The sequence below is a fragment of the Psychrobacter sp. T6-4 genome (assembly GCF_052258425.1).
Taxonomy (GTDB): domain Bacteria; phylum Pseudomonadota; class Gammaproteobacteria; order Pseudomonadales; family Moraxellaceae; genus Psychrobacter.
This window is the reverse complement of record NZ_JBQQEZ010000005.1, coordinates 1-57,671: the sequence shown is the minus strand read 5'-3', so window position 1 is coordinate 57,671 and position 57,671 is coordinate 1. Positions and strand designations below refer to the sequence as shown.

51 protein-coding genes and 1 pseudogene (1 of these 52 running past the window's edge) are annotated in these 57,671 nt (G+C 44.5%); 26 read left to right on the top strand and 26 right to left on the bottom strand.

What is annotated here, in order from left to right:
* The 7 genes from aspS to ACTXGE_RS04915 all read left to right on the top strand — a co-directional run.
* On the top strand, positions 1-755 hold the 3' end of the coding sequence (gene aspS, locus ACTXGE_RS04945; RefSeq protein WP_443542348.1) for an aspartate--tRNA ligase. The gene continues 1,072 nt to the left of window position 1, outside the view; only the last 755 of its 1,827 coding nucleotides appear in the window; its start codon lies off the left edge, out of view; the stop codon is at positions 753-755.
* 48 nt (positions 756-803) lie between these two features.
* A complete protein-coding gene (locus ACTXGE_RS04940; RefSeq protein ID WP_443542219.1) occupies positions 804-1,748 on the top strand; it encodes a lysophospholipid acyltransferase family protein in 945 nt (314 codons plus the stop codon).
* A gap of 34 nt (positions 1,749-1,782) precedes the next feature.
* On the top strand, positions 1,783-2,580 hold the full coding sequence (locus ACTXGE_RS04935) for a glycosyltransferase (protein ID WP_443542217.1): 798 nt from the start codon (positions 1,783-1,785) through the stop codon (positions 2,578-2,580).
* Between the two features lie 11 nt (positions 2,581-2,591).
* The gene (locus ACTXGE_RS04930; RefSeq protein WP_443542215.1) at positions 2,592-3,638 is read left to right on the top strand and encodes a Stealth CR1 domain-containing protein; all 1,047 of its coding nucleotides are present in this window, start codon (positions 2,592-2,594) and stop codon (positions 3,636-3,638) included.
* A gap of 62 nt (positions 3,639-3,700) precedes the next feature.
* On the top strand, positions 3,701-4,867 hold the full coding sequence (locus ACTXGE_RS04925) for a nucleotide sugar dehydrogenase (protein ID WP_443542213.1): 1,167 nt from the start codon (positions 3,701-3,703) through the stop codon (positions 4,865-4,867).
* A complete protein-coding gene (locus tag ACTXGE_RS04920; protein WP_443542211.1) occupies positions 4,867-5,874 on the top strand; it encodes an NAD-dependent epimerase in 1,008 nt (335 codons plus the stop codon). Before ACTXGE_RS04925 ends, ACTXGE_RS04920 begins: the two co-directional genes overlap by 1 nt.
* A 95-nt stretch (positions 5,875-5,969) precedes the next feature.
* Complete coding sequence (locus tag ACTXGE_RS04915) at positions 5,970-6,740, top strand: hypothetical protein (protein WP_443560281.1); 771 nt, start codon at positions 5,970-5,972, stop codon at positions 6,738-6,740.
* Here the strand turns inward: ACTXGE_RS04915 and ACTXGE_RS04910 are convergent, their stop codons facing one another.
* The 7 genes from ACTXGE_RS04910 to glnE all read right to left on the bottom strand — a co-directional run bounded on the left by ACTXGE_RS04910 (position 6,741) and on the right by glnE (position 16,110).
* A complete protein-coding gene (locus ACTXGE_RS04910) occupies positions 6,741-7,856 on the bottom strand; it encodes a glycosyltransferase (RefSeq protein ID WP_443542207.1) in 1,116 nt (371 codons plus the stop codon).
* Positions 7,857-7,906: 50 nt separating this feature from the next.
* Positions 7,907-9,043 (bottom strand): glycosyltransferase, encoded by a 1,137-nt coding sequence (locus tag ACTXGE_RS04905; protein ID WP_443542206.1) that lies wholly within the window; start codon positions 9,041-9,043, stop codon positions 7,907-7,909.
* A 45-nt stretch (positions 9,044-9,088) separates the two neighbouring features.
* Positions 9,089-10,198 carry a glycosyltransferase gene (locus ACTXGE_RS04900; protein ID WP_317198895.1) on the bottom strand — a complete coding sequence of 370 codons (1,110 nt, stop codon included), beginning with the start codon at positions 10,196-10,198 and terminating at the stop codon, positions 9,089-9,091.
* A gap of 60 nt (positions 10,199-10,258) precedes the next feature.
* On the bottom strand, positions 10,259-11,125 hold the full coding sequence (locus tag ACTXGE_RS04895; protein ID WP_443542204.1) for a glycosyltransferase: 867 nt from the start codon (positions 11,123-11,125) through the stop codon (positions 10,259-10,261).
* Positions 11,126-11,191: 66 nt separating this feature from the next.
* A complete protein-coding gene (locus tag ACTXGE_RS04890; protein ID WP_443542203.1) occupies positions 11,192-12,031 on the bottom strand; it encodes a glycosyl transferase in 840 nt (279 codons plus the stop codon).
* Positions 12,032-12,187: 156 nt separating this feature from the next.
* The gene (locus tag ACTXGE_RS04885; protein ID WP_443542201.1) at positions 12,188-13,117 is read right to left on the bottom strand and encodes a branched-chain amino acid transaminase; all 930 of its coding nucleotides are present in this window, start codon (positions 13,115-13,117) and stop codon (positions 12,188-12,190) included.
* A 137-nt stretch (positions 13,118-13,254) separates the two neighbouring features.
* Entirely contained in the window at positions 13,255-16,110 is a 2,856-nt protein-coding gene (glnE, locus tag ACTXGE_RS04880; RefSeq protein WP_443542347.1) for a bifunctional [glutamate--ammonia ligase]-adenylyl-L-tyrosine phosphorylase/[glutamate--ammonia-ligase] adenylyltransferase, read from the bottom strand.
* Between the two features lie 290 nt (positions 16,111-16,400).
* Between glnE and tusD the strand changes: the two genes are divergently transcribed.
* From tusD to ACTXGE_RS04860, 4 genes are read left to right on the top strand one after another with little or no spacing between them, the layout of a single operon-like run.
* On the top strand, positions 16,401-16,811 hold the full coding sequence (gene tusD / locus ACTXGE_RS04875; RefSeq protein ID WP_443542199.1) for a sulfurtransferase complex subunit TusD: 411 nt from the start codon (positions 16,401-16,403) through the stop codon (positions 16,809-16,811).
* Between the two features lie 26 nt (positions 16,812-16,837).
* A complete protein-coding gene (locus ACTXGE_RS04870; protein WP_435948997.1) occupies positions 16,838-17,161 on the top strand; it encodes a hypothetical protein in 324 nt (107 codons plus the stop codon).
* Between the two features lie 53 nt (positions 17,162-17,214).
* Positions 17,215-17,544 (top strand): hypothetical protein, encoded by a 330-nt coding sequence (locus ACTXGE_RS04865; protein WP_435948998.1) that lies wholly within the window; start codon positions 17,215-17,217, stop codon positions 17,542-17,544.
* The gene (locus tag ACTXGE_RS04860) at positions 17,541-17,861 is read left to right on the top strand and encodes a TusE/DsrC/DsvC family sulfur relay protein (RefSeq protein ID WP_435948999.1); all 321 of its coding nucleotides are present in this window, start codon (positions 17,541-17,543) and stop codon (positions 17,859-17,861) included. The genes ACTXGE_RS04865 and ACTXGE_RS04860 overlap by 4 nt, the downstream gene beginning before the upstream one ends.
* 39 nt (positions 17,862-17,900) lie before the next feature.
* On the opposite strand, the gene ACTXGE_RS04855 is transcribed toward ACTXGE_RS04860, so the two are convergent.
* A complete protein-coding gene (locus tag ACTXGE_RS04855; protein WP_435949000.1) occupies positions 17,901-18,452 on the bottom strand; it encodes a tRNA (cytidine(34)-2'-O)-methyltransferase in 552 nt (183 codons plus the stop codon).
* 285 nt (positions 18,453-18,737) lie between these two features.
* On the opposite strand from ACTXGE_RS04855, the gene ACTXGE_RS04850 reads away from it, so the two are divergent.
* Positions 18,738-18,878, top strand: coding sequence for an entericidin A/B family lipoprotein (locus ACTXGE_RS04850; RefSeq protein ID WP_317198904.1), 141 nt, complete (start codon positions 18,738-18,740; stop codon positions 18,876-18,878).
* An 88-nt stretch (positions 18,879-18,966) separates the two neighbouring features.
* On the opposite strand, the gene hemW is transcribed toward ACTXGE_RS04850, so the two are convergent.
* The gene (gene hemW / locus ACTXGE_RS04845; RefSeq protein WP_443542345.1) at positions 18,967-20,208 is read right to left on the bottom strand and encodes a radical SAM family heme chaperone HemW; all 1,242 of its coding nucleotides are present in this window, start codon (positions 20,206-20,208) and stop codon (positions 18,967-18,969) included.
* Positions 20,209-20,555: 347 nt separating this feature from the next.
* Between hemW and ACTXGE_RS04840 the strand changes: the two genes are divergently transcribed.
* From ACTXGE_RS04840 to accC, 4 genes are all read left to right on the top strand, one after another.
* Positions 20,556-21,032: an EVE domain-containing protein gene (locus tag ACTXGE_RS04840; protein ID WP_443542197.1), complete on the top strand. Its 477-nt coding sequence runs from the start codon at positions 20,556-20,558 to the stop codon at positions 21,030-21,032.
* A 269-nt stretch (positions 21,033-21,301) separates the two neighbouring features.
* Positions 21,302-22,669, top strand: coding sequence for an MATE family efflux transporter (locus tag ACTXGE_RS04835; RefSeq protein WP_443542196.1), 1,368 nt, complete (start codon positions 21,302-21,304; stop codon positions 22,667-22,669).
* A gap of 224 nt (positions 22,670-22,893) precedes the next feature.
* Positions 22,894-23,319, top strand: a complete 426-nt coding sequence (gene accB, locus ACTXGE_RS04830; protein ID WP_317198907.1) for an acetyl-CoA carboxylase biotin carboxyl carrier protein — start codon at positions 22,894-22,896, stop codon at positions 23,317-23,319.
* A 100-nt stretch (positions 23,320-23,419) separates the two neighbouring features.
* On the top strand, positions 23,420-24,793 hold the full coding sequence (gene accC / locus ACTXGE_RS04825; protein WP_317198908.1) for an acetyl-CoA carboxylase biotin carboxylase subunit: 1,374 nt from the start codon (positions 23,420-23,422) through the stop codon (positions 24,791-24,793).
* 81 nt (positions 24,794-24,874) lie between these two features.
* Here accC and ACTXGE_RS04820 read toward each other — a convergent pair whose 3' ends face one another.
* Positions 24,875-25,489, bottom strand: coding sequence for a hypothetical protein (locus ACTXGE_RS04820; RefSeq protein WP_435949003.1), 615 nt, complete (start codon positions 25,487-25,489; stop codon positions 24,875-24,877).
* A gap of 325 nt (positions 25,490-25,814) precedes the next feature.
* Positions 25,815-27,581 carry a 2-isopropylmalate synthase gene (gene leuA / locus ACTXGE_RS04815; RefSeq protein ID WP_443542193.1) on the bottom strand — a complete coding sequence of 589 codons (1,767 nt, stop codon included), beginning with the start codon at positions 27,579-27,581 and terminating at the stop codon, positions 25,815-25,817.
* A 192-nt stretch (positions 27,582-27,773) separates the two neighbouring features.
* Between leuA and ACTXGE_RS04810 the strand changes: the two genes are divergently transcribed.
* Entirely contained in the window at positions 27,774-28,253 is a 480-nt protein-coding gene (locus tag ACTXGE_RS04810; RefSeq protein ID WP_317198912.1) for an Lrp/AsnC family transcriptional regulator, read from the top strand.
* Positions 28,254-28,272: 19 nt separating this feature from the next.
* On the opposite strand, the gene ACTXGE_RS04805 is transcribed toward ACTXGE_RS04810, so the two are convergent.
* The 4 genes from ACTXGE_RS04805 to ACTXGE_RS04790 form a co-directional block, all read right to left on the bottom strand.
* Positions 28,273-29,514 carry a YbfB/YjiJ family MFS transporter gene (locus ACTXGE_RS04805; RefSeq protein WP_443542192.1) on the bottom strand — a complete coding sequence of 414 codons (1,242 nt, stop codon included), beginning with the start codon at positions 29,512-29,514 and terminating at the stop codon, positions 28,273-28,275.
* Between the two features lie 52 nt (positions 29,515-29,566).
* A complete protein-coding gene (locus ACTXGE_RS04800; RefSeq protein WP_443542190.1) occupies positions 29,567-30,883 on the bottom strand; it encodes an ABC1 kinase family protein in 1,317 nt (438 codons plus the stop codon).
* Between the two features lie 250 nt (positions 30,884-31,133).
* On the bottom strand, positions 31,134-32,117 hold the full coding sequence (gene prmC / locus ACTXGE_RS04795) for a peptide chain release factor N(5)-glutamine methyltransferase (RefSeq protein WP_443542188.1): 984 nt from the start codon (positions 32,115-32,117) through the stop codon (positions 31,134-31,136).
* A gap of 37 nt (positions 32,118-32,154) precedes the next feature.
* Entirely contained in the window at positions 32,155-34,053 is a 1,899-nt protein-coding gene (locus ACTXGE_RS04790) for an AmpG family muropeptide MFS transporter (RefSeq protein ID WP_443542186.1), read from the bottom strand.
* 640 nt (positions 34,054-34,693) lie between these two features.
* Between ACTXGE_RS04790 and katG the strand changes: the two genes are divergently transcribed.
* The 4 genes from katG to ACTXGE_RS04770 all read left to right on the top strand — a co-directional run bounded on the left by katG (position 34,694) and on the right by ACTXGE_RS04770 (position 39,557).
* Complete coding sequence (gene katG, locus ACTXGE_RS04785) at positions 34,694-36,880, top strand: catalase/peroxidase HPI (protein WP_443542344.1); 2,187 nt, start codon at positions 34,694-34,696, stop codon at positions 36,878-36,880.
* 229 nt (positions 36,881-37,109) lie between these two features.
* A complete protein-coding gene (locus ACTXGE_RS04780; RefSeq protein ID WP_317198917.1) occupies positions 37,110-38,051 on the top strand; it encodes a LysR substrate-binding domain-containing protein in 942 nt (313 codons plus the stop codon).
* A gap of 291 nt (positions 38,052-38,342) precedes the next feature.
* On the top strand, positions 38,343-39,362 hold the full coding sequence (locus tag ACTXGE_RS04775) for an LLM class flavin-dependent oxidoreductase (RefSeq protein WP_317198918.1): 1,020 nt from the start codon (positions 38,343-38,345) through the stop codon (positions 39,360-39,362).
* A gap of 30 nt (positions 39,363-39,392) precedes the next feature.
* Positions 39,393-39,557: a hypothetical protein gene (locus ACTXGE_RS04770; RefSeq protein ID WP_317198919.1), complete on the top strand. Its 165-nt coding sequence runs from the start codon at positions 39,393-39,395 to the stop codon at positions 39,555-39,557.
* 77 nt (positions 39,558-39,634) lie between these two features.
* Here the strand turns inward: ACTXGE_RS04770 and ACTXGE_RS04765 are convergent, their stop codons facing one another.
* The 5 genes from ACTXGE_RS04765 to ispF form a co-directional block, all read right to left on the bottom strand.
* Positions 39,635-40,594 (bottom strand): AEC family transporter, encoded by a 960-nt coding sequence (locus tag ACTXGE_RS04765; RefSeq protein WP_443542183.1) that lies wholly within the window; start codon positions 40,592-40,594, stop codon positions 39,635-39,637.
* A 77-nt stretch (positions 40,595-40,671) separates the two neighbouring features.
* A complete protein-coding gene (gene mnmG / locus ACTXGE_RS04760) occupies positions 40,672-42,567 on the bottom strand; it encodes a tRNA uridine-5-carboxymethylaminomethyl(34) synthesis enzyme MnmG (RefSeq protein WP_443542182.1) in 1,896 nt (631 codons plus the stop codon).
* Positions 42,568-42,673: 106 nt separating this feature from the next.
* The gene (locus ACTXGE_RS04755; RefSeq protein ID WP_443542181.1) at positions 42,674-43,207 is read right to left on the bottom strand and encodes a hypothetical protein; all 534 of its coding nucleotides are present in this window, start codon (positions 43,205-43,207) and stop codon (positions 42,674-42,676) included.
* Between the two features lie 198 nt (positions 43,208-43,405).
* The gene (gene grxD / locus ACTXGE_RS04750; protein WP_317198923.1) at positions 43,406-43,753 is read right to left on the bottom strand and encodes a Grx4 family monothiol glutaredoxin; all 348 of its coding nucleotides are present in this window, start codon (positions 43,751-43,753) and stop codon (positions 43,406-43,408) included.
* 135 nt (positions 43,754-43,888) lie between these two features.
* Complete coding sequence (gene ispF / locus ACTXGE_RS04745) at positions 43,889-44,386, bottom strand: 2-C-methyl-D-erythritol 2,4-cyclodiphosphate synthase (protein WP_317198924.1); 498 nt, start codon at positions 44,384-44,386, stop codon at positions 43,889-43,891.
* A 143-nt stretch (positions 44,387-44,529) separates the two neighbouring features.
* Between ispF and mnmA the strand changes: the two genes are divergently transcribed.
* On the top strand, positions 44,530-45,777 hold the full coding sequence (gene mnmA, locus ACTXGE_RS04740; protein ID WP_443542178.1) for a tRNA 2-thiouridine(34) synthase MnmA: 1,248 nt from the start codon (positions 44,530-44,532) through the stop codon (positions 45,775-45,777).
* 166 nt (positions 45,778-45,943) lie between these two features.
* Here mnmA and ACTXGE_RS04735 read toward each other — a convergent pair whose 3' ends face one another.
* A complete protein-coding gene (locus tag ACTXGE_RS04735; RefSeq protein WP_443560279.1) occupies positions 45,944-46,708 on the bottom strand; it encodes a hypothetical protein in 765 nt (254 codons plus the stop codon).
* Positions 46,709-46,937: 229 nt separating this feature from the next.
* On the bottom strand, positions 46,938-47,339 hold the full coding sequence (locus ACTXGE_RS04730; protein ID WP_443542174.1) for a hypothetical protein: 402 nt from the start codon (positions 47,337-47,339) through the stop codon (positions 46,938-46,940).
* A 235-nt stretch (positions 47,340-47,574) separates the two neighbouring features.
* On the opposite strand from ACTXGE_RS04730, the gene purB reads away from it, so the two are divergent.
* Together purB and ACTXGE_RS04720 are read left to right on the top strand one after the other, a co-directional pair.
* Positions 47,575-48,966: an adenylosuccinate lyase gene (gene purB, locus ACTXGE_RS04725; RefSeq protein ID WP_443542172.1), complete on the top strand. Its 1,392-nt coding sequence runs from the start codon at positions 47,575-47,577 to the stop codon at positions 48,964-48,966.
* A gap of 33 nt (positions 48,967-48,999) precedes the next feature.
* Positions 49,000-49,644 (top strand): DUF2238 domain-containing protein, encoded by a 645-nt coding sequence (locus ACTXGE_RS04720; protein WP_443542171.1) that lies wholly within the window; start codon positions 49,000-49,002, stop codon positions 49,642-49,644.
* A 40-nt stretch (positions 49,645-49,684) separates the two neighbouring features.
* On the opposite strand, the gene ACTXGE_RS04715 is transcribed toward ACTXGE_RS04720, so the two are convergent.
* Positions 49,685-49,867, bottom strand: coding sequence for an NF038104 family lipoprotein (locus tag ACTXGE_RS04715; RefSeq protein ID WP_443542169.1), 183 nt, complete (start codon positions 49,865-49,867; stop codon positions 49,685-49,687).
* Positions 49,868-49,985: 118 nt separating this feature from the next.
* Between ACTXGE_RS04715 and ACTXGE_RS04710 the strand changes: the two genes are divergently transcribed.
* A complete protein-coding gene (locus tag ACTXGE_RS04710; protein ID WP_443542167.1) occupies positions 49,986-51,158 on the top strand; it encodes a JmjC domain-containing protein in 1,173 nt (390 codons plus the stop codon).
* A gap of 109 nt (positions 51,159-51,267) precedes the next feature.
* Here the strand turns inward: ACTXGE_RS04710 and ACTXGE_RS04705 are convergent, their stop codons facing one another.
* From ACTXGE_RS04705 to ACTXGE_RS04695, 3 genes are all read right to left on the bottom strand, one after another.
* On the bottom strand, positions 51,268-51,957 hold the full coding sequence (locus ACTXGE_RS04705) for a 1-pyrroline-5-carboxylate dehydrogenase (protein ID WP_435949018.1): 690 nt from the start codon (positions 51,955-51,957) through the stop codon (positions 51,268-51,270).
* An 11-nt stretch (positions 51,958-51,968) separates the two neighbouring features.
* The gene (gene putA / locus ACTXGE_RS04700) at positions 51,969-55,226 is read right to left on the bottom strand and encodes a bifunctional proline dehydrogenase/L-glutamate gamma-semialdehyde dehydrogenase PutA (protein ID WP_443542164.1); all 3,258 of its coding nucleotides are present in this window, start codon (positions 55,224-55,226) and stop codon (positions 51,969-51,971) included.
* Positions 55,227-55,814: 588 nt separating this feature from the next.
* Entirely contained in the window at positions 55,815-57,110 is a 1,296-nt protein-coding gene (locus tag ACTXGE_RS04695; protein WP_317198936.1) for an NCS2 family permease, read from the bottom strand.
* Positions 57,111-57,421: 311 nt separating this feature from the next.
* Between ACTXGE_RS04695 and ACTXGE_RS04690 the strand changes: the two are divergent.
* Positions 57,422-57,671 (top strand): annotated as a pseudogene (locus ACTXGE_RS04690) (IS3 family transposase); the annotation flags it as partial.

Sequence of the window (57,671 nt, the reverse complement as noted above, 5' to 3'; positions counted from 1 at the left end):
CTTATATCAAAGTCAATGACGCAAACAACATAAACAATGGCGTCGATAAAGAGTCAGGTTTGCAATCCCCTATTATCAAGAACATGACCGATGACGTTCTTGCTAGTCTAATTGAACGTACTGGCGCTGAGAGTGGCGATATTATCTTCTTTGGTGCGGACAAAGCCAGTACGGTCAATGATGCGATGGGCGCACTACGTCAAAAGATCGGTCTTGATCTTGAAATGCAAACTTGTGAGTGGGCGCCGCTCTGGGTCACAGACTTCCCTATGTTTGAGCAGACAGACGATGGTCGCTGGACGTCAATGCATCATCCGTTCACTAAACCTAAAGGCTCTGTTGAAGAATTGAAAACCAACCCAGAGTCAGCGCTCTCAATCGCCTACGATATGGTGCTAAACGGTACTGAAATCGGCGGTGGTAGCCTACGTATCAATACGCTTGAGATGCAACAAGCGGTATTTGAAGCGCTAGGAATTGATGAGCAAGAGGCTGAAGATAAATTTAGCTTCTTACTCGACGCGCTTAAGTTCGGTGCGCCGCCGCATGGTGGTCTCGCGTTTGGTCTAGATCGCCTGATTATGCTTATGGTAGGCGCAAGCTCTATCCGTGACGTCATTGCCTTCCCAAAAACTAAGACAGCTGACTGTCCATTGACCGAAGCACCAGCACCTGTAGATCCTAAGCAGTTACGTGAGCTTGGTATACGTCTGCGTGAAAAAGTTCAGGTAGATACGGATAGACCTGCTCAATAGGGATTTGAGTCAAAACCACTATAATGATATCAGGTTATGTGAACGCCTATGAATCCATATAATCTTTTTAAGTTCGTGCCGCTACCTGTACTACAAGTAGTGGCGCGCGCTGCTACATCAGTGGTTGTGCGATCACCTAAGACAAGTATCGTCCGTACTATCAAAATTAATATGGCATTGATAGCGCCTGTGCCAGATGATTTGGACAAAAAAGTATCTGTTAAAAAGATAGTTCGTAATCAGTTTTTAGGGAGTGTTGAATCTATCAAGTCTTGGGCGATGCCTCCAGAGTGGAGCATTGCTCAAATTGTAGAGGTTCATAATAAAGATATCTTTCTACAAGGACTCGCTAACCCTAATGGTATGCTCGCTATCGTACCGCATTTGGGTACGTGGGAGATGATGAACGCCTGGCTCAATCAGTTTGGCGCACCGACCATCATGTACAAGCCTGTCGAAAACAAGCGATTAAACGACTTTATATTACAAGGACGTGCGCGGCTTAATGCCAGCCTAGTGCCTACTGATGCTAGCGGCGTCAAAGCTGTCTTTAAGACGCTAAAACAGGGCGGCTTTAGTATTATACTGCCCGACCATGTCCCAGACCCTTCAGGCGGCGTTATTGTGCCGTTCTTTGGTATTGACACTCTAACGAGCACCCTTGCACCCAAGCTTACCAGCAAAACCAAATGCGCTTTGGTAGGACTAGCTTGTATCCGCCGTAATGACAGACGTGGCTTTGATATCTACTGCTACAAGCTTGATGATCCAGACTTATATAATCGCGATGTTAAGGTAGCCACTCAAGCACTTAACCAAGCGATGGAGCATATGATACTCGATAACTTTAGTCATTATATGTGGGGTTATCGGCGCTTTAAGCGTATACCAAATCTAGGCAATCCTTATCGTAAAACCAAGACAAAACTGGCCAATTTTATCAACGCCAACCGAGCAGTGCTTGACGATCCCACATTCGATACTCCCAAATAGTCAATAATTTTATACCTGATAATACGAGTACATTATGGCACCTGATACCTTTAATTCGCTGTCTACTAACTCGTCTAAGCATCATATGAATGCCGAGCCACGCTATATCATATGTATGAAATGGGGCGATAAATACGGTGCCGAGTACGTCAATCGCCTCTATAATATGGTGAGCCGTCATTTGACCTTAGACTTTCAAATGGTTTGTCTTACCGATGACAGTACTGGTATTGATCCAAATATCAAATGCTACCCAATTCCTGAGATGGACTTGCCACCAGGGCCTGAGCGTGGCTGGAAAAAACTGACCACTTTCAAACCTGAGCTGTATGACCTAAAAGGGGTTGCGCTGTTTTTGGATATTGATATTGTTATCGTTGATAATATCGATAGCTTTTTTACTTATGAATCCAAATATGATGATAGCGTCGTTATTATCCGCGATTGGAAAAAGCCATGGCGGATGATCGGTAATAGCTCTGTTTACCGCTTTAAAATTGGACAGAACACATACCCTAATCTGCTCAGTAACTTTGAGCATAATTTTAATACTATCCGTACCCAAGTTCGTCATGAGCAAGCCTATCTATCCAACTATCTGCGCGAGCATCATCATTTAGAGTATTGGCCTAAAGAGTGGTGCGTAAGTTTTAAATACCAATGCATTGCCCCTATTCCTTTGAACTTCGTACGTGCGCCTATACTCCCTGATAACGCCAAGATCGTTATATTTCATGGGGAAATAAATCCGCCCGATGCTATTGAAGGCGGTAGCGGCAAATGGTATCGTCATGTCAAGCCCAGTCCTTGGCTAAAAGTTCACTGGCAGTAAGACAACCCACAATGACAATAACCCGTACTATCGCTAAAAATCATATTGACTTGGAGCAGACCGCTTCGCATCCTTTGCCTGTGGATATTGTCATCGCTTGGGTGGACGGTAACGATCCACTCTTAAAGCAAAAAAGAGAGAAGTACAAGTCAAACAATACGCTAGCCTCAGAGGCCATCATTGCCACACGTTTCGCCAGTGACAATGAAATTTACTACAACATTGCCTCCATTTTAAAATACGTGCCGTTTTGTCGTCACATTTATATTGTCAGCGATCAGCAAAGACCAGCTTTACTCGATGAGTTTGCCGCGCAGAATATCTGCTCTAAAGATAAAATACGTATTATCGATCATAGCGTATTATTTGCAGGCTACGAGCAGTACTTACCCACCTTTAATACGCGCTCGATCGAAACGATGCTTTGGAATATTCCGGGTTTATCTGACTACTTTATTTATATGAATGATGATTTTTTCTTTAACCAAGCGGTGACTTTGGATGACTTTATAGCTGACGATAACTTTATCCTTTATGGTCATTGGCGCAACAATGCACCCTTACTTGCCAAACTTAAATTGCGTCAGTCTCGCCAAAAGCTCTTTGGAACCCCTTTACAACCTAAACATACGGTCGCGCAGATGCTAAGTGCAAAAATATTAGGACTATCTCAGTATTTTGAGATTCATCATTATCCTCATATCGTAGATAAAAATATCTTACAAACCTATTTGCTAGATCATCCGCAGTTTTTGCAGACTCAGATTAAATACAAGTTTAGAGATGTCGCGCAAGTGAATCCTATAACACTAATGAATCATCTCAAAATTCAAAAGCATGAAGCTATACTTAAGCCTGAGACCTCGATAAATTATATTAAAAAAGCCAAGACTGTCGATGACTTTATTGCAAACCTGAATGATGAGTCCATTAAATTTGGCTGTATCCAAAGCCTAGATTTGCTCGATTCTGACTCTTACAATAGGATCAGCAATGCTATGATACACAAATTCTCAAAGCATTTACCGTCGTCACTATTAATAGAAAACAATCAGTAGTTGCCACTATCCATCAGTTACTCAGCACTAAACCACGAACAAAACCTAATCTTGGACTTTTTATGAAAATAGCAGTAGTAGGTACAGGTTATGTCGGTTTATCCAATGCAATGCTCCTCGCTCAGCACAATACTGTCGTTGCTGTTGACGTTGTGCCCGAAAAAATCGACTTACTCAACGCCAAAAAATCGCCTATTGAAGATAAAGAGATTGAGGATTTTTTAGTTAATAAAAACATCGATTTTACCGCAACCCTTGATACTGTCGCAGCTTATAAAGACGCGGACTTTATTATTATTGCCACTCCTACTGACTATGACTCCAAGACCAATTACTTTAATACTCAAAGCGTTGACACTGTTATAAAAGCGGTGCTGGCTGTCAACCAAACCGCCTTAATCGTTATCAAATCAACGGTACCAGTAGGATATACGACTGAAGCAAGAGAACGTTATTCGACCAATAATATTATATTTTCTCCTGAGTTTTTGCGAGAAGGCCAAGCGCTCTATGACAATCTCTACCCCTCTAGAATCATCGTTGGTGGTCAGTCTGAACGCGCGCAGCAATTTGCAAATCTGCTATTACAAGGCGCTATAAAAAAGGACGTTCCGCAGCTATTTACTGAGTCTACTGAAGCGGAAGCGATCAAACTGTTCTCTAACACCTACCTTGCCATGCGCGTAGCCTACTTTAATGAGCTAGACACTTACGCCCAGTCGTTTGGACTGGACACCAAACAAATTATTGAGGGCGTAGGCTTAGACCCAAGAATTGGTAATCACTATAACAACCCCTCATTTGGCTATGGCGGCTACTGCTTACCTAAAGACACCAAGCAACTACTCGCCAATTACGATGAAGTACCAAGTAACTTAATCAAGGCTATTGTAGACTCTAATAGAACGCGCAAAGACTTCATTGCTGATGCTATTTTGGCTAAGAATCCAAAGATCGTTGGCGTGCATCGTCTTGTGATGAAAAGCGGCTCTGACAACTTTAGAGCCTCAGCGATTCAAGGTATTATGAAACGTATTAAAGCAAAGGGTATCGAAGTGGTCGTGTATGAACCTGTATTAGAAGCAGATGAGTTCTTTAACTCAAAAGTGATCAAAGAATTAGAAACCTTTAAAGCGATGAGTGATGTGATCGTTGCCAATCGCTTATCTGCTGATATTGAAGATGTCGCGCACAAAGTATTTACCCGTGATTTGTTTGGGAGCGATTAATGAAAATTTTGGTTACGGGCGCAGCGGGTTTTATTGGTTTTCATGTTATTAAAGCCTTGTTACAGACGTCTTCGTTAGATAAAAACTACTGTATCGTAGGTATCGATAATCTCAATGATTACTACGATGTACCGCTCAAAAATGATCGTTTGCAAATTCTGGATAATATTAAAGGCGATAATAGTTTTAACTTTATTAAATTAGATCTAGCAGATCGTGAGTTAATGGCAGATTTGTTCACTAAATACGGGTTTGATATCGTCATTAATCTTGGTGCGCAAGCAGGCGTTCGCTACTCTATTGAGAACCCGCATGCCTATATGGATTCAAACCTAGTCGGGTTTTTGAACGTGCTTGAAGGCTGTAGACATAGCCGCGTCAAGCACTTACTCTATGCCAGCTCCAGCTCAATATATGGTATGAATACCAAGCAACCGTTCAGCACAGAAGATCGCGTTGATTATCCCATTAGCTTGTATGCTGCCACCAAAAAATCTAACGAATTGATGGCGCACTCTTATAGTCATTTATATAATATACCAACGACAGGTCTACGGTTTTTTACCGTTTATGGACCTTATGGTCGACCCGATATGGCCTATTTTTCTTTTACCAAAAAGATATTAGCAGGTGAGCCAATTGACGTTTTCAATAACGGTGAGATGCAACGCGACTTTACTTATATTGATGATATCGTTGAAGGTATCATTCGCATAATGCATAAAGCACCTGCGCCGCAAGAATCATCTATAACTACCGCAATTGCACCTTATAAGATATATAATATCGGCAATAATCGGCCCATCACCTTACGCCGTTTTATTACCGCAATTGAAACAGCATGCGGTAAAAAAGCGATAGAGAATTTATTACCTATGCAGCCAGGGGATGTTCCTATCACTTATGCAGATATCGACAACTTGCAAAAAGACATAGGCTTTGTGCCTAAAACGAGCATTGAGGACGGTATTAATCAGTTTGTAGCGTGGTATAAAGAATATTATTAAATTTAGCAAAAAACAGCTACTAAGAGGATCAGTAACAAACAGCATTATTTGTCTTCTTGGTGTCGAAAAATATAACTAGTATCGGAATTTTTAAAATGAGCACATTAGCTAAGTGGCAACGAAAATTTATTTTAGTTTTTAAAAGTGAAAAGCGTCTAAATGCAGGCAGAGTTGTCAAAACCTTTAATCATAAAAGTTACGAGGAGATGAAAGCCACAACTATCACTGAGTCAATGTGCAATCTCGATATTTTAAGTGATAGACCTAAAATTAAAGACTTAGAGGGTCATCTTAACAATGTAAAATATAAAATGATTGGTCAATCAGAGCTATGTTTTTATCAGGTGACTTTGATTATATTGCTACGTCGTAGATACAAAATAAAAGAAACATTCGCCGAATTTGAGCGCTTATGGAATACTGAAAGTGAGTACTTACTTGAGCATTTATCTATTCGCTGGATTGTCTCCGCTTGTGATACCTTTATTGACCACTCAGAGGATATCAATAGAGCGACTATCTTGATGAATGTCATTACTTTGATCAATACTCTACGCGCTTATGAGACCAAAGCATTTTTACAGACGCCTCTAAACGCCGCTCCTACACCCCTGCTCGATGACAAGATTAATATGCTCTACGCTGGTGATTTACCTTTGTACGCAGGTTTGACCTACTTTCGCGTTGGTACCGATGATAGCTTAAGAAATATGCGCAAACGTTATAAAACGTTTTACAAAACGGACGAGCTTGCAACGACTATTTTATTGTCAATATTCAACAAACTACAGTTTAACGAAAGCGCATTTTCTATACTACGCACCCTACATAAAACAGATTGGTCAGAATGGTGGGTAGAAGAATAACTAATCACTAATGTTCATAAACTCTTTGTATTGACGAGCAATATTTGTAGGTGACAGCTGTTTATCAAAAGTAGTCCGAAAAACATTTATATCGTCCATAGCTTCATTCATTTTTTGAGCTAAAGCATCAGTATCTCCAACAGGTACAAGATTGTTCGGTGGTAACAACTCACTTGGACCTGACGGACAATCGGTACTGATAACAGGTGTATCTAGTGCTAAAGACTCAGCGATTACACGCCCAAACCCTTCAAACACTGAAGACAACACCATAAAATGTGCATGCTTTATATAAGGGTATGGATTTTTTTGAAACCCTAAAAAGTGTACCTTATCTTCCAAATTTAAAGAAACTACCAGCTCTTTCATCGAATCAAATAGTGCCCCTTCTCCAAGTAGTAAAAGGGGTAATTTTTTTTGAGTTTTAGCATAGCTTCTAATAAGCATCTCATGCGCTTTTTGTGTTTTAAAACTTCCCACGTGAATAATATAAGAAGAATAGCTTGGCCTAAAGTCTGAAGCCATTTTGTTTATTTGAATTTGATCAATAGGATTGTAAATCGTTGTTGTATTAGCTATAGACAGTGTAGATTGAAAATCTTTTTCGACACCTTTACTAATACAAATACAAGGATGCTTAGAATAGTAGTGACTAATTTTTGATTCCTCTACTATTTTGCCTTGGTCTCTAAACATTTCTATTTTTTTAGAAATCGTATTTCTAATGACATGGGCTACGTTTGGTAGTCTACTGTAGTGCATTACCATATCAGCTTTGTCTAGATTTGATAACGTTAGGACTGGAGTTCCGATTTTTCTTTTGACGTAATGATCAACTTGTTTCGCTAACCACCAATATCCAATTTTTTCGTTGTCCATAGGGGTACGCAGTTTAAGATTTAATTGATGGTAGAATAAATTATCACCAAGCTCATAGGATACTTTTGGCTTAAAACGTAAAATATGCACCTCATACCCCAGCTCATGAAACCCCTGACCTAGAGTTAGTACCGATCGCTCAGCACCGCCGCCTTGTAGACAGTTAATAACTAGAAGTACTATTTTTTTGGATTTACTATTATCGACTTCTTGCACTGTAATGACGTTATTGAGCATCAAAAATCCTATAAACGATTAAGAGTAAAATAATTTTCTTGACTGTAGCGCTAGTAAGATGACACTACCGAATTTGTACAATTCATAAAGTCTAAGTACTGCTGTGCGATATTAACAGGTAGCAGTTCTTCGTTAAATGGCGCTCTAAACTGCTGAGGATCTTTCATTGCCTGACCCATTTTATCTGCTATAGCCTCTACATCACCCATAGCCATCAAGTTGTTCTTAGGTAATAACTCACTTGGCCCTGATGGGCAGTCCGTACTGATGACAGGTGTTCCAAGTGCTAGCGCCTCAGCAATGACCAAAGCAAACCCTTCCCAATCTGAGGTCAAGACCTTAAATTGAGCATGTTTAATAAAGGGATAAGGATTATCATGAAAACCTAAAAATATGACTTTGTCTTCGAGTCCGAGCGCTTGAACGTGCTGCTGTATACTTTCTTTATGTTTGCCCTGACCTAAGAGCAGCAGTTGCATGGTTTGATCAGTACGCGCATAGGCGTCTATCAAGAGGTCATGACGTTTAGCATCTTTAAAACTACCCACATGAATGATGTAGTTATCATACTTAGGCACAAAAGTATTAGCTTGCTTTTTTATAGCATCTCTATCGATAGGGTTATAAATAGCAGTAGTCGGTGTAATAGCGCCAAAGCTTTTAATAAAGTCCTGTTTTGCGCCTGCGCTAACGCAAATACAAGGGTGCTTAGCATATATCTCAGCCATTCGAGCCTTTAGCTGCACAGCGCTACTAGTCTTGTGGAACTTATAAAGTAGCGACACTGTATTATGAATCACATAGAAAATATTAGGCAATTTACTATAGCTCAAAATGCTATCGGCACGGTCCAAATTAGATAAAATCATATCAGGCTGGCCAATATGACTCGTCACGTACTTATCGACCGCGCTTGCAAAGATCTTATCACGACGCTCTTTACCAGGAATGAGCTTATAAGGTTTAAATTTGAGTACATGATAATTTAGATTCGGGTTTGTCTTGTATTGCATGAGCGGTTTAAACCGTAGAATATGTACCTCACATCCTAGCTCATAAAACCCTTGGCCTAGAGTCAATACTACGCGCTCAGCACCGCCGCCTTGTAGACAGTTGATGACCAGAAGTACTTTTTTTTTGAGTTTAGTGCTATCGGCTTTTTGCGCTGCAATGATATTATTTACCATTAAAGACCCTATAAACTATTTAAGATAATATGCTTTACCTTGGCACTAGCAAGATGATGACCCTACAGCATTTGTAGAGTCTACAAAGTCTAAGTATTGCTGTGCGATACTGTCTGGTAGCAAAGATTCATCGAACGTAGCATGAAACTGATCGGGATGGCTCATCGCTTGCATAAGCGTTTTAGCAATGACATCAACATCATTGACTGGCATCAGATTCCCTTCAGGCAATAGCTCGCTTGGACCCGATGGACAATCTGTGCTAATTACAGCAGTATCTAAAGCTAGAGCTTCTGCTATCACTAAGGCAAACCCTTCCCACTCCGAAGTTAACACCATAAATTGAGCGTGCTTAATATATGGAAATGGGTTTTCTTGAAAGCCTAAAAAGACCACCTTGTCTTCAAGTCCAAGCTCTGTCACTAGCGCTTTAATCTCACTTTGTAGCTTGCCCTGACCCAATAACAGTAGCGGTATGGATTGATCGGTTTTTGCATAGGCTTTTAACAAGACGTCATGACGCTTAGCTTCTTTAAAACTACCCACATGGATAATGTAATTTTGGTGATCGGGGACAAAAGCGTTTGCTTGTTTCTGTATGTTGTCTCTATCAATAGGATTATATATAGCAGTCGTCGGTGTGATGTCGCCAAAATTGTGCAAAAAGTCTTTTTCGACACCTTGGCTGACACAAGCACAAGGGTGTTTTGAGTAGATCTCAACAAAACGTTCTTGGGTCTGTTTAGCAAGCGCTGTCTGTCCAAACTTATGCAACAGCGACAAGGTATTGTGAATGACGTAGATGATATTAGGCAGTTTGCTGTAGCTAAGAATACTATCAGCGCGATCAAGGTTAGATAAGATGATGTCAGGATGGCCTATCTTGTTGCTGATGTAATGATCTAGCACCTGTGCATATACTTTATCACGCCGCTCCTCTCCTGGTATAAGCCTGAAAGGTTTGAACCTGTTTCTAAGTAAATGATAATTTAGATTCGGATTGAGCTCATACTCTATGCGAGGTCTAATCCTAACAATATGCACCTCAAACCCAAGCTCATAAAACCCTTGGCCTAAGGTCAATACTACGCGCTCAGCACCGCCGCCTTGTAAACATTTGATTACTAGTACCGCAATTTTTGATTGTGGCTTCATAAATAATAACCTTTAACTGCACTAAAATAACTGCTCTTACAGCTCTACTACATTAGCTCATCAGCGTTTAAATATTCTTGAAAGCAAAGACTTCGATGCTTTTGGACGCGTTACATTATTACCACTATAGTTTTGCTGAGTCTTTTTTGGAAAGCGGCCAAACGGCTCTATGCGGTAGTCATCGAGCTGATAACCATTTTCGAGTGCCTCGTTGTAATAGCTATCAAATAATTCAGCTAAATCTTTTCTAGGATGCGGCGAGACCTTACCATCAAACCAGTGTTCAAAGCCTTCTGCTTCAACTCTCGGTATAGCGTACTTATGACTAAACTGCGTACCCATATCTGAGTAATGCAAAATTCTGATATCGTCAATTGCTAAATCCTCACCATCGACTGAGTTATAGCTGTCTTGATACGGCTCAATCAGACGCTTGTTCTTTTTGAGAAGCTTCATCATTTTTTTATGACTGTCAGGATCTTGTTTAAGCTCTTTTATAGACGGTATGATAGATTGAGCTTTGGCGCAGTCCCACACACAGGTACATAACCTCGTCATATCAGCTTTAGTTTTGGCCGCAACTATTGACTTGCCAGTAATCGGATGCTGCCATAACTTAGCTAAGTCGTCTAAAATGACCACATCGGCATCCATATAAATGGCTCGTCCCGAAAAATCGCAATACTCAGGTATCGCCCAGCGAAATCCAGAAAAAGGCGTTGACCATTTAACCGTGTTCCAGCCCTCGCCTGTCTCAGGGTTTGAGTACCAAGGACTATTGGGATCACGTGATAATTGCATCCATACAATGTCGACAGAATTTGTAGTGTACTTGCGAATACTATAATCGAGAACCATCATCTGTTCTAAATCACAGTTATTTGGATCACATCCAACGAAGACCTTGATAGTGTCATCCTGCTTCATAGTTTTACCTGCTAGCTGCTTAATAATATTAGTTTGCGATTAGTCATGCTTGAACATATGTCGTCATCATTCCTTCCAGTACTCTTCTATCCAATCTACTGGTAGAATAAAATGGCGCAGATGACGTAGTGGTTTTTTGAGATTTTTAGGCTCTTTGAGTCGCTTCAAGTGGTCAATTGCGTTATTAGCGGCATTCTTATTGTAGCGACCTTCAATAGCATGCGTTGGATACAAGTCACCAGGAAATATAATAAGACGCGCACCCTTTGGTATCTTTGGCGTTTTAAAGTAGTTAAGTGGAAACGGATGGCGGCTTTTGCGTCTAAAGTGCGCCACCCACTTTTTGGGAAATAACTTCACCCCGCCCGGTGCGTTACGGGTCACAAAACGCTGCTCAAAACGGTATTTGTCCGCGATACCTTGAGGATCGGCTTTGAACTTTTCTTGTAGTGATACTAGCTGTCCGACCTGAAACCTAAAGCACGAAGTTTGACCCAAGCGCTCGAGTGGATTACTTGGATTGTATGACAAGATGATATCGTCAGGCTTACCATAGTCAAAGAACGGATCTAAGCTGTCTACGATAATGACATCTAAATCTACGAATAGTACCGTACCCGTTAAATCACCGAGCTTTTCGCCCCATAAACGTGATTTTGGCCATTTACCTAAAGTATTGGTCGGCATGGTCACATCAAGTGGCGGCAATTCTTGGCATTCAATCTCTGGACGGACATCAGTCGTATCATCGGTAAAGCACACAAAGCGAAATGGCGGGGTGATGTTGCGTGATACCATGCCGTATAGTTTATTCGCATAATCAGCACCGTATTTGGTACCCCATTTAATGCAGATAATTTGCTTAACATCATTATCTTGAGTTTTATCTTTCGCTTTTTTGAACATAAAAAAGGCTCGCTTTAAATTTGGAGTAGATGACACGAACTTGCAGAAACATAGTGGTACATTATAAACCGCATCTTATCATAAAAAAAAGGCTGAACACTTATGTTCAGCTTTTATACTTTTCGGATAATGATACTATTAATCAATAAAGCTCAACTAATCAATAAAGCTTAACCAATCCATATACTGCTCATTGCGACCATGAACCACATCAAAGTACAAGGTTTGCAATTTTTCAGTGATCTCCCCGCGCCCGCCATTGCCGATAGTACGGTCGTCGTATTCACGAATCGGTGTGACCTCAGCGGCGGTACCTGTCATAAAGATCTCATCCGCTAGGTAGAACTCATCACGCGTAATACGGCGCTCTGTGACTTTGATATCTAAGTCTTTACAAAACTGCATGATGGTACGGCGAGTAATGCCGTCAAGAGCCCCACCTGCTAGATCTGGCGTATGTAGCTCACCGTCTTTTACCAAGAATAAATTTTCGCCTGCGCCCTGACAGACGTAACCTTGTGGATCCATCAAGATGGCTTCATCATAGCCATTACGGGTCACTTCTTGGTTGGCCATGATAGAGACAGGATAGTTGCTAGAGGCTTTAGCTTTACACATAGTGACGTTGGTCATGTGATGGGTAAAGGATGAAGTTTTGACGCGGATACCGTTTTTGATGCCGTCTTCACCAAGATAGGCACCCCAATGCCAAGCGGCAACCATCGCATTGATACTGTTATCGCGTGAAGATAGACCAAGCTTTTCAGCGCCGACCCAAATCAGAGGGCGAATGTAGGCTTCTTCTAGGTTGTTTTGTTTGACCACATCTTTGTGTGCCTGCTCAAGCGTTGCTTGGTCAAACGGCACATCCATCTGGAATATCTTGGCAGAACCTAATAGACGTTCGGTATGCTCTTTTAAACGAAAAATCGCGGTGCGTTTGTCAGCAGTTTGATAAGCACGCACGCCTTCAAAGACCGCCATACCATAATGTAAGCTATGCGTAAGGACATGAACCTTGGCATCAGGTTGGTCAATCATGTCACCATTCATCCAAAGCTTACCCTCTTGTGTTGCCATGTTCATTTAATAGTCCTTATGCTAGTACCGACGACTAACTTTTTCGTTGAGTGTTGAAATTTAATCTGCGAGTGATTATATCACCGCAAACCTACATCGTTACAATTTTTTAGTTTGGCATTAAACAATTTTTTAAGGTGATCTTATTCAATATCTCTTGGCGGTACACCCATCAAGTGCTGCCACTGCGTCTGTACCAAGCGCCGCGTCTCCACCCATAACGACTCATCAACTAGTGATGACTGCTCAGCCAATGCCAGCTGATGAGTGGCTGCTCTTATACGCAAATAAGCATCAGTTAAATCAAGGCAAACCTGCTCCTCCCATATCCCAAGAGCAGCGACTTCTTCAAAGATACGTACGTTATCACTCCATTTGGTCAGACTTGGGTAATCATGCGAATACGCCAGCACCGCAAACTGCGCCAAGAACTCAATATCAACTATGCCGCCAGCATCCTGTTTGAGATGAAACTTGCCTTTACGCTGCTCATTTGAGCTAGTACCGAGATGCTTTTGCATCTTCAAACGCATGCTGGTGACCTCTACTCTCACCTCATCAAGGGTACGCGGCAGGGACAATACCGAGCGGCGTATATCACAAAAACGCGCCGTCACAAGCTTATCACCGCAAATAGCACGGGCGCGCACTAAGGCTTGATGCTCCCAAGCCCATGCCTTATCCAACTGGTAGGTCTCAAAAGCATGACAAGACACCACCATCATGCCGGCATTGCCAGAGGGCCTAAGACGCATATCAATCTCGTAGGCGCGGCCATCACGGGTTTGAGTATTGAGATAAGTCATCAGCTTTTGCGCTAGCCTCGCGGCAAACTTCATTCCGCTCACAGACTTCTCACCTGTAGTCATGCCAGCCTCTTTTATCTTGTGCAAAAACACTAGATCTAAGTCAGATGAATACGATAGCTCAAGCCCGCCAAGCTTACCATAACCGATAATAGCAAAGCCGCAATCCGCTTCGGTAACCGGGTCGCCATTAGTAGCAATAGGATAGCCGTAGCGCTTGACGATCTCAGCAAAGGCGCGCTCAAGAGCGGCTTCTAATACGACCTCTGCGATATAAGTCAGTGAGTCTGAGACTTTCATAATCGGGCGTTCAGCGAGTACATCGCTCGCCGCTACTGCCAGTATTTGATTCTTCTTAAATAGACGCAGTGCGCTGAGTAGCTCTTCTTCTTCCCCTGGCTCTACGCGCAGCAGGTGTTGACGCAGGATATCACGTAGCTCAATCTTGTCAGGCAAATGACGGTAGCGCTGCTGAAGAAAAGTATCCAGCAGTACAGGATAACGCGCCAGCTCATTAGCGATCCACGGGCTCGCTGAGAGCATAGGAATCAGCTCAACCGTCGCGTTAGGGTTCTCTGCGATCATGACCAAATAAATAGAGCGGCGACAAATGGCCTCAAGTAACGTAATCAAACGCGGCAGAGCCGTATTGGCGAGCTGCTGCTGTTCTTGGTGAGCGAGCAAGGCATGTACAATGACAGGGTAAGCGTCATCCAAACGATCTCTAGCCTCATCGCTTAAGTTAGCCACCATTTTGGACTGCCAAAACTGATCCAGTTGCGCGCGGCTCTCTTCGCTCAATACCGTATCGAGTTTGGCTATTTGTGCCTCAAGCTCGATAGGCTCTAGATCCTCATCGTCTTGTGTTGGCATCTGGCGCTCAGTCACCATACGCTCAAAGGGGACATTTATCGTATGTCTGTGCCTGTTGAGCGTCTCTATTAACCCCTCCCAATTATCGAACCCTAAAGTTGTCGCTAGGTTCTGACGCCATATGGGGTCTTGCGGCAAGCGCTGAGTTTGCTGATCATTGATCGCTTGGATACCGTGCTCTAGGCGACGTAAAAACCGATAGGCCGCTTGCAATTGCTCGTAAGTCTCTGGCTCTAAATATTCAAACCTGTACAGCTCCCTCATGGCCTCAAGGCACGATTTAACCTGTAGCTCGGGATGACGCCCGCCGTAGATGAGCTGGAACGCTTGTACAATGAACTCGATATCGCGAATACCACCTGCCCCAAGCTTGATATTGTCCAAATCCTCGCGCTGAGCCACTTGGTTTTGAATAAGGGACTTCATCTCTCTAAGCGCTGAGAACGCACTATAATCCACATAATAGCGAAAGACGAATGGCTTAATCAGCTCTTGCAATTCATCAAAAAAAGGCTGAGCCACTTGCCCGACCACTCGTGCCTTTAACCAAGCAAAACGCTCCCAAGCACGGCCATGATTGGCAAAATACTTTTGCAATGCCGATAGGTGAATAGCCAGATCGCTGCCATCGCCCCAAGGGCGTAGGCGCATATCGACTCGAAACACAAACCCGTCGGCAGTATTGTTATCAAGCAGCTTTATAATGCCTTGACCAAGCCTGTTCATAAAGCGTTTATTGTCAATACTACGTGTGCCTTCAGCCTTGTCGCCATCCGTCTCACCGCGTGCCCAATGGACAAATATAAGATCTATGTCACTTGATAGATTCAGCTCTTGCGCGCCAAGTTTACCCATTGCCATAATCGCCATATCGTCGGTCTGTACATTACCTTGTGCATTGATAAAGGTTGGCTGACCGTATTGAGCGACCAGATGCGTATAGGTGTACTCTTTAGCAAATAAGATACAACCATCAGCGAATTCAGACAGCTCATCTGTTAATTGTTCAAGCGTAATCAGGTTGAGTGCATCCTGCCATATCCAGCGCATCATCAGTGAAGTACGCAGATGACGCAGACCACTCATGACTTGCGTCTCGTCCCCCAGCTGGTAATTGTCATCTAGCGTATAATCTTGAATCAAATCGTCAATCTGCTGGCGGGTCAAGGTACTATCTAGCGGATAACTGCGCAAAAACGTCTGGCATGATATCGTGCGACTCTCCCACACTTGGTAGGCAAATTCGCTCGCCGTTTGCAAAACTTGAATCTGCTCAGGCGTTGGTTGGTAGCTAAGCGTGTTGGGATTAGTAGATGGCATATCTGATGACGATGATGGCTCCGGTAGCATAGGGACAAAAACTCCTGACGTTAAAGGTTAAGACTACGTGAACCTGATAAAAAAGTTTATTGTTTTTTATTACATGGCGGTCATTATTAACTGCAAACCGATACAAAAACGGTATTTCTCGGGCAGCGGCGCATTATTTGCTACAATATCGTGATCATTATTGAATATGAACTCTCAAGCTTATTATTCACTTTTATGTCCTCATGGTAGCATGAAAATTTTGTTACTAAACGATTCACCATACTGTGCGATATTTCTTTATGACTACCAAAGACACTGTATTACTACTAACAAAAGATCCTAGTCATCCGCTAGCATCTTTAGCGGTGCGTTACGCGCGTGCTTACTTACAAAACAGATCTGATAATAACGACGACAGCAAACCGTTAAAAGTGTTCTTTTATGCAGACGCCGCTCATATCGCCAATCGTCTGCGCTGGCAGTCTGCTGATCAGATAAATGTAACTAGGGAGTGGCAAGCTTTGGCTGAGCAATATCCGTTATCGCTACCCGTTTGCGTGAGTACAGCGCTCAGTCGCGGCATCAGTGATATAGATAATAGCGCCCGTCATCACTTAGAGGGTGATAATATCGCCGATGGATTTACGCTCGTTGGTCTAGGCGAGCTTGCCATGATGATACAAGGCAATTGTCGCCTGCTTCAATTTTAAGACCATACTTTTTACGAGCCTATATCATGAAATTTTTAATTGAGCTACGTACAGCAACTGAGATAGCAAGTTACGAGGGCTGCGCTTTAGCGTTGACGCTGGCGACCTTTGAGCATGAAGTGCAACTGTATTTGGATGCGCCTGTTTTTGGATTGCTTATGCAGTCCAAATCGCGCCTACATGGCATGATTCAATCACTGGAATTATACGATATGCCACCAGCTTGGCTGCCCGAAGACGTCTTTAGTGGCTGGCTTACAGGTATAGTGTCCAATGATTTAGCGGCGCAACTCACGCTGATACCAGAGGTTGTAGACGTACAAGACTTTGATCAGATTTTAACGTTTTAGCTATGGTTATTATTAAGCTTCAATCATGTTCTAAATAAAAAGGGATAACCCTAATGGCAACTTTATACCAATTACATAGTACGGTGGATACACTTAGGCGCAGCACTGAGCAGATGGCGCTGACTTGGCGCGCTGGTGATAGTATTCTTTTGCTTGGTACTACCGTCACTTTTATTGACTGGCTGCAAGCTTATCTAAATGATAGCGATATCGACAATATTCAGGCGATCTATGCGCTTGCAGACGATATAGCGACCCTTAGCGATGACACACAAAAAAATCTAAAACTAGATAAAAATCTCACAAGTATTTTAAGTGATAGTGAGTGGGTTACGATGACTCAAGATGATAAATTTGATAACGTAGTGACGATTAACTTATGAGTGAGCCCTTATCTTTAGACCAAGACGGTCACTTGAACGACCATACCCTTTGGACGCCTATTGTCGCGCAGCAGCTTGCTGATACGTTGGATGTGCACCTGACACAGGAGCACTTAGATATTCTGGGTCAAGTACGGGTGTTTTTTGATACCTTTAATCATGCGCCTAGCACGCGTCCACTCATCAAGTGGCTACAAAAGGTCTTGCCTGAGCACACTATTAGCAATCAAAAGCTCCAAGCGCTGTTCAATACTGGACTGGTCGCCCGTCATGTCAATAGACTAGCAGGACTGCCCAAGCCGCCTAATTGCTTGTAGCTCGCTTTGTGCGTTAGACACCTGCTGACATGTAAAACACTATTCTTTAGCATCATAAACACTTAAAGTCTCGTATCCTGTACTACGTCCTTCATCTCCCACAAACCCTTGTTGACGCCAAACCTCATAAAGACAGATTGCTACGCTGTTCGATAGGTTTAAACTTCGTGAATCTGGCAGCATAGGTAATCTGAGCCAATGCTCAGCACCGATATCAGTACGAATATCATCACTCAATCCTGCGGTCTCAGAGCCAAAGATTAGGGCAATATTGTTTTGGCTAACGTGACTTGACCTTTTTTTAGTAAAGTCATAATCATAGAATGGATGACTAAGCTTAGTAGTCAGAGCAACGATATGCTCACACTGCGCAGTCAATAAAGATTGCTTGGCAATAAGCCAGTTATCATGCACCTTTAGGTGCGCGTACTCGTGATAGTCAAGACCTGCTCGGCGCAGTTTTTTATCGTCTAGCTCAAACCCTAAAGGTCGTACCAGATGAAGCTGCGCGCCGCTGTTGGCACAAAGACGTATAATGTTGCCTGTGTTACTGGGCATTTTGGGCGCGATCAACACAATATGAATGGTCATTAAGATTTTCCATAATTTTTTGTTTATGACGATTTGACTGTTCTGCGTAATAACAAGTTACAGTTTATTATCAATAATTACATTTTGGTACTGTGCACTGATTTTAACTTTCACTATCATAGCGACAATGGATATGACGACAATATCGTTGTGCTCACTGAGACAATTATACTGTGGTTTTATCTTTTTATCGGTTGATATTGCTTGTTCACAATTTTAGGGCTCCTGACTAATTTTTTGGATAAAATGCACTATCACTACACTTTCTAATTTGAGGAATTTACTATGAAAAAAGTAATCATCGCATCTTTGACCGCTATGTTTGTATTAACAGGTTGCAATACTCTACAAGGTTTTGGCCAAGACGTATCTGGCGCTGGTGAAGCAGTTAGCAACACAGCAACTGACGTAAAACAAAAAATCTAAGTTTTATATTTAGATTTCTTAAAAGGATTTACCCTTGGGTAAGTCCTTTTTTTTGGCTCTGTTTTTACTGATTTAAGACTAAAAGTAGTTAAAGAAAAGCGCGCAATATCTGGTTAAGATAACGCTGTCCTAATGGGGTTGGCTGTATCTTATCGTCAGTATCCTCTAGCAAACCGCTACTCACTAAACCTTTTATTTCACCAGCGATAGCATCGATACTCAATCCGGTTCGAGCCTCAAACAAATAAGTGCTTACGCCGCTATGCAAGCGTAGCGCATTGAGCATAAACTCGCTAACCAGCTCATCTTGATCAATGGCCTGCCATATCGTTTTTGGGGCGACTTGGTACCTTGTATAGTCTTTTGGCGCTCGGGTCTTGCTAAAACGGTAAATACCTGTCTTTGTAACCTGCTCATTATGCGACGACGCATCCGCCAAACCTGAGATTTTGGGTTCTATGACGTCAATTTTATGACCCTGTTTTTTGCTAATGGTCACTTTGCCATGAGCGCCTGCACCTATCGCCAAGTAATCGCCAAACTGCCAGTAGTTCACGTTATGACGACAAGGCGAATCTGATGCGCCTGCCCAAGCGGATACTTCGTAATTGTGATAACCCAGCTGCTCTAATAATGTCTGACCCGCCTGCTCAATATCCGCTAGATTATCCTCATCAGGCAATATAGGCTGGCTGCGATAAAACACGGTGTTCGGCTCTATGGTCAACTGATACCATGAGATATGCGTCGCGCCAGCGTTGTGCGCAGTTTGAATATCATATAGCGCCTCGGTGAGCGTTTGCTGCGGTAGACCATGCATCAAGTCCACATTGACGCGATTAAAGCCAGCCGCGCGCGCCGCTTTTATCGCAGATATAGCTTGGACAGGATCATGAATACGACCGAGCGCTTGAAGCTTATCGTCAGCGAAGCTTTGCACGCCGATAGACAAGCGATTGATACCGACTTTTAGATACTCAGCAAAGGGCGCATGCTCAAGCGTACCAGGATTGGCCTCCATAGTAATCTCAATATCAGGCATAAATTCAAAGCAGTCGCGCAGTCCATCAAATAAGCGTTGATACTGGTCTATTGGCAATAGTGAAGGCGTTCCGCCGCCAATAAATATCGAGCTAATCTGCCGCCCTTGCGTCAATGTCATTTGCGTGCGCGCATCTGTTAACAGTGCATCGACGTAGTCGTCATACATAGACAGCTGATGATCTATAGGTAGCTCATGCGAGTTGAAGTCGCAATACGGACATTTTTTGACACACCATGGAATATGTATATATAGCGCTAATGGGATCTGTGTAACCTGTAAGTCCATAGAGGCTACTCTGTCGTTACTGTCATCATAATCAACTATGTTGGTATCATTGATGGTTTTAAGTTTGGGCATAAGGTTTACTTACTATTGGCGTAGCGATTATCATACAAAATCCTGCTAGGATAACGGTTAAAGGTTTTAATTAAAAGTACACTGGTAATAAGAGACGTATAAACCCTGATAGCGTTACTGTATATAGTGAATTCACAATAAAGCTGATGTATTTTACACGATGTACTGCTGGTATTCATTTTGCGCAGTCTCTATCTGTGCAGGCACGCCAGAGAAAGGAATACGAGCAGTACTGATTTAAAGTGGGCTAAAAAATGTATTATAAAGGATAAACAATGGCATATTGGCTAATGAAATCTAATCCAAAGTTTTTTGGTATTGATGATATCAAGCGCTTAGGAGTCGATAGCTGGGATGGCGTACGCAATTATCGTGCGCGTAACTTCATGCGTGATGATATGCAGGTGGGTGACCAGGTCATTTTTTATCATTCAAGCGCCAACCCATCGGGAGCGGCAGGTATTATGACGATTACTCAAGCAGGCTACCCTGATCCTACGCAGTTTCATCCTGAGCATCGCCACTATGATCCACTAGCAACTGAGGATATGCCGCGCTGGTATATGGTTGATGTGAGCTTTGAGCTGGCATTTACCGATGTCGTGCCGCTGTCCGCACTCAAGTTTATACCTGCGCTTGAGGACTCCCTATTGCTCAAAAAAGGCTGTCAGCAGCTTACGGTCATCCCGCTTGAGCCAAAACACTGGCAAGCGATTATCGATATGGCTGAGAGTTTAGATCTTGTGCCTTAGCCTTGAGTGCTCATCATACCGACAAAGCGACGGTTAACGCATTGACATCTAGGCCTTGCTTGATTACCATCATCACAACTTTTGACCTGTTGATTCAACCTTTGGATTGACAGGTTATTTTTGTTTTAGCAGATCTAATTTATAGATGACAAACGCTTTTCACAATAGGTGTTCATTTGGCTTTATTCATTATTTACTGTTTCGTTGAATCAAAGATATATTCGATAAAAGTACCAATCAAAATATAATCACTTAATAAGTTGTTCGTTATGGTGTTGCCCTTATCCTTTACCGATTTTAAGAGCTATAGTCTGCGCTTAGGCGTTTTAGCCTTGCCTATTTTGATCACGCAGTTTTGTCAGGCAGCGCTTGGGGTCGTGGATGCTATTATGGCAGGACGCGTCTCAGCACTTGATCTGGCGGCAGTTGCTGTTGGCTCTGGGATTTGGTTACCGCTATTTTTGCTCGCGACGGGCATTTTGATTGCGACCACGCCTTTGGTCGGTGAGGCCATAGGGCAAAAAAACCACGAGCGCATACCGCATATTACTCAGCAGTCCTTGTGGGCGGCAGCGGTGATTGGCATCATCGGTTTTGTTATTGTCAACTTGGCGCCCAATGTGCTCAGCCTTATGGGCGTACCTGAAAATATTCAGCCGATAGCGGCGCAATATCTGTACGGTGTCTCCTTTGGGTTTCCAGCTCTAGCAGTCTACGCGGTGCTACGCAGTTATTGCGAAGCGCTTGGTCGCCCCGAACCTGTCACTGTCATTAGCATCATTGGACTCTTAGCGGATATACCGCTCAATTATATCTTTATTCATGGCCTATTTGGTATGCCAGAGCTTGGCGGTGCAGGCTGCGGGGTGGCAACCGCTATTGTGCTTTGGATCAATGTCTTACTACTCGCCGCTTACACCGCTTTTACTAAGCGTCAGCAATTTGCAAATACCAGATTTTATCGACATTTTTCCCGCCCTGATCGCGTCCAAATCGCCAAATTGCTTGCACTAGGCATCCCTATTGGCGTCTCGATTTTCTTTGAAGCCAGTCTGTTTAGCTTAGGTGCTTTAGTTATCAGTCCGCTAGGAGAGCTGGCAACGGCGTCACACCAAGTAGCACTGGCAGTCACCTCACAGTTATTTATGATCCCCATATCGGTCGCGATGGCGCTGACCATTATGATATCCAACCGCTTTGGCGAGCAAAACTTACTGGCGCTGCGGCAAGTGCAAGCCACAGGGCTTATCTGGACAGTACTCATTGCGATCATCTGCATGCTTGGTGTTTGGCTATTTCGCCCACAACTGGCGATGGCCTTTACTGACAACCCTGAGGTGCAAGCACAGGCTATGCATCTATTGATATTTGCACTCGCTTATCAGCTGTTTGACGGCTGGCAGGTCAATGTCGCGGGTATTTTGCGCGGTCTACAAGATACCAAAGTACCGATGTGGGTCACGATGTTTTGTTATTGGGTCGTTGCGCTACCGATGGGTATCTATCTTGTGCGCTATACCGATGTAGGCGCGCAGGGGTTTTGGATGGCGCTGATTACAGGACTGTTTTTGGCAGCGATTTTGTTAACTTTAAGACTTATGTATCAACAAAAACGCTTAACTCAAGCATGGGGCTAGCCAAGATTTGATGATAAGTAAGCTATACACTCTGGCAGTACTTTATCTAGTATGATAATTGAGATGTAATAAAAATTTTAACGATAATAATATAAAAAAATTGAGTTAACAGTTGTACATTGATTGCTCATTGAGCTGAATATAGGTATGATTGTCATCAAGACAAACTATATTTTGTTACACTAATTGTTTCTTGCATTCTAATAAAAGGTATCAATAAAATTATGGATATTGAAAAGATACGTACTCTAATCGCCCTCATGGAAGAAAACGAGCTGGTCAATCTAGAAATCAGCTCTGACGATGAGCATATCAGCCTAACCCGTCACTACGATGCGCCCGTTCAACAAATGATGTCAGCACCTGCTGCTGGTGCGCCTATTGCCGCTGCGCCCAAATCTGACGTCAAAGCTGGTAGCGTTGAGACCTCTCCTATGGTCGGCGTCTTTTATTCGTCACCAAGTCCAAATGATCCGCCATATGCTAAAGTCGGTCAAAAGGTACAGGCGGGTGATACGCTCGGTATCATAGAAGCCATGAAAATCATGAATCCACTTGAGGCCACTCAAAGCGGCGTCATAGATGAGATCTTGGTCGCAAACTCTGATGTGGTACAGTTTGGTCAGCCTGTTATTCGCTACAAGGCTTAACGGTTCTTGCCCTACTTTACTCAGTTGCCTGCGGTGATACAAATAGCTAGAGCACCCTAGCACATCACTCAGCTAGCACGGCTAAAACAAGGATGATTCTATGATAAAAAAGTTACTGATTGCCAACCGAGGTGAGATCGCCCTGCGTATTGTAAGGGCGTGCAAAGCGTTGGGGATAGAGACCGTAGGCGTCTACTCTACTGCTGACAAAAACCTAATGCACCTGCGTTTCGTCGATGAAGCTATCTGTATTGGTAAGCCCAATGCCAGTGAGAGCTATCTCAATATTAGCACCATATTGACGGCAGCTGAGATATCGGGCGCTGACGCTATTCACCCAGGCTATGGATTTTTGGCTGAGAATGCTGAATTTGCTGAACGTATCGAAGAGGCCGGTCTAACCTTTGTAGGACCAAACGCGGATCATATTCGCCTGATGGGTAACAAAGTCTCTGCTATTAATGCCATGAAAAAAGCAGGCGTGCCGACGGTTCCTGGTTCTGTTGGCGCAGTCACTATGCACAACGCTGAAGAGCAAGCGGGCAATATCGGCTTTCCTCTGATTATAAAGGCGGCCTCTGGTGGCGGTGGCCGTGGTATGCGCGTCGTTGAGCGTTTTGATGAGCTGGTCGGACAAGTACAAGCGGCCAAGCAAGAAGCTGAGCTGTGGTTCGGTGATGATACGGTTTATATGGAGCGCTATCTACAAAACCCGCGCCACGTCGAGGTGCAAGTCTTGGGCGATGGTAACGGTAATGCCATTCACTTATATGATCGTGATTGCTCGCTACAGCGTCGCCACCAAAAAGTATTAGAAGAAGCCCCTGCCCCTGATATTCCAGATGATGTCCGTGAACCTATCCTACGTGCTTGTGTCAAAGCCTGCGAGCTGGTCAAATATCGCGGCGCGGGAACCTTTGAGTTTTTATTTGAAAACAATGAATTCTTCTTTATTGAGATGAATACTCGCGTGCAAGTTGAGCATCCGGTTACTGAGATGATTACCGGTATCGATGTGGTGGTCGAGCAGCTCAAAATCGCCGCAGGGTATGGTCTCTCTTACCGTCAAAGCGAGATTGAGATACAAGGCCATGCTATCGAGTGCCGTATCAATGCCGAGGATCCTGCGACCTTTATGCCCTCACCGGGCACAGTCACCCAGTTATTTGCCCCAAGCGGCGCAGGCGTGCGCTTTGACTCACACCTATATCCTAGCTACGAGATACCCAGCTACTATGACTCGCTCATTGGCAAACTGATCTGTCACGGTCAAACGCGCCAGCAAGCCATATCAAAGACGTTGCACGCGCTTGATGAGCTGGTCATTGAAGGTATCAAGACCAATATCCCGCTACATCGCGATGTCATCTTGGCGGATGAGGAGTTTAGTGAACAGGCACAAAACATTCATTATCTCGAAAAGGTACTACTGCAACCTAAAAAAGAGAAACCAGAAGTCGATTATAGTGCTTAATTTAGGAACTCTTAGCACAATTAAAAAGCCGCTCTTTATATAAAGGGCGGCTTTTTAATTGTGCAAGGTCATAGTTAAAAACTACGGCATGACTCTACGAAAGGTCATAAAGCACTCAAGCCCTTCAGGATCCGCGCACCACTGCATCTGATTGTCCTTATGATCCAAAAACGCAATCAGCGTCTCATCACTTTGATCAATCTGATTGCCTGAGCAGTCCACTTCATTATTATCATAAATGGTCTTGATTGCGATAATAGGCAAACCTTCATCGAGATGACTCACTAGGTAGCGACTGTACGTCCACTCTTTGCCACTTACCGCCCACATCTCGTTATCGGCACCGAAGTTGTATATCTCACGGCACTGATCGTTTGAGGACACTTGAGCGCTACTATTCAAACCTGTAGTAGCGGGTATTTGAGTATTGCTTGGCGTCATAGTGATGATGCGGCGCTCGCTTTGGTCTAGTACGCCATCAGTAGTCTCTGAGGCACTCTCAGCTAGCATTAGACTATCGAGTATAGATTGATTGCTCATAGCACCGCTATTGTTTAGCTCAATCTCCCACTGCCCAGCGATAGCAGGACTGATATGAGTCGTAATGTTAGAGGCGCTTGTACTCTCGTTACCTGCGGGCAAAGACGCCAAAATAGAAGCCAAAGAAATAGACGCAAATGAGAAGATAGGTTCCATAATTAACCTTAATTATTATTCAAATTAAACTACTCATTAGCGTAAGTCTTAGCCGACTAAAACACAAGTAACAATATGCTATGGGTTACTGCGTTTAACGCTCATCAGCTGATGGGCAAGCGATATCTGAGCATAAGACTAGTTAGACTACACTGGCATGGTTCAACACGTACGTTAGTAAGAGCTTGCGACACCTAACACTGTAAATTAATATAAAACATCAAATACGGCTTGCAACTGACTAACCCACACTACAAAAAAGCCCTCTACTCCAAGCGTTTTCACACTTAAAATAGAAGGCTCATTTAATAATGACGCTACTACACTACGCCGCAGTAGTATTAGGCGCTTGTGCTAGAGCAGATAACGCGCCTTTAAGCATCGCAGAGACAGTACTGCTACAGGTTCCGATACCTGAGTACACCGTACCATCGACATTGAGCTGAATGTAGGCGGCAGCATTAGCATTGGTCTTGTTATCCGTACTGGTATCGTCATCATAACCGTCGGCATTGCCATCAACATTATTGTGCTGCGGATTGATCGCGTGCTCAGCGTAATTGATGATATGGAGCGATTTGCCAGTATGCTGCGCAAGTCCATCAATAAAGGAAGATAACGGACCATTGCCAGTACCATCTATAGTGATGGTATCGCCATTCATATTGACTTGACCGCTAAAGAAGACCTCGCCGCCTTTATTATTGACACTATAATCGAGCAGTTCAAAATCACCTTGCTGTAAATACGTGCTCTCAAAGGTCTGTAAGATCTCATCGTTCTGTAATTCGCGCGCTACTTTTTCAGCCTGTTTTTGTACTATGCCGCTAAAGTCAATCTGCATCCAGCGCGGCAAGTTAAAGCCGTAATTGCGCTGCAAGATGTAAGCGACGCCGCCTTTGCCTGATTGACTGTTGATACGCACGACATCTTGATAGCTACGACCGATGTGCGCAGGGTCAATAGGCAAGTACGCCACGTCCCAAACGTTCTCGGTTTCATCGACATGCTGCTCGTTATAATCGAGCGACTTTTTGATAGCGTCCTGATGCGAGCCGCTAAAGGCGGTAAATACCAGCTCACCGACATAGGGGTGGCGCGGATGCACAGGCAAGTTATTGCACTCGCTCACCACCTGCACGATCTCACTCATGTTGCTAAAATCAAGCTTGGGATCTATGCCTTGGCTAAACATATTCATCGCTGTGACCATGATGTCCATATTGCCCGTACGCTCACCATTACCGAGTAATGTGCCCTCGATACGGTCAGCGCCTGCGAGTATGCCAAGTTCCGCGGCGGCTACCGCGCAGCCACGGTCATTATGCGTGTGCAGGCTAATAATGACGTGCTCGCGTTTGGCAAGGTTACGACAGAAGTACTCAACTTGGTCGGCAAAGATATTGGGCATAGAGGCCTCAACCGTTGCAGGTAGATTAAAGATGACCTCTTGCCCGTTCTCAGGCTGCCAGATATCACATACCGCGTCACAGACTTCTACCGCGTATTCGGTTTCGGTCTGACTAAAGCTCTCTGGTGAATACTGAAAGACCCATTCGGTTTCAGGATACTTAGCAGCATAATCAACCAATAACTTAGCGCCCTCGATAGCGATCTCTTTAATCTGCGCTTTATCTTTACCGTATACTTTTTCGCGCTGAATACGACTGGTAGAGTTATAGACGTGGACAATAGCGCGCTTTGCGCCTTTTAACGACTCAAAGGTACGGGCGATCAAATGCTCGCGAGCCTGTACCAATACTTGCAAGGTCACATCATCAGGGACATGGTTTTCTTCAATGAGCTTGCGCGCAAAGTCAAACTCTACTTGCGCCGCTGACGGAAAGCCAATTTCAATATCTTTAAAACCAACATCGACCAACGTCTTAAAAAAGCGCATTTTTTGTTCAATAGTCATCGGATCGATTAGCGCCTGATTGCCATCACGCAGATCAACGCTTGCCCACATCGGTGCTTTTTTGATCGTTTTGCTCGGCCACGTGCGATCTGGCAGATGTGGTGCAAACTCAAAAGCGCGATATTTGCGATAGTCAAAAGCAGGATTTTTTGGAGTGATGACAGGTTCAGACATGAGTGTTCCTTATGAATTGAAATGTTGTGAATTTAAGAATATCTACTGAATGCTGATGGGATGACCCTATAATAGCAAATTAGTACGATCAAAAAACGGCTTTATCAAAAGATATTACCTGCCATAATAGTGATTATTGATAGTATTAAGGCTTTAAATAGCGAAAATCTCTAAACAACAGGGCAAATTATAATGGATAACAATATCAATTCTACTATTACTATCGATAAAATAGACAAGCAGCTACTACGTCTATTACAGACCGATGCTCGCATGAGTATCACTGAGCTTGCCGAACAGGTCAATCTATCTGCAACTCCTTGTGCGCGGCGTATCAAGCGCTTAGAAGAATCAGGCATTATCACAGGCTATCATACGCAAACTGACGCGCAAAAACTTGGCTACCCGCTAGCAGTATTTATTGCTATTAGTATGGATCGTCATACTGCTGAGCGCTTTGAGCAGTTTGAGCGCAAGGTGCAGAGTTTTGATGAGGTGGTGAGCTGTAGTATCGTTACCGGCCGCACTGAAGATTATCTAATCAAGGTGCGCGTACGCGATATGGCGCATTATGAGGAGTTTTTGCTGCATCGTCTTAACCGTATCGAGGGCGTAGCGCAAGTGCACACGAGCTTTGAGCTACGAGAAGTATTCAATCGTAACATGGTGTAGTAGTCATCTTATAACGATTTTAGACTGATTTTTGCGGCAACTGACGAAACCATAGTAACAGTCCTAAGCCCATTAATAACCCGATACCCGCTGCGAGCAGTCCAGCATCGAAGTTATCATTATCGCCTGCGAGTGCCACGGTTACGAGCGGCCCTATAAACTGTCCTAGCGCATAGGCTAAAGTAGCCAGTCCAATGAGCAGGTTTGAATAAACAGGGTTCATATTTTTGATAATATTTAAGGTCATCGAGACCATACCTGCAAAGGTCATCCCGACGATGATGGCGTTGGCATAGAGTCCAAGTGCACCTGCAAACCATAGGGGGCTGAACATGCCTAGTGCCTGCAGCAAAGTTAAGCCAATTAAAGTATTAATCTCGCCAATACGTTTGGCAAGGATACCCCAAACAGGATTGAATATGATGATGCTTACGCCGACTACCAGCCAAATCTGCAAGCCAGCGTAAGTGTCTGCTAATTGATTGGTCGCCATAACAGGCAAAAAGGTCGTAGAGGTAATATAGCCAAAGCCTGCGAGCACGTAACTGGCTGATAACAAAGATATGGCTTTGCCATTACCACTGATCGCTTCATACAAGGAGCGTTTGAAGTTAATGTAGGTTTGATGAATAGAGCGTGGCTGTGGGTTTGCATCAGCAGCGTTATCAGGTCGAATACCCAGTAATAACCATAACAGCGGCAAACTGCTCAGCCCTGCGATCAACCAAATCACATCGAAATGATAATCTAAAGATAACAACCACCATGTCAAAATCGCGGATGCGCTAATACCGACGCCGATACCTGCGTAATGCAGGGTTGAGAGTAGTGCTCGGCGCTCAAGGCTAAAGCTTTGAATAACGAGGGTTGAGCTCAGAATCATCGCAATACCGCTTGCGATACCTGCCAATAAGCGCACTAGGTACCAGAGCATGATAGGCAGCGAGGGTATTGCCAGCATCATGGTAGTGGTTACGCTCATTGCTGTCCATAGCATGAGCGTCTGCCACGTTGTGCGCTGCGGGACGAACATCGCAATCAAAGCACCAATAAAGTAGCCAATATAATTAACCGATGCCAGCCAACCTGCAACCGTCGTCGAGAGTGTCAATTGGGTCATAATATCAGGCAAGGTAGCAGTAAATAAAAACCGGCCATATCCCATAACGACCGCGAGACAATATAGACCTATGAGCGCTATGATAGTCTCGTTGGTGATAGTAGGCACCATACGCATACGGCTTTGAGAGGTCGTCTTCATGACAGTGCCCACTTGTGGCAATAAGCTCACAATCCTTTGTAAGGGGTAACGATTAAACAGGCTGCGCAATCATCGCCACGCGCTGATCGCTAAACATATCCATATCTGGCGCTAAGGTGCGCATAAAACGATCAAAATATAACAGCTGCTTGGTAAGCAAAGCAAAATCACGCGGAAAATGAATACCATGACGCTTGCCGACGGCGACGATCTCTAACATCATCTTATTGAGCTCATCGGCCTGCTCTTTGCTATTAAACGGCACGCCACTGGTAAAGGCTTTGTCCTCAGCCATAATCGTGCGCATCATCTTCTCTAAATCCTGACCGAGCGCTGCCACATCGACCTGTGAGCGACCATGCGTCATCTCCATATCGATCATATTATGCGCCATAGCCTGATAGTCATTGTCTTGCAAGGCTTGCATCATGCCCATACAGGCGCGCCAGCTTTCAGCCTTGAGCTTGCCGACGATACCAAAGTCTAAAAAGCCGATACGCCCGTCAGTGAGTAGCATTAGATTGCCCGCATGTAAGTCAGCGTGAAAGCTATTGCATAGCATAAGGCTTGCAAACCAAGTATTCAATGTATCTGCCATCACCTGCGCAGGATCATCACAGTACTGACGCATAACAGATTCGTTGATCATAGAGACGCCATTGAGTCGGCTCATGGTCAACACGCGCTTGGTAGTCAGCTCATCATAGACGGTCGGCGCGATGACTTTTGTATTGCCCGATACCGCTAGGAACTGCTGAAAATCACGGATATTTTGCGCCTCAGCGATAAAGTCGGTCTCAGCGAGCATACGCAAGCGAATCTCGTCGATAATAGGTGCGATACTGGCAAACCTCATCGAGGGCATCAGTAGTTCAATGATTTTGGTTACCCCATGCAAGACCCCAAGATCAGTCTGCATAATAGTTTCGACATCAGGCTTTTGCACCTTTAGCACCACTTCATCACCATTATGCAATCGCGCAGCATGTACTTGCGCAATAGAGGCTGACGCTAACGGCTCTGTTTCGATATGAGCAAATAGATCGCTCAAGCTTTGACCGTTAATCGCCAGCTCATCGCTCAATACTTGCTCGATATACTGGTATGAGAGCGGCGTCGTTTGATCTAGGCAATCTTGAAAAGCCTCAACGTATTCACGCGGGAATAGCGACGGCGTACTAGCGACGAACTGCCCGATCTTGATATAAGTGGTACCTAATTGCTCAAAGGTTTCTTTGAGCATCTGCGCGTCAGGCTTCTCCCCTTTAGCAACGCGAAAAGCAGATAGACCTGCGACACTTGCTGTTTGACGTACACGGTTAGCGACATTGAGAGTATGTTTTAATAAATGCGGACGATGTATTTTCATAAAAGACAACTATTATTAATGAGCAAAGCTTACTAGCCTGCAATAAAAAATCAGTAAGTGATGATATGGTTAAATAGATACTGCCAAATTTAGGATATATAGTGAGCATTGAGGTAAAGCGTATCTTGGACAGAAAACACTTGAAGCTACAGGTGTTCTGAGCTACAGGTACCCAAAGCTACAGAGGAAGCGACTTTCTCATATTAAAGCTAGGCCGTCAGTAAGTTTTTAGTTAATAGCACTTACGTCACTAATTAGGCGCTAGCGACATTTGACCTAGAGTGACGCGCTCATTGCCGCCGTAATCTTGAATGGTTTGTACGGCTTCAAAACCCTTTTGCAAGAATATATCTCGTACCACAGACCCTTGATCATAACCATGTTCAACAGCCAACAGACCACCTGCTTTTAGATACTTAGGTGCACCCTTTACAATCTGCGTGATATCAGCCAGTCCAGAATCGGGCGCAGTTAATGCACTGATAGGCTCAGCGCTTAAAGAGGTTAAGTGCTCGTCTTGTTCATCGATATACGGCGGGTTTGAGACAATAACATCAAACGACAGCGCGTCATCACTAGATAGCGCCTCATACCAGCTACTTTGTATAAACCTAACCTCAGGGACTTGATTATGAATAGCGTTCTGCTCAGCTACTGCTAATGCCTGTTTAGACACATCAAGGGCGACCACTTGCCACCCTTCACTGTTGTTTTTTGGCTGTAACTCGTGCGCCAGACTAATCGCAATACAGCCAGAGCCTGTACCTAAATCTAGCAGACGCTTGGGGTGTGACAGGCATTTGGGCAAAGATTTACCCGACGTTATACTAGCGGTCTGCGCTTGTATCCACTTTAGCACCTGCTCAACCAAAACCTCAGTATCAGGCCTTGGTATGAGGGTATGTTTATTGACTTTAAAGTCCAGTGACCAAAACTCTTGATGACCTGTCAAATACGCAAGCGGTATACCTTGGCGCATCTGAGTCACGCCAGCATCAAACTGCGCACGCTCACTATCTGTCAGCTCGTAGTTATCATCGGTGAACAAAAATGATCTTGGCTGATTAAGCACATGCAAAAGCCAATCGGTTATCCAAAAGGGGGGCATCGATCTATCGACAGTGTCATCGCTTGGAGTAATTTTGATATCTAAATCACTTTTTAGCGCGCCATATGCTAGCTGCTGACTTCGCTGCTTGATTTGCCCTACCGTCATTTTTTGTACTTTGGACACTACAGATCCTTATCCTTTATAAAACTTCATCACTAGTTTATTCTGTTGCACGCGGTGGCTCATTGGTATCCGTTAGCGTAGGGTTAGCCTTTGCCAATGACGGTTTGCCGCCTTCAGAGTCATCGCTATAGATATCATCGTTGTCACCAATAACAATATGCTTATCAACCAAGTAAATAAGTAGCAGAATAGGAATACCAATAGCAAAGGTAAACATAAAGAAGAAAGGATAGCCCATAGAATCGACGATACCGCCAGAGTAACCACCTAACACTTTGGGCAATAAAGTCATGAGTGATGAGAATATAGCATACTGTACGGCAGTGAATTTAATAGACGTGAGCGCTGATAAAAAGGCGATAAATACCGCACTAGCAAACCCTGCGGCTAGATTGTCTAATATTACCGCAAAATACATGTACTCGAGGCTTCCTGGATGATAAGTGAGCAGCACAAACAGTAAATTGGTAATACTGGCCAGTATCGCCCCTAACATCATCACATGCATCATGCGCATTTTTTGCGCTAGTATTCCGCCCAAAAACCCACCAGCAAGCGCCATAAGCACTCCAACGAGTTTGACTGCGTTGGCAATCTCAACTTTGGTAAAGCCCATGTCTTGATAAAAGACGTTGGAGATGACTCCTGCCACGATATCAGAGATACGGTAAAGACCGATAAGGGCAAGTAGTAATATGGCCTGTTTGCCGTAGCGCTTAAAGAAATCGGCAATAGGATTGACCCACATTTTTGTTGCGATCTCTTTTTTGGCAAGGCCTACTTTAATCAAAGCATAGCCAACTACCGCTGCTACCGCTAAGCTGCCAAGTAAGGTTACGGTTTCGATAACGAAGCTTAGTAGCACGCTCTCAGTCTCTGCAAATAGGTTGCCGATAACCACAAATGCCCCGACAAAACCTACAACGGTAATGACAAAAAGTAGAACGATACGCAAATAGTCACTGCCATTTTCAACAAGCAATGAGACCTTGTTCGCAATCTTGGGTTGATTAAACACAAAGAAAATAAGCAGTAGCGGCGCGCAGGCGACCAAAGCTAAGAAGTAAAGATTGACCGCAGGCAAGATCGCTGAGGGTATTAAAGTGATATCAGCGTTCAAAAAATTATTATAGATAATTTTGATTAAACTAAGCAGACCGTATATCGACCCTGGTATGATCAACAAAGCGGCATAGATAAAAAAGAGCTTAAGGTTTAGTTTTTGTTTATTGGTCTGCAAAATTTCAGCGATGGGCTCATAGCCTGCAAAGGTCGTCAAAATACCAATAGACATGACCGCTGCCATCACATAGTAGGTATTACGCCAAGCCTCATAACTATAAAACGCCTCTGTTGAGCCAAAGTAGTCTGCTAAATAGAGCGCGCCTGCCCCTGCTACGATCATACCGATGCGATAGCCTGCCACATACATCGCCGCAAGCGTAGGTTGCAATTCTGGCGGCGCAAGCTCGATACGGTAGGCATCAATGACAATATCTTGCGTAGCTGATGAAAACCCTAATAATACCGCTGCCGCTGCCATAAACCAAAGTGCTTCATCACTAATAGGGTTAAAGCTTGCCATCAAGAGTATTGCTATGACAATTAAGAGCTGTGAGACCACAATCCAAGCCCTACGCCTACCCAGCCATTTGGTCAATAGTGGTATGGGCAGCGCATCAATCAGCGGCGCCCAAATGAACTTGAACGAATAACCCAGCGCCGCCCAACTAAACATAGTTACCACGCCGCGCTCGATACCTGCCTCGCGTAGCCATAATGAGAGACTTGAGAAGATCAGCAAGATAGGAATACCTGCCGAAAACCCCAAAAATAATATGATAATAGCGCGAGGGTCAAGATAGGCTTTGGTAGCGTCACCCCATGATTTTTTGGCGACTAAGTTATTGGGCGGCGTAGCTCGGACAGCGGACATAGTGACTCACTAAACTTAAGACGATAATAACAACTGCGCACAATTTTTATCAATCGGCATTTTTAAGATCGATAAAAATTGTTAACCGTTGTACCAAGTTGCCAGACTTATGGCAAAATTGAATTATGGTACTTGAGAACCTAGGCATTGACTAGACTTTGTACAGATATTTTTTACTAAACTAATGGTATAGACGTCTATAGCTTTTTAAACTGTATATAGTCTATCTCAACCGTAATTCTATGTATCCAAAACTTGCTTAACTATAGATTTATCAAACTATAGAAGTATCAAATTGGCAGCTGTGTAATAGCCTACATACTATTGAGCTTAAATCAAAAGTTAGGGCGAATAAGCACTTTAAAATAAGTACTTAAAATAGAATGAAAATTTAGGAAAACAGACACTATGATTTATTATTTAAAACATGATGTTATTTTATATATGTTTTATTAATGACTAGCTCTAATATATGCTTTATCCATAGCTGATAAGACAAACCAAACTAAGGAGCACCACTATGTCAGACGCCAAACAACCAAACCCGCCAAGCAACACCACGTACGACAAAGGCGACGGTTTAGGCCCAACTATTCACAATCAGAACATTGATGAATCACACGAGCCGCAGCGGCCAAGCATGGGTGGCTGCCCTGTTATGCATCAAGCACACACCACGCAAGCGTCTGCAGCAACCGATTGGTGGCCTAATGCGTTAAATCTCGATATTTTGCATCAGCAAGATCATAAGACTGATCCCATGGGTGCAGATTTTGATTATAGCGAGGCTTTTAAACAGCTTGATCTAGAAGCCGTTAAACAAGACCTAAAGGATCTTATGACGGACTCACAAGAATGGTGGCCGGCCGACTGGGGACATTATGGCGGCCTCATGATACGTATGGCGTGGCACTCGGCAGGAACTTATCGTCGCTCTGATGGTCGCGGCGGCTCCAACACGGGCAATCAGCGCTTTGCTCCACTCAATAGCTGGCCTGATAACGTCAACCTAGATAAGGCACGTCGTCTGCTTTGGCCGATCAAGAAAAAATATGGTAATAAGCTCTCTTGGGCGGATTTAATGATATTAGCAGGTAACATGGCTTATGAGTCTATGGGCTTTAAAACCTTGGGATTTGCGGGCGGACGCGCTGATATCTGGCATCCAGAAAAAGACATCTACTGGGGCTCTGAGCGTGAGTGGCTGGCGGCGACCAAAAATCGTTATGAAGAAGTTGAAGACCGTCACTCGCTTGAAAATCCACTAGGCGCGGTACAGATGGGTCTTATCTACGTCAATCCAGAAGGTGTCGATGGCAATCCTGACCCGCTAAAAACCGCGCAAGACATTCGTACCACTTTTGGTCGTATGTCGATGAACGATGAGGAAACAGTGGCGTTAACCGCAGGCGGTCATACTGTCGGTAAATGTCACGGCAATGGTGATGCAACCTTGTTAGAAGATGAGCCCGAAGGCGCTGGCATACAGGAGCAAGGTATGGGCTGGCGCAATCCAAAAGGTAGCGGTCATGGTATCGATACGGTCTCAAGTGGTATTGAGGGCGCGTGGACGACGCATCCGACGCGCTGGGATCATGAGTACTTTGAGCTGCTCTTTAACCATGAGTGGGCGCTGACCAAAAGCCCTGCTGGCGCGTGGCAGTGGGAGCCTATCGATATTAAAGAAGAAGACAAGCCCGTCGATGCACATGATCCCAATGTACGACGCAATCCGATGATGACGGACGCTGATATGGCGATGATTAAAGACCCTGAATATCGCAAAATCTCAGAGAATTTTCATAACAACCCTGAATACTTTGACGAAGTATTTGCCAAAGCTTGGTTTAAATTGACGCATCGTGATTTAGGTCCTAAATCTCGCTACTTAGGTGCTGATGTACCCGCAGAGGACTTTACGTGGCAAGACCCTATTCCTAAAGGTAATGCAGATTTAAGCGATAATGATATTACAGCGCTAAAGCATAAAATCTTAGAAAGTGGTATCGAGCATCGTGAGCTGATCATTACGGCATGGGATAGCGCACGCACCTTTAGAGGCTCAGACTATCGCGGCGGCGCAAATGGAGCGCGTATTCGCCTAGCTCCGCAAAAAGACTGGATGGGTAATGAGCCTGAGCAGTTAGCACGTGTCCTTGAGGCGTTAACGCAAATTCAGTCGGACTTCGATAAAGAGATTAGCATTGCAGATCTGATCGTGCTCGGCGGTAGTGCTGCGATTGAAAAAGCAGCGGCAGATGCAGGCGTTGAGATAGAAGTACCCTTTAATCCAGGTCGCGGCGACGCAACTGATGAGATGACTGAGGCCGAGAGCTTCTCTGATTTAGAGCCACTCCATGATGGCTATCGTAACTGGATCAAAGGTAGTCATCGAGTATCGCCTGAAGAGATGCTATTAGATCGCACCCAGCTTATGGGCTTGAGCGCACCTGAGATGGTCGTACTTATCGGCGGTATGCGTGTCCTCGACACCAACTACGAGCATAGCCAGCACGGCGTTTTTACCGAGCGCGCTGGAGTACTGAGCAATGATTTCTTCGTTAATTTAACAGACATGGACTATACTTGGCATCCTGTCAAAACCGACGATAATAACGCGCCAGCAGTATACGAAGTCCGCGAACGTGCAAGTGGTCAAGTTAAATGGCAGGCAAGCCGTGTCGATTTGGTATTTGGATCAAACTCCATACTTCGCGCTTATGCTGAGCTATACGCTCAAGACGATAATCTTGAGAAGTTCGTCCATGACTTTGTCAAAGCATGGAGCAAGGTTATGACTGCCGATCGTTTTGATTTAGCTCAGTAAGCTTAGTCTTAATTTAACATCCGTTTTAGTAAAAGCCATCTTATATAGGTGGCTTTTTTATGCTCTTTTTTTTATATTCCAAAATATCATAAATTCATGACCATTTATTATATACAAGAATAATAGCTTTGCTCTACACTAGCTTTTTGATACGTCTATAGCTGGTGGTGTGTACTTACCCCATCAGCTACTGTCATATGATACATGACTATTATTTGAGGATTAGGGTATGGCAATCGATATGGTGGTCAATCAGCGCCACTTACAAATTCAGCTCAAGCAATTAGAGACTGTATGGCATACCGTGATAAACGGCTACAATCTGAGCCAAGCGGCAACCGTACTACATACTAGCCAATCAAGTCTATCCAAACACATTGCCGCGCTTGAGAACCAGCTCAAAGCTGAAGTATTTGTGCGTCAAGGCAAACGCCTCACAGGGCTTACGCCGATGGGTACTGCTTTGCTGCCGCATATCGAAGCGATATTTGCTGAAATTCGCACTATTGAAAATCTCAGCCTCGATCATACCAATCCTAATATAGGGACACTGACCATCGCCACAACCCACACCCAAGCGCGTTATGTATTACCGCAGGTGGTCAAAGAGTTCAAAGAGCGCTTCCCTAAGGTAAATCTCATCCTTCAACAAGCGGACCCTGAGACTATCGCGCAAATGGTCATTCGCGGGCAGGCCGATATTGGTATCGCAACTGAGTCGCTACTGCATAATAACTATTTGCGCTGTCATCGCTATTACGACTGGACCCATCGTATTATCCTACCAAAAGACCATGAGCTGGCGGGTCTTGAGTCCATCGATCTGCCAACGCTGGCAAGCTACCCTATTGTGACTTATCATGGCGGCTTTACAGGACGCGGCGCTATCGATAAAACTTTTGAGGCGGCAGGACTTGAGCCTGATATCGTCCTTGCTGCGCTTGACGCAGATGTGATTAGCACTTATGTCGGATTGGGATTAGGTATTGGAATTATCGCTGAAATGGCGTTTGAGCCCAGCCATTATCAAAACCTAGTCGCCATTCCAGTCGATCATTTTGGGCGCTTTACCAGCTGGATGGCAGTACGTGACGATGCTGAAATTCGCCAATATGGCCGCGCTTTTATAGAGCTTTGTCAGCAGCAGTTCGATCACAAAGGGGTCGTTTAAATATCACTTTTTTGCTAAAGTTTCATAGATAAAAATATAGACCCGCGATAGACTCAGCTTAATCTGAATACTTCTATCGCGGGCTTGTTATTGATTAGCAATTATAGACAATAGCCGCATTATTAAGATTTGTTATCACAGCTCACTCTCACCTTTATATTTGACTCTCACGCCCCATTATAGTAGCTATCAAGCGTTTGAGGCTTTTTTATGCAGATTTAAAAAGACAATAAAAATAACACTGCTTAAAAGCTAAAAACGGTTTTTACACTCATAATGATAAGGTGATTTATGACCAATACTATTCCTATATCCTTCTTAGATCTAGCACCTGTACCGACTGGCGCTTCTACCGCTGACGGCATCGCCCAAACAGTAGAGATTGCGCAAACTGCTGAAGACATCGGTTTTAATCGCTACTGGATGGCGGAACACCACAATATGCCAGGTATTGCCAGTGCAGCGACCTCAGTACTCTTGTCCCACATCGGCAGCCAAACCAAGCGTATTCGTATTGGTGCTGGCGGCATTATGCTACCCAATCATGCGCCTTTAGTCGTCGCTGAGCAGTTCGGCACGCTACAAGCCTTGTACGGTGATCGTATTGATTTGGGACTTGGTCGTGCGCCCGGTACCGATGGCGCCACCTTTAAAGCATTAGGGCGTACAATGAATGATGCCGAGCGCTTCCCGCAAGAGGTACAAGAGCTGCTCTATCTACTAGGTAATGATAGTGATAATAGCCCCGTACAAGCCTTTCCTGGGGCGCGCTCCAATGTACCGATCTGGATACTAGGCTCATCCTTGTTTGGCGCAACGCTAGCCGCGCATCTGGGACTGCCTTATGTATTTGCATCACATTTTGCCCCGCAAGCGCTCACGCAAGCAATAGCGACTTACCGCGCGCAGTTTAAACCATCGAAATACTTGGATAAGCCCTATGTGATGCTGGCGGCTAATTTGCTGCTCGCTGATGATGAGGCTACCGCGCACTATCACTTTACCTCAGCGCAGCAGAGCTTTGTACGTTTGCGCCGCGGTGAGCGCGGACAGATGCCAAAACCCACTCATAGTATGGATGCCATCTGGAGCCCTGCTGAAAAGGTCATGGTCGATAGCGCTCTGTCAGTATCGTTCATCGGTAGCGTGGAGACGGTGCAGCCTAAACTCGCAGCATTCATCGCTCAGCATCAGCCAGATGAGCTGATCGTTACCGCCAATATCTATGATCAAGCGGCGCGTCTGCGCTCACTTGAACTTACACCTGAGCTAAACTTGTTTACTTTACAATCTATCGCTAGCCCTGCATAATTATTTTATAATTATTATAGGAAGAATAGAATGGAAGTCACTACCGTCATGGGTGCGTCTTTAATGATTGGCTCGTCAATATTTTTGTATATTGTTGCTTTGATCATCGTTTTAGCTTTTTTTGGTTATCTCACTTATCGTGTCAGTCCTAAAGGCAAAGCCCGCCGTGAAGAGAGACGTAATAGACGCAAGTAGCTGTCCTCTTAAATTAAAAAAACCTTCTATTTGAATAAGTAGAAGGTTTTTTTTGGCTTCCCTTTAACTTAAAAACGCTACATCAGTCCAAGCAGCCGCAGTACTGCCGCTCCAATAGCCATACCAAACATACCGACTACTGTCGTAAATGCCAAGATGTTTGCCGCCAAAATATCGTTGCCACCCATTGCTTTTGCCATCACATAACTAGCAGCAGCGGTAGGAGATGCTACCATAAGAAATAGCACACCCATATGTACACCTGATAGTCCAAAAGCTAAACCAACTAAAATAGCGATAATCGGTGCAATAATAATACGTCCGATACTTGCCTGCATAGACAAGCCTGAGGGATGCAGCATGGATTTTAGGTCGATGCTCGCGCCTGCGCATATAAGCGCTAAAGGCAGTGCGACTGCTGCAAGCAAATCTCCTGTCGTATGGATAACGCCTGCGATTGGCGGTAGTGGCAGAGCTTTATAAACAAAGGCAGCAAGTAGCGCTAAGATGAGCGGGTTGGTAAAGAGTTTTTTGACAATCATAATGGTGCGTGTTGTCCAAGTATCATCGACGCTTTTGGACACGCGGCTCAAGGTAATGACAGCTAAGATGTTAAATAATATCGTGACGATACCCATATAAACGGCACCGATACTCAAACCGATATTGCCATAAGCGTTGGCGACGGTTGCAAGACCAATAATCGCCATGTTGCTACGAAAGACCCCTTGTACAAAAACCCCTTGATCGGTCGGCGCACGAATAAAGCGTTTGGCGTAAATCTCGCTTCCAATAAATAAGATAAAGGTGACGATGATGCCTGCAATAATAAGAACAATTTGTTTCGAGTAATCCACCTCACTATCGACTACGCTAAAAAACAGTAGCGCAGGCAGACAGTAGTTGAAGACAAAATAAGAGCCTTGATCGATAAAGGTCTGACTGATCTCGCCGCGTTTTTGCATAAAAAAACCCAACCCCATCAAAAACAGGTTGGGCAGTACGATAGTAATGGCAAAGACAATAGCGTCAATCATAGACAGGCTCAAGTCAGCGGGACTTAAAATAGCAAAGATGGCAGGTGCTCAAAGCTCAAGCACCTTGTAGGTGACTTTTATGAGCCCAGCGCTGCTTTGGCTTTTTTCTGCTTTTTGACAGTCATAGCAAGTAGCTGAATCGCCGCTGGCGTAACCCCGCTGACGCGCCCTGCTTGCGCTAGTGTCGCAGGACGTACTTTGCTAAGCTTTTGCACGATCTCATTAGAGAGACCTGAGACCATGCTGTAATCAAAGTCAATGGGCAGCGCGGTATTCTCTAGGCGCTTCATCTGATCAATGTCGTCTTGCTGGCGATCGATGTAGCCTGCGTACTTGACTGATATCTCAATCTGTTCACCAACCAAGGTATCGACGTGCGAATCTGTAATCGCTGCAATATCAGCAAAATTTATTTGTGGACGTTTTAGCAAATCAAAAGCCGTCGCTTCTTTGGATAACACCTCGCCTGTTTGCTCAGCGACCTTTTGTCCTAAAGCATTGGTAGGGGTTGCCCACATGTCTTTTAGGCGCGCAGACTCAGTAGCAATGGCTTCCATTTTTTTCTCGTAGGCTTGCCAGCGTTCGTCATCCACCAAACCAAGCTTACGACCCGTCTCAGTCAAGCGTTGATCCGCATTATCTTCACGTAGTAATAAGCGATACTCGGCACGGCTGGTAAACATGCGATACGGCTCGGTGGTGCCATGAGTGATTAAATCATCGACGAGTACGCCAAGATACGCTTCATCGCGGCGCGGGGTCCAAGTATCATACTCACTATTGTTAGTGGTCACTAACGCCGCATTCGTTCCTGCGAGCAAACCCTGCACGCCTGCTTCTTCATAGCCTGTTGTACCGTTGATTTGACCGGCAAAATACAAGCGATCAATAGATTTGGTCTCAAGCGTTGGCTTTAGATTTTGTGGATCAAAATAATCGTACTCAATCGCATAGCCTGGACGGGTAATGTGTGCGTTTTCTAAGCCTTTCATACTATGAATAAACTCAAGCTGCACATCAAAGGGTAAGCTGGTTGAGATGCCATTTGGATACAATTCGTGCGTAGTCAGACCTTCTGGTTCAATAAAGATTTGATGACTGTCTTTATCCGCAAAGCGGTGAATCTTATCTTCAATCGATGGGCAATAACGTGGTCCCACGCCTTCGATTTTGCCTGAGAACATTGGTGAGCGATCGAGATTCTCGCGGATGATGTCATGGGTACGCGCATTGGTATGAGTAATATAGCAGTTGACTTGCTCAGGGTGCATTTGGACATCGCCCATATAGCTCATCACCGGAAGCGGTGTATCACCCGGCTGTACCGTCATCACACTAAAGTCCACCGTGCGCGCATCGATACGTGCGGGCGTGCCTGTCTTTAGGCGACCTACTGGCAGTTTGAGCTCACGCAAACGGTCTGCCAATTTAATAGAAGGCTGATCCCCTGCGCGTCCGCCTTTTGAATTCTCAAGCCCAATATGAATAACACCGCCCAAGAAGGTGCCCGAGGTCAGAATAACCGTCTCAGTCTTGAAGATAATACCAGTGGAGGTGACAACCGCCGTCGCGCGACCGTTCTCTACCAAAATATCATCAGCACCTTGTTGGAATAGATCCAGATTAGGCTGGTTCTCAAGCGTATGACGAATGGCAGCTTTGTACAAGATACGATCCGCTTGTGCGCGCGTGGCACGTACGGCAGCACCTTTACGACTGTTTAACACCCGAAACTGTATGCCAGCTTTATCCGTTGCAAGCGCCATAGCACCGCCCAACGCATCAATCTCACGCACTAGATGTGATTTACCGATACCGCCAATAGCAGGATTACAGCTCATCTGCCCAAGCGTCTCGATATTATGCGTGAGCAGCAAGGTCTGCGCGCCCATGCGAGCCGCCGCTAGTGCCGCTTCGGTACCAGCATGACCGCCACCGATCACGACCACATCGTAAGTTTTTGGGTATTGCATGCGTGCCTCGCTTGACAGATAACGTCAATAAAAAAAATAGTCGCTAATTATAACAATATTCGACGGTTAATAGCAGACCGTATTGTACAGTCATAGATAGGCACTGCTAGTCATTATCAACGCGGCGCGCAGGACTCAAGGGTACGATACGATCCGTCTGACCGCTGGCAAGCATATGCTGGCTGCCATAGCCTTCTGGATTAATCTGTAAGTACGCATTCATCTTACCAATCGCCTCGCCATCGTCGCTCGCTAGTATTCTAGCTTGAATCACCTCAACGGGTGGCAGCGGTAGGTTTTTGAGTAGTGCAAGTAGCAGATCGTTATCACCTTTATTAACGACTAATTCGATGAGCTGACGCGCGTCAATCGGTAGATCTGGCGTGTTCTGCGCTAGCAGTGCTAAATGATAAGCACCAGTCGGATCTTGATCGGCAACAACGCGCTGTTCGATTGCGATATAGGTCGCTTCAGTTGCCCCGCCTGCGACGCTTAACTGATGGATACATTTGAGCGCTGAATTTGGTTCATTCCCAGCCATATCAATGATGCGCGTTGATTCAGTTTTGAGATGCTCGCGGCGCTTTTCAATGGCAGCTTGCTCAGTGTTTTTTTGATTATTTAATTCTTGAGTTGTCATAAGTGTCTCTTATTATTTATATAAAAGTATTGCGCGCTTTTTTATCTTTTACGCTTTTTATCATGTCAGCTATATGGGACTAACGTCTATAAAAACAAGGGGTTATATAGACAATAAAAATCCCAAGCCATCTAGCTATAAGATGACTTGGGACTAAGTATCAAACGATATACAGTACCGATCTAAAACGGTTATATATTAAGCCGCTGGACTGTTTGCCTCTACCAAAGGCTTAAGCTCACCTGATTGGTACATTTGCAAGATAATATCTGAGCCGCCCATCAATTCACCATCGATCCATAATTGCGGAAACGTTGGCCAGTTCGCAACTTTTGGCAACGTTGCACGAATCTCTGGATTCTCTAAAATATTGACAAAAGCAAAAGGACGGCCAATCTGCGTCAATACTTCGATCGAGCGCGCTGAAAATCCGCACTGCGGGAACTGCGGCGTACCTTTCATATAGATAATGACTTTATTATCACGGATTTGATCGCGGATCAATTGTTCGACATCGTTTGCTGCGTTTGGGGTTTGCTCGCTCATAAAAGCTCCTAATGGTAAAAGGTTAAAATTTGATTGGATATCTGTGCTACATGGGGTGATCAAAGGTTTATTGCAAGCAATACTCAGTAATTGAGAGCCTGATGATCTCATCTAAGGATGACGTACCCTATTGTATTAAGTACTTTCACTGGGCACCAATAATACCACGGCGCTTGCCATTATGCCCTCTTGGCGACCCGTAAATCCAAGCTTTTCGCTCGTAGTCGCTTTGACACTGATATTACTGATGTCAGTTTGTAAGTCGCTGGCGATATTAGCACGCATGGCTTCATTGTAAGGCGCGATTTTGGGTCGCTCGCACATAATGGTAATGTCCGCATTGCCAAGCATATACCCGGCCTCTATCACCTTAGTATAGACATAACGCAGTAGCACTCGCGAGTCCAGACCTGCGTGTGCGCTGTCAGTATCAGGAAAATGCTGACCGATATCACCGAGCGCTAACGCTCCAAGCAGGGCATCTGCAAGTGCGTGAAGCACCACGTCACCGTCCGAGTGCGCAAGCAAGCTATGCGTATGCTCGATAGGCACGCCCGCTAGTATCACGTATTGCTGCTGCTGACCATTATTATGAAACGCATGAACGTCTATACCTTGACCGATTTTTATCATAATTTTTCACATTAAAATTATTAAAAACTACTATCTAATTTTTAGCGCTACATTTAGCGCAATAGTCGCGCGCTGCTCGCCACCGATTTTGTTTACCTGATATAATACAGCTTTATTTTATCACAAGTTGTTGAGTGACTTTTATGTCCGTTAAACCAGATACCTTATCAAAAAACACCTTAGCAAAAGATACTTCAGTTGCATCCTCTTTTCACGCTCATCGTCCGCTTACCTTGGCCGATATAGATAACCCAAGCGATAAGCATGTCATCGTCGGTATGTCAGGCGGCGTTGACTCGTCTGTATCCGCCGTTTTGCTCAAGCAGGCAGGCTTTAAGGTTGAAGGTCTATTCATGAAAAACTGGGAAGAAGATGACGGCACCGAATACTGTACGGCTATGGATGATTTAGCGGACGCGCAAGCGGTGTGCGATAAGATAGGTATCAAACTTCATACCGCAAACTTTGCGATGGAGTACTGGGACAGAGTTTTTGAGCACTTTTTGGCAGAATATAAAGCAGGACGCACGCCCAATCCTGACATTTTGTGCAACAAAGAGATTAAGTTCAAAGCATTTTTGGACTATGCGCTTACATTAGGAGCAGACTTTATCGCTACTGGTCATTATACGCGCCGCAGCGTTAATGATACTAATGATAATGGCGTAGAAGTTGCGCAGCTACTACGTGGTCTCGATGACAATAAAGATCAAAGCTATTTTTTGCATGCAGTCGGCGGTGACAAACTTGCCAAAACCTTGTTCCCTATTGGTGAGCTTGAAAAACCTGTCGTACGCCAAATCGCTGAAGCGCATGACTTAGCGACTGCTAAGAAAAAAGACTCTACGGGGATTTGCTTTATCGGCGAGCGCCGATTTAAAGATTTCTTGCAACAGTATTTGCCTGCGCAAAAAGGCGATATCATTACAGACGATGGTCACATTATTGGTAGCCACGATGGGCTTATGTATTATACCTTAGGTCAGCGCGGCGGTATTGGCATTGGCGGTGTCAAAGATCGTCCAGAGGAACCATGGTTTGTACTAGCAAAAGACTTAGATAACAATCGCTTAATTGTCGGTCAAGGTCACGAACATCTCATGCTCATGAGCAATGAGCTACGCGCGTACAAGCTTGATTGGGTAGAGGGTGTCGCGCCAGCTGATATTTTTAGTGAGCAAGGTTTGCGCTGTATGGCAAAGTCGCGCTATCGTCAGCCAGACCAAGCCTGTACGGTTTTCGCTGTCGATGATAAAGGTTTAGAGGTCAAAGTCATATTTGATGCGCCGCAGCGTGCGTTAACCCCTGGTCAGTCTGCGGTTTTCTATATCGATGAGGTCTGCTTGGGCGGCGGCGTGATTGAATCAATAGACGCACCGCAGTCCCTCTGATTTTAGAGTCGATGGGTTCAAATAAACTACAGTCAGTCCAATATTAAAAACATACAGCGGAACTGAGATAAATCTTTTTCAGCTTCTGTCGGCGAACGCAGTTAGGCTCTTAGTTTATTGTCAGGTTTGACCTTGCTACTTAGAACATTCTTAGAACATTCAAGTGTTATTGGCTTACTGTCGCACTCGCTGTACTACTTGCAATATCCCTAGTTTCGCCTTGTCCATCATCATCAACGGTGTAGATTTGATAAGTTAGGCGAGCAATGGGTTCAAGCTCTGATGTGAACTGATAGAACTTGACATCGTAGCTACCAGGTAACCATCCTTCATAGGGTTTAAAACTCACCCAATTTTGATTGCTGCCCGCGATGATGTTTTTCTTCTCAAACAGCAAGACCTGTCCTGTCTCATTGTTCACCCACTTCACAAAAGCAAAAGGGCTGGCAGGTACTTTGCCCGCAGTATCCAAATGAGCGAATAGTTTGGCGTTTTTATTTATCGTCGAGGTATTTGTTGAGGTTGACGGCATATTGCTATCAAAGGATAGCTTAACTTCTCCAACTAAAGGACGTGTATCATCTTTGCTATATAACTCCTCTACCGCTCGTTCTGCAAAGCGTCTTTTGTCCGTAATAACCTCGCTATCGCCCTTTGCCATAAACTTATCGACATACTGCCCTAACACGTAATCGGGCATATTATCGACTAAGTCTAACGCTTGCTCTTTTGAGTAGTCGTTGATAGAAGCTGAGTTTGAGCCTGTCAAATTTGAGAGGACTTGCTGCGACGTAGCGTCACGCCTGTTCAATGAATCCTGTGACACTAGACCAGTTCCCGAGTTAGAAGCGTCTTGATTATCGTTTATATTAGAAGATGAAGGCGACTGCTGTTTGGCTTGCAGGACATAATCCATTTGTTGTTTGGTCATAAACAGGTAAGTGCTTAAAACCCCAAAAACAAAGGCCACAACAACGGATAATAAAAGTAAAGGTTTGTCTTTCATAGACATATTCTAAAAACAGTGTGTTTGGCTAATATTTTTTAGCTTAATGTAGACAAACTTCATCCTCAAATCATTGGTTTTTTTAACCGTATTGCGTATAAAAGCCACCTTTATCTAATATAAAGACGGCTTTATCTATCTATAGTAAAATGACTTAATTAGAGAGTCTAGAAGATGGGAACGGATTGTTTACTGGTTTACAAACATACTTATATTTACCATTAGGATTGTTTTTTATATCACGATCAATCTCATTAATATCGCCATCATCAGTAGTTCCGATAATAAAATTATTAAAAGCTCGAGGTGAAGTGCCTACAACCTGACAGCTCAAAGAGAATCTCTTGCCATTGTTGATGTTGGATTTTTTGACTAAGCATCCTCGGCTAATTTCATCAACGGTAATAGTATTACCATTAATTTGACAATTCGATAATCCTTGAAATTGAATAGGTTCCTCAGAGCTACCATAACTCCCACTACTATCAGAATCACCACCACAAGCAGCTAATGTCAAAACGCTTCCCATCAATAAAACATTTACTAGTTTGTTCATTCTAACCTCTGATAAGGTACTGAAGCGATTGAATTGAAAGCCTATTTTAAGGATAAGCTAATTTTTTCAGAATATATCACTACTATAAAATTCAGTAAACATATTTTCGCTTTTGTTACTGATAATTTTTGTCCAAACTTTAACGCCAATCAGGTTATAATTGCGCATTCATTTTTTATTGCTAATCATCTATTGGCTACCTGTTTATTCATCAATTATTTTTAAAGGCAATCCTATGACCCCACTTACCGCACTCTCTCCAATCGATGGTCGTTACGCATCAAAAGCTGACAGCTTGCGCCCGTACCTTTCTGAGTTTGGTCTGATTAAAGCTCGCGTCACTGTTGAGATTCGCTGGTTACAGTCGTTGGCTGATAATAGTGCGATTGCTGAATTAGCAGCGTTCGATACCGATACCAATGCCTTTTTAAACAGCATTGTTGATGATTTTAGTGAAGCGGATGCTGGGGCGATTAAAGACATCGAAGCGACCACCAACCATGATGTAAAAGCAGTTGAGTACTTCATCAAAGATAAGTTTCGTGGCAATCAGCAGTTAGAAGATAGCCTAGAGTTCATTCATTTTGCTTGTACCAGTGAAGATATCAATAACTTGTCTTATGCATTGATGCTCAAAGACAGCCGCGAGCTCGTAGTGGCTAAAATGCAGCAAGTCACCGATAGTATCGTTGATTTGGCGATTACTCATGCTGATCAACCCATGTTGTCACGTACCCATGGGCAAACGGCGAGTCCAACGACGCTGGGTAAAGAGATGGCTAATGTCGCTTACCGTCTTGCTCGCCAGATTAAGCAAGTCGGTCAAGTTGAGCTCTTAGGCAAAATCAATGGTGCCGTCGGTAACTACAACGCTCATTATGCCGCCTACCCTGATGTGGACTGGCAAACTCATGCAGAGCATTTCATTGAAGCGCGTCTTGAATTAACCTTCAATCCTTATACCACTCAAATCGAACCACACGACTACATTGCCGAGCTATTCGATGCGGTTAAGCGCTTTAATACGATACTGATCGATTTCAATCGTGATATTTGGCAGTATATTAGCTTAGGCTATTTTAAGCAGCGTCTAAAAGACGGTGAAGTGGGCTCCTCTACGATGCCGCATAAAGTCAACCCGATTGATTTTGAAAACTCAGAAGGTAACTTGGGCGTTGCCAATGCGATGCTGGCACATTTGGGTGAAAAGCTACCAATTTCACGTATGCAGCGCGATTTATCAGACTCAACGGTCCTGCGTAATATTGGCGTAGGACTAGCCCAGAGCATGATTGCGTTTGATGCTTGTCTAAAGGGCGTCGGTAAATTAGAGCTAAACGCTCAGCGCCTAAATGAGGATTTGGAGCAAGCACAAGAAGTCTTAGCCGAGCCGATTCAGACAGTCATGCGCCGCTACCGCGTTGAGAACCCCTATGAGAAACTCAAAGCGCTCACTCGTGGCAATGCCATGACTCGCGAAGCGATGCTCACATTCGTTGAAAGTGATGAGCTTAGTGACGTTTCAGATAGCGACAAGCAGCGCCTGCGCGAGCTGACGCCTGCCACTTATACGGGTAATGCCGCGGAGCAAGCTCGCATGATTAAAGAGTGGATCGCTAAGCTGTAATCATTAGCTACTGATGATTAAAGAAGCGTAAATATGCAGCGCAATGTTAACTCTGTCATTGTCAGTACTGCGGCGGTAGTTATCGTCATAGTGCTGGCAAGTATTGAGCCGCTCGACTGGTCAAGCTACCTACTTCATCAATTAGGCACGCTACTATTTTTAGCAGTTATGATAATTGCTTATCGTTATTGGCAAATCAGCAAAAATGCTTACGTGCAATCGATGATATTTTTAGTCGTTCATATTATAGGCGCGCGCTATCTGTATTCTTATGTGCCCTACGATGAGTGGACAGAGCAGCTATTTGGTATTGGCTTAAATGAGTGGTTTGGCTGGCAGCGAAATATGTATGACAGGCTGGTACATTTTAGCTATGGGCTTTTGCTATTTGCTGCGATGATTGAAAGCGCAAAGTCACTCTTTAAAATTGAATCCGTCACACTTTTAATCGCTATTGCCATTATGATCAATATGTCAACAAGCCTGCTTTATGAGTTGTTTGAGTGGAGCTTGACGATGATGATGTCACCTGAGGCAAGCGAGGCTTACAACGGTCAGCAAGGTGATATTTGGGATGCCCATAAGGATATGGCTTTAGCGCTACTTGGTGGCATCGTTAGCGCAGTTGTTATTTTTTATCAAAATTATAGCCGTCAAAAAATAGAGGTTAGTCAGTAACCGTCCCTTTAAAAAGAGATCAGATGAGCTGACTACTCAATCAGTCGTCTTTTTTATCATCACTATCGCCCGGTATGATCGCTTTGCCCACAGCAACTGTACCTTTGACCACGCCTTTAGTAGTTTTATAGGCAACTTTAGCGGGTACAGTGACGATTTTATGCACGCAAGCTTGTAATAAAAACGCACTCATAATGATAAACATAAATGATAGCTTTTTCATAAGGATTCCAAAAGTAGTAAACTAAATAATCGTTAATCATAAACTATCGTGCTTATTTTCTAAAGCCATTCTATACATAAATACCCTACTCACCCTTATCTAATGACTCGGATCACCTATGACCTCAATTCCACTTTGTCTACCCGACTCTATCACTCCTGAGCAGTTTTTAAGTGAATACTGGCAAAAAAAAACACTGCTTATTAAGCAAGGTTTACCCCAATTAATCGACATGTTTGAGCCAGAGGATATGCTTGGGCTTGCCGTTGAAGAAGACGCTTCAGCGCGCCTGCTGACTCAAGCTGCGAGCAAACACGAGGGCACGCCGCAGTGGCAACTCAAAAAGAGCCCATTGTCAGAAGCAGATTTTGATAATTTGCCAGCACAGTGGACTGTACTGGTGCAAAATATGGAACAGTGGTCACCTGAGCTTGGGCAACTCTGGCAAGCGTTTGATTTTATTCCGCAGTGGCAGCGCGATGATATCATGGTATCTTTCGCCCCAAAAGGCGGCTCCGTGGGCAAACACTATGATGATTACGATGTGTTTTTGGCGCAAGGATATGGATCACGGCGTTGGCAGCTCGGCAAATTCTGTGATAAAGGTACCGAGTTTGTCGCAGATGAGCCGATTCGACTGTTTGATGATATGGGCGAGATTATCTTTGATGAGATACTAGAAGCGGGTGATGTACTTTATGTGCCGCCGAAACTCTCTCATTTTGGAGTAGCACAAGATGACTGCTTAACCTTTTCGTTTGGCTGTCGTCGTCCAAACTTAATGCAAATTATCGACAGCTTAGCTGATATCGCCACCAGTGATAGCGATTTATTTATCCCAATGTTATTGCCACAAACGCTGCAAGCCTCAGGTGAGTTGCAAGCCGATAGTATTGATGCAATTAAAGAGCAGCTATTACAAATGCTGCAATCTAAGCGCGGCGACGATATTATTCGTCAAGCCGTGTTAGAAGTCGTGAGCAAACGTCAATATGATGCGCTGGTACCCGAGGAGACTTTAGATACAGATGAGCTTATGCAAGCCTTAATGGACGGCGCAACGCTGCAAGCTGACTATAGCAATCGCTTGCTCTACAGCCAAACCAATGATGGTGTGACGCTATATGCCAATGGTCAACGGCTTGATGATCTTGAGAATAGCGCAGCAGCTTTGCTAGCTCGTTTGGCCAATGGTGAGCATCTCACCTATCAAGATTTCAAAGATATCGACCTTGATGAAGTCAACGAATGGCTTGAGAATGGTTGGGTATGGGTTAATTATAATGAGTAGTCTCTAGCTCGATCACAATCTAGGTTCACACCACACAAACACAAAAAACCCGATAGCGTATCACTCAACTATCGGGTTTTTATATTTAATATAGGCGACTAAGTACTAACTAAGTACCCAGCTCAAGCAAGCTGGCATTACCACCAATAGCCGTGGTATTAATAGTAATGACGCGCTCTGTCATGAAGCGATGAAGATAATCGGGCGTAAGCATCTCAGATAGTCCGTCCATATCGCTGACAGGAATAACTTGCGTCAAGATACCGTCCGTATCTGCAAGCGTCTGACTGATCTCTTGTATCTCGCTAGTATTTCCAGCGACGGCGACTTGTGCTAGGCGGTCAATATACAGTAAAGTCACCGTTTGTGCGTCATTAGCGACGCTTAGTACATCATCGCTGATACCGGTGTCATAGAGTATTTTTGCCGCCTCATCACACATCTCATATTGGCTGGGGCAATGCAATATTACCTCGTTGCCAGTGAGCAGTGCTGCGATAAGCTGACCGAGCACGGCCATCGTAGTAGCAGACTCCCCTCCAATGACCATTGTCTTGCCGCGCGCAGTCATATACAGATCATTAGACTCTCCTGTCGCGCCAGTCATACGCTCGACTTCGTCAAGCTTAGGGGCGGCGTTTAGTAAATGATGAAACAAGCGCTTGGCTTTGGTCGCATTGCCGGTTAATAGCGCAAGCTTAGGGATAGCCGCTTCTAGATAAGAGGCGCGGTTGACAGCGCCGAGTAATCGCCAAGACTCGCAAACCTGCGCATGATTTTTTTTGAATTCAGTTGTCATAGTGCAACTCCTTATACAAGCTGGGTTTGGGTTTGAGGATTAAAGGCGGCTTGATCTGCGCTTTTTGAGGCAGTCGTTACGGTTTCGATAGCCAGCTTCATAAGACGCGCCACATAATGTGGACCGCCCGCTTTAGGACCAGTACCCGATAACCCGCAACCACCAAAGGGTTGGACGTTAACGACCGCACCGATTTGGTTACGATTAATATAAGTATTACCTACCACAGTGCGGCGCTCGATATGTTCAGCGATATTCTCAATGCGGCTATGAATACCCAAGGTAAGACCAAAGCCTGTAGCGTTAATCGCATCGATAAGTTTGTCCAAATCGCGCGCTTTGTAACGTAGCACGTGCAATATCGGACCAAAATGCTCACCGCCAATCACATCGATACTCTGAACCTCAATCGCCGTTGGCAATACAAAGGTAGCATCATCTTCATCGATGACAGAACTTGCACTCATTGGCGTCTGCGCCAGTATCGTCGCCGTCGGCTCTGCACGCATACGCTCAATATGCGCCTCAAGACCTTGTTTGGCGGTACTATCGATTACAGGGCCTACGTCAGTTGCCGCGTAGGTTGGATTGCCTACGATGAGCTCTGCCATATTACCTTGAAGCAGTTCAATTAAATTATCAGCGATATCGTCTTGAATACATAAAATGCGACAAGCCGAGCAGCGTTGACCTGCCGAGCCAAAGGCGGATAGTACCGCATCCTTGACCACTTGCTCAGGTAGCGCAGTTGAATCAACGATCATAGCGTTTTGACCGCCTGTCTCAGCGATCAAAATCGGTAGCTCACCGCTCGCTTGCGCATGAGTGTTTAAGCTTTGGTTGATACGCTGAGCAGTTTGCGTTGAGCCCGTGAACACGACGCCATCCAAACTATCAGCACCAGTTAGCGCCGCCCCTACTTCGCCGCCACCGATAACCAGTTGCAAGGCTTCATTTGGTACGCCTGCTTGGTACATAAGCTGAGCGCCAAAATGTGCGATTAAGCTGGTTTGTTCGGCGGGCTTGGCGACCACAGTATTACCTGCCGCTAGCGCTGCGACGATTTGTCCTGTGTAAATAGCAAGTGGGAAGTTCCATGGACTGATACAGACAATAGTGCCGCGCGCCTTGTAGACTTGTCTGGACGACTTGCCATTTAGATCGGTAAACTCATATGCAGCGCTATCTAAACGCTCAGCTTCATCGGCATAAAAGCGGCAAAAGTCAACCGCCTCTTTGATCTCATCAATACTGTCTTGCGTGGTCTTGCCCGCCTCCACTTGGCACAGCGCCATTAGCTCAGCGTAACTTGCCTCATAAAGATCAGCAATCTGGCGCAAGATATCAGCACGCCTGCTTGCTGGTACAGCTTGCCACTCTTTTTGTCCTGCAACAGCGGCGTCAATAGCTTGCCTTGCAATCTCAGCGTTAGCGAAATGCACTTTGCCTGCTACAACCTCATGATTCCAAGGGGCGCGGACACTATGAATTTCAAGCGCCTGCGTAACTCCATTGTCATCGTATTCACTGATCGCCTTACCATTAATAATAGAAGTCGCTGACCATGTTTTTTCTAGTTGTGCATTGATAGCTGTTTTTAGTGGCGTCCACTGCGACTCTACAAAGATGTTAGAGCCAAAACTAGCTTGGCGCGCGCCATAGATATCAAGCGGCAATGGAATATCAGGGTTATGCAAATGCTTATTGGCAAGCAGTTTGTCATATGGATGTACGGTAAGCTTATCAATCGGATAAGACTTATCTAAGAGCTGATGCACAAACGAGCTGTTGGCACCGTTTTCAAGCAGACGACGCACCAGATACGGCAGCAAATCGTGATGCGCACCAACAGGGGCATAGATACGTACAGGGATTTGATAAGTCTGCAAGATATGATCATAAAGCGCATCGCCCATGCCGTGTAGGCGCTGGAACTCAAAGTCGCGATGACTACTCATGGTCATCACAGATGCCAGCGTATGTGCGTTATGCGTGGCAAACTGTGGCCAGATAAGTCCGCGCAGATGCTCTGATAATAAGAAACGCGCACAAGCCAAATACGCCGTATCTGTACCTTCTTTACGAGTCCAGACAGGATAACCCGATAGCCCTTTTTGCTGGGCGAGCTTAATCTCAGTATCCCAATATGCGCCTTTGACCAAGCGCAGTGGAATACGATCCCCAACTTCCGTCGCCAGTCGCGCGATCCATGCAAATACCGCGATAGCGCGTTTTGAATACCCTTGTACCACCAGACCTAAACCATCCCAGCCTTTGGTTAAAGGATCACGGTACAGCGACTCAAACAGTTTGAGGGAGATCTCTAATCTATCAGCTTCTTCAGCATCAATACTGATATCAACGTTGACCTCGCGCGCCGCTTCTATGAGGAGCATACAGCGCAGGCGTAGTAGCCCCATCACTTGCGCCTCTTGCGTCGCCTCATAACGGGGATGCAGAGCCGATAACTTGATAGAGACAGACGGCTTTGGCATGCCCTCGGCTACTTTGACATTGGCGGTTGATTTGACCGCATGCAAATAATCATTGAAGTATTTTTCCGCGTCTTTGTGAGTAACTGCCGCTTCACCGAGCATATCGAACGAATAGGTATAGCCTTTATTGCGATAAGGTTGACTGTTTTTGTTGGCCTCTTCAATGGTTTCGCCCAGCACAAACTGATGCCCCATGATACGCATGGCTTTTTGCATAGCGCCGCGGATCATCGGCTCGCCCATCTTTTTGGTCATGCGATCCAAAAACCCTGAGGCCGTCGTACGACTATCGATACTGACCACGCGGCCTGTCATCATCATGCCCCACGTTGAGGCATTGACCATAAAGCCATTGTCATCTTTGAGATGCTTCTTCCAGTCGGCAACACTCATTTTGTCACGGATAAGTGCATCAGCGGTGTAATTATCTGGCACCCGAATCAAGGCTTCAGCTAAGCTCATGAGCAAGATACCCTCTTGGGTATCGAGGCTATACTCAAGCAGCAACGAGTCCACCATCTTGATCGCTTTGCCATCATTACGCACGTACTCAACCAGCTTGCGCGTCTGCTCGGTGGCATCCTCGCGCTCTTGATCAGTCGGCTTAGCAAGGGGTAATAATTGCGTCAAAAACTGATCTTCATCAACGCTATATAACGGCGAGATACGCGCATACAGTTCATCGCTCGAATGCTCTAGGTACTCAGGTGCCAGCAGATCGGTTGGCTTAAACAAGATGGGCTCTTGTGGGGTAAATTTATCTATCGGATGCATACCAACTCCATAACTATCGTTTAAAAACCATAATAAATGGGGCGTCAAAGCTTTTATAATACAATACGCGAGCCATGCATCCTCTCTTTTGCATCACTATCGTTTGTAAAAATATAAAAAGCAAAACCGCGCCATCACAAAACAGGCAGGTCTGAGCGAGTCAGACACGGTTAAGTAGGTCGCTTGCGTACTAAACGGACTACATTAACAATATAAAGGCAATAAAAAATTAAGCGGCATTAGTGCCTTCTTCTTGTTTGTAGTGAAAGGAGTGATTGGCATTTTAAATTCACTTAAAATACGAATCTTGCATGACTAATTCACTGTAAGAAAAACCTCTACGGCGTTGATTGAGGTGATGCGCTTAACCTCTTCATACTAGCATGAAAAAACGCTGTGACCAATGCTATTGAGTATTTATTTGCGTAGATATGTGATGTAAAAACAAGCAGATAGTAGCGCCTGTAAACGAGATACAGTAGTCCAACTATTTTAATGTAAAGACTAAGAAATAAGCGCTCTATTTATAATAAAAACACCCTTTTTATCATTTCAGATAAAAAGGGTTTTGGTTTGAGAAGTTAAGGATTATAAAAATACGATTTTAGCTAATAAGACAATTGTTAATATCCAGACTGGAATGGTAATCTCTGAGAATCGACCCGTCATAAACTTAGCTGCCGTAAAGGTGATAAACCCGAGCGCAATACCGTCAGCGATAGAATAAGTTAGCGGCGTTAGCAGGAGCACGACAGCGACGGGAGCCGCTTCGGTTAAGTCTTCCCAGTTGATGTCCTTTAGAGTAAAGAGCATCAACACTGACACATAGAATATCGCACCAGCAGTAGCATAAACAGGAATCATACCTGCTAGTGGCGCAAAGAAGATACTAAGCAAGAATAGTACGCCAACGGTTACTGCCATCAAGCCTGTACGACCACCAGAGGCAACTCCCGACGCGCTTTCGATATAGCTAGTCGTCGATGACGTACCGAGCATAGAGCCTGCTACGGTAGCAGTCGAATCTGCAAGAAGCGCCTTACCCATGTTCGGGATATTACCGTTTTTATCAATAAGGCCCGCTTTACTTGTGATACCGACTAAGCTGCCAGCAGTATCAAATAAATCGACGAATAAAAAGGCAAAGATAACGCTGATCATCGTGATATCAAACGCGCCTGCAATATCTAATTGCATAAAGGTCGGTGCGATAGACGGCGGCGCTGAGATGATACCTGTGAACTGCGTTTGACCTGCCAATAAGCTGATTACCGTTATGATTAAGATACCTATGGTTACCGCGCCCGGTATTTTTTTGTACACAAGGCCAATAATAAGAAAGAAGCCTAGCGCGGCCATCATCGGTGAAAATGATTTCATATCGCCAAGGGTGACCAAAGTCGCATCTTGTCCGACGATGATGCCTGAGCTTTGCAGAGCGATAAACGCTAAGAACGCCCCGATACCCGCCACAATACCTTGCTTGAGTGCATTAGGAATGGCATTGATAATCCATTCACGTATCTTAAATAAGCTAAGCAGGATAAACAAACACCCAGATAAGAATACAGCACCAAGGGCAGTCTCCCAAGCATAACCCATGCCTAGCACCACGCCATAAGTAAAAAAGGCGTTGAGTCCCATACCTGGCGCTAGTGCGACTGGCAGGCGGGCATAAAGACCCATGATAAAACAGCCTATGGCAGCGGCTAGACAAGTGGCGACGAATACCGCGCCTTTATCCATACCTGCTTCTGCTAAGACATTGGGGTTGACGAAGATGATATAAGCCATCGTCAAAAAGGTGGTAATACCCGCGAGGATTTCTGTTTTGATGGTGGTATTGTCACCATTAATCCCAAAGTAGCGTTCTATTGCATTCATAAGTCGTGCGCCCAGCTTGCTTGTGGAAAAGACAGTATTCGCCGTACTGAGAGTAATATGACCTGATTCATTTGCCGCTAACATATTAGCGTCTATATGCTAGTATCAACAGGTAATCATAATCTCTTTGTCACTAGAGAATGCCTGTCTTAAAGGTTGTGTTAACAAAGCGCAACATTTTAGATAAATTATGACACTATTTCAATCGTTACTCGTGCCTTGCGGGTATAAAAGCTGAGATCAGATAATGAGCTTTTTAAAAGATTTGTCTGTCCCGTCCTAGAATGAGTTGACACTTTTTAGGCGATAATATGTCAAACGTAGAGAGTAAGAGAGCGAAACGCAGTCAAAAAGATTACACCTTAGGCTTTAAATTAAGCATTGTACATAGTGTTGAAAAAGGCGACATGACCTATAAACAAGCCCAGAGTATTTATGGCATACAAGGACGCAGTACCGTTTTGGTATGGCTACGAAAGCATGGTAAATTGGACTGGACAGGTTCTAATCAGCGGAGGCGATGTCCTATGTCAGCCCATAACCCTAGTGTAGAAACCCCTG

Bases quoted from the DNA above. Each gene is read 5' to 3' on its own strand.
- ACTXGE_RS04940 (WP_443542219.1), top strand. From the start codon at position 804: ATGAATCCATATAATCTTTTTAAGTTCGTGCCGCTACCTGTACTACAA.
- ACTXGE_RS04935 (WP_443542217.1), top strand. From the start codon at position 1,783: ATGGCACCTGATACCTTTAATTCGCTGTCTACTAACTCGTCTAAGCAT.
- ACTXGE_RS04930 (WP_443542215.1), top strand. From the start codon at position 2,592: ATGACAATAACCCGTACTATCGCTAAAAATCATATTGACTTGGAGCAG.
- ACTXGE_RS04925 (WP_443542213.1), top strand. From the start codon at position 3,701: ATGAAAATAGCAGTAGTAGGTACAGGTTATGTCGGTTTATCCAATGCA.
- ACTXGE_RS04920 (WP_443542211.1), top strand. From the start codon at position 4,867: ATGAAAATTTTGGTTACGGGCGCAGCGGGTTTTATTGGTTTTCATGTT.
- ACTXGE_RS04915 (WP_443560281.1), top strand. From the start codon at position 5,970: ATGAGCACATTAGCTAAGTGGCAACGAAAATTTATTTTAGTTTTTAAA.
- ACTXGE_RS04910 (WP_443542207.1), bottom strand. From the start codon at position 7,856: ATGCTCAATAACGTCATTACAGTGCAAGAAGTCGATAATAGTAAATCC.
- ACTXGE_RS04905 (WP_443542206.1), bottom strand. From the start codon at position 9,043: ATGGTAAATAATATCATTGCAGCGCAAAAAGCCGATAGCACTAAACTC.
- ACTXGE_RS04900 (WP_317198895.1), bottom strand. From the start codon at position 10,198: ATGAAGCCACAATCAAAAATTGCGGTACTAGTAATCAAATGTTTACAA.
- ACTXGE_RS04895 (WP_443542204.1), bottom strand. From the start codon at position 11,125: ATGAAGCAGGATGACACTATCAAGGTCTTCGTTGGATGTGATCCAAAT.
- ACTXGE_RS04890 (WP_443542203.1), bottom strand. From the start codon at position 12,031: ATGTTCAAAAAAGCGAAAGATAAAACTCAAGATAATGATGTTAAGCAA.
- ACTXGE_RS04885 (WP_443542201.1), bottom strand. From the start codon at position 13,117: ATGAACATGGCAACACAAGAGGGTAAGCTTTGGATGAATGGTGACATG.
- glnE (WP_443542347.1), bottom strand. From the start codon at position 16,110: ATGCCATCTACTAATCCCAACACGCTTAGCTACCAACCAACGCCTGAG.
- tusD (WP_443542199.1), top strand. From the start codon at position 16,401: ATGACTACCAAAGACACTGTATTACTACTAACAAAAGATCCTAGTCAT.
- ACTXGE_RS04870 (WP_435948997.1), top strand. From the start codon at position 16,838: ATGAAATTTTTAATTGAGCTACGTACAGCAACTGAGATAGCAAGTTAC.
- ACTXGE_RS04865 (WP_435948998.1), top strand. From the start codon at position 17,215: ATGGCAACTTTATACCAATTACATAGTACGGTGGATACACTTAGGCGC.
- ACTXGE_RS04860 (WP_435948999.1), top strand. From the start codon at position 17,541: ATGAGTGAGCCCTTATCTTTAGACCAAGACGGTCACTTGAACGACCAT.
- ACTXGE_RS04855 (WP_435949000.1), bottom strand. From the start codon at position 18,452: ATGACCATTCATATTGTGTTGATCGCGCCCAAAATGCCCAGTAACACA.
- ACTXGE_RS04850 (WP_317198904.1), top strand. From the start codon at position 18,738: ATGAAAAAAGTAATCATCGCATCTTTGACCGCTATGTTTGTATTAACA.
- hemW (WP_443542345.1), bottom strand. From the start codon at position 20,208: ATGGACTTACAGGTTACACAGATCCCATTAGCGCTATATATACATATT.
- ACTXGE_RS04840 (WP_443542197.1), top strand. From the start codon at position 20,556: ATGGCATATTGGCTAATGAAATCTAATCCAAAGTTTTTTGGTATTGAT.
- ACTXGE_RS04835 (WP_443542196.1), top strand. From the start codon at position 21,302: ATGGTGTTGCCCTTATCCTTTACCGATTTTAAGAGCTATAGTCTGCGC.
- accB (WP_317198907.1), top strand. From the start codon at position 22,894: ATGGATATTGAAAAGATACGTACTCTAATCGCCCTCATGGAAGAAAAC.
- accC (WP_317198908.1), top strand. From the start codon at position 23,420: ATGATAAAAAAGTTACTGATTGCCAACCGAGGTGAGATCGCCCTGCGT.
- ACTXGE_RS04820 (WP_435949003.1), bottom strand. From the start codon at position 25,489: ATGGAACCTATCTTCTCATTTGCGTCTATTTCTTTGGCTTCTATTTTG.
- leuA (WP_443542193.1), bottom strand. From the start codon at position 27,581: ATGTCTGAACCTGTCATCACTCCAAAAAATCCTGCTTTTGACTATCGC.
- ACTXGE_RS04810 (WP_317198912.1), top strand. From the start codon at position 27,774: ATGGATAACAATATCAATTCTACTATTACTATCGATAAAATAGACAAG.
- ACTXGE_RS04805 (WP_443542192.1), bottom strand. From the start codon at position 29,514: ATGAAGACGACCTCTCAAAGCCGTATGCGTATGGTGCCTACTATCACC.
- ACTXGE_RS04800 (WP_443542190.1), bottom strand. From the start codon at position 30,883: ATGAAAATACATCGTCCGCATTTATTAAAACATACTCTCAATGTCGCT.
- ACTXGE_RS04790 (WP_443542186.1), bottom strand. From the start codon at position 34,053: ATGTCCGCTGTCCGAGCTACGCCGCCCAATAACTTAGTCGCCAAAAAA.
- katG (WP_443542344.1), top strand. From the start codon at position 34,694: ATGGGTGGCTGCCCTGTTATGCATCAAGCACACACCACGCAAGCGTCT.
- ACTXGE_RS04780 (WP_317198917.1), top strand. From the start codon at position 37,110: ATGGCAATCGATATGGTGGTCAATCAGCGCCACTTACAAATTCAGCTC.
- ACTXGE_RS04775 (WP_317198918.1), top strand. From the start codon at position 38,343: ATGACCAATACTATTCCTATATCCTTCTTAGATCTAGCACCTGTACCG.
- ACTXGE_RS04770 (WP_317198919.1), top strand. From the start codon at position 39,393: ATGGAAGTCACTACCGTCATGGGTGCGTCTTTAATGATTGGCTCGTCA.
- ACTXGE_RS04765 (WP_443542183.1), bottom strand. From the start codon at position 40,594: ATGATTGACGCTATTGTCTTTGCCATTACTATCGTACTGCCCAACCTG.
- mnmG (WP_443542182.1), bottom strand. From the start codon at position 42,567: ATGCAATACCCAAAAACTTACGATGTGGTCGTGATCGGTGGCGGTCAT.
- ACTXGE_RS04755 (WP_443542181.1), bottom strand. From the start codon at position 43,207: ATGACAACTCAAGAATTAAATAATCAAAAAAACACTGAGCAAGCTGCC.
- grxD (WP_317198923.1), bottom strand. From the start codon at position 43,753: ATGAGCGAGCAAACCCCAAACGCAGCAAACGATGTCGAACAATTGATC.
- ispF (WP_317198924.1), bottom strand. From the start codon at position 44,386: ATGATAAAAATCGGTCAAGGTATAGACGTTCATGCGTTTCATAATAAT.
- mnmA (WP_443542178.1), top strand. From the start codon at position 44,530: ATGTCCGTTAAACCAGATACCTTATCAAAAAACACCTTAGCAAAAGAT.
- ACTXGE_RS04735 (WP_443560279.1), bottom strand. From the start codon at position 46,708: ATGACCAAACAACAAATGGATTATGTCCTGCAAGCCAAACAGCAGTCG.
- ACTXGE_RS04730 (WP_443542174.1), bottom strand. From the start codon at position 47,339: ATGAACAAACTAGTAAATGTTTTATTGATGGGAAGCGTTTTGACATTA.
- purB (WP_443542172.1), top strand. From the start codon at position 47,575: ATGACCCCACTTACCGCACTCTCTCCAATCGATGGTCGTTACGCATCA.
- ACTXGE_RS04720 (WP_443542171.1), top strand. From the start codon at position 49,000: ATGCAGCGCAATGTTAACTCTGTCATTGTCAGTACTGCGGCGGTAGTT.
- ACTXGE_RS04715 (WP_443542169.1), bottom strand. From the start codon at position 49,867: ATGAAAAAGCTATCATTTATGTTTATCATTATGAGTGCGTTTTTATTA.
- ACTXGE_RS04710 (WP_443542167.1), top strand. From the start codon at position 49,986: ATGACCTCAATTCCACTTTGTCTACCCGACTCTATCACTCCTGAGCAG.
- ACTXGE_RS04705 (WP_435949018.1), bottom strand. From the start codon at position 51,957: ATGACAACTGAATTCAAAAAAAATCATGCGCAGGTTTGCGAGTCTTGG.
- putA (WP_443542164.1), bottom strand. From the start codon at position 55,226: ATGCATCCGATAGATAAATTTACCCCACAAGAGCCCATCTTGTTTAAG.
- ACTXGE_RS04695 (WP_317198936.1), bottom strand. From the start codon at position 57,110: ATGAATGCAATAGAACGCTACTTTGGGATTAATGGTGACAATACCACC.